Here is a 57,671-nt window from a genome sequence, read left to right on the forward strand (position 1 = left end):
CGCAGGACACCGCGATCACCTCGGTGACAGCACCCTTCTCTTTCAACCGCACCGCCTCTTCGATGGCGATCTCGTCGAAGGGGTTCATGCTCATCTTGACGTTCGCAATGTCCACCCCCGTGCCGTCTGACTTCACGCGAACCTTCACGTTGTAGTCGACGACGCGCTTGACGGCTACCAGTACCTTCATGTCGCGTTGCTCCTGTGGGATCGTTGTCCGGATTGACGTTTACGTTAACTGCGGGATTCTAGTGGTTGCCCCGGAGCCGGCACGATGAAGCCAGCCCATGCTCGCCGCCATGCGCGGGTCACGCAGCACGAAGGATAAAACGAACGATCGTGCTATTTTAGACCAAGCGACTCAGATTTCACTGTCCTTGAGGCGACATTCGCATGGCCATTGGCGACGAGCCTCAACAACCGCTGGATAGACTGTGCGCCGCCATGCTCCATTCCCACCCGTCACGCCCCCTGATCGGCATCTTCGATTCCGGCGTCGGTGGTCTGTCGGTGCTGCGCGCACTGCACCAGCGCATGCCCGCGTGCCCGATGCTCTACATCGCGGATGCCGGTCACGCCCCCTACGGCGACCGCGATCCGGGCCACGTCATCGAACGCAGCCAGCGAGTGGTGGATCATCTGGTCGACCAGGGCGCCCAGCTGATCGTCATCGCCTGCAACACCGCCACCGCGTGGGCCATCGACGCGATGCGCATCCGGCATCCCCAGATCCCCTTCGTCGGCGTCGAACCCGGTGTCAAGCCCGCCGCGCTGATGAGCCCCTCCGGCCGCTTCGCCGTCATGGCCACACCTGCCACGCTCGCCAGCGCGCGTTTCGCCAGCCTGGTGGCTCGGCATGCTGCGCACTGCACCGTTCACCCGGTGCCTTGTGCCGGCCTGGCCACGGCCATCGAACGGGGTGACACCGGCGCAACGGAAGTGGAGCGCCTGCTCGATCTCTATTGCCTTCCGCTGACCCAGCTGGACATCGACACCGTCGTCCTGGGATGCACGCACTATCCCTTCGTCATGGAACGCATCGCAGCGCGCCTGGCCCCTCGAACGCAAGTGCTTGACACGGCGGATGCCATCGCCCGGCGAGTGGTCGAGCTGATGGCAGCACCCGTTGCCGACACCGGCTCCCGTCTCCTGCGCCTGTGCACCACGGGGATGCCCGAAGCCTTGCAGCGCATGGCGCGAGGAGGACTCCAGGTCGAAGCCGAGGTGGAGCAGATCCAGCTTTGAGCAGACGCCACCCGCGGACTTTCAAGGCAAGGTGATGGTGACGTAGGCCGCCTGCGGCGCGAGATTCACGATGCCCGACAGCGGCGCCAGCTCTGCCCGGCTGGCGCCGACCAGATGATTCCGCAGGCCCAGGAAGGCCACCAGACCAGCGAGCGCGAACACGCTTGCGATGACCCACAGGGGTACCTCCCGCCTGAGCTTGTGGCTCACCTGATCAGGCGGCGCCCAGTGCGGCGCGAACTCGGCCCGCTTGCCCTGGAGGTGCAGGATCTCGTCGCCCAGGCGGCCGCTGATGTAGCCCAGCTTCTCGCTGCCATCCAGCGCATGCCGGCCCTGGAATCCCAGCAGAAGGCACATGTGAAAAACCTCCAGAGCCTGGATGTGCTTCGCCCCCTCCGACCGCAACTCCTCGAGGTACTCGAAGAAGCGCTCGCCCGCCATGTGCTCGCCGAACAGCTCCAGTTGCAAGGGCTTGCGCTCCCAGCTTTCTCGGATGGAAAACTTCGAACGCAACACGACCTCGTCCAGCAGCGCGCAGAAGGCGAACTTGGCGCGAAACACATCCTGGGTAAGCAGGCCGAGCTTCTGCGCGCCTCGATCGACACGCGCCAGCATCTGCTTGACGCGATCGCGAAACGCCTCGGCCTGCGAAGGCGTGTGGCCATTGCGCAGCAGGAACAGCATGTAGAAGCCCTGGTACATCAGGTCGAGCAGGCTGCGTGGCTCGGCGATCAACGCGGTATCCGGGCGCGCCGACGGCAAGGTGGCCTGCTGGCCAAGGAGCGAGGGGGCAGACGAGGCATTCATGGTGGACGTTGGATAGGCTTGCTCAAGCGTTGTCAGCGAGGGCGAACAACTCCATGTTCAGGTCGGCGGTGCCGCTCGGCACGTAGATGGCGATCGACTGGGCCTGCAGCATCCGCTCGTACAGCGGCCCCCTGGGCTCCAGCGCGAAGTAGTACGCACCGGGCCTCACCGGAATGGCCGCGGGCACCTGGGCCGCGTGCACCAGGCGCACTCCGGCCATGGCCGACAGCACGAGCTTCTCGACATCGTCGGGCGCGCCGACCTTGAAGCGATGCGGGACCGAGTCGACCAGTTCCGACGGCGGCAGCGACGACTGAACGCCCAGGTAGAACCTGGTGTTGGCGTCGATCTTCCCGGAGTCCAGCCGGCCATGGTGGTAGGAAGGCTTGGCCTCCTGAAGCGCTATCGCGAAGCAACGCGAGGAGATCACCGTCTCGAGCAGGTCGCGGATGACCTCGTCCAGCTTTGCGAATGCGGGGCCTGACTCCTCGTGGCTGTATCGAGGCAGATCGGCCAGGCGATGGCTCTTCGAAAAGGTCATCAAGGACCCCGCCAGCTCGAGCATGCGCTCGAACAGCCTCTCCGGATGCAGCAACGGATGATGGTGAAAGTGCGAGAGGGCCGCAAAGGCTCCGCTGGTGGTGTGAAGAAGCCAGAACGAGGCGATGTCGCCCGATCGGAACTCGATCACATGCCTGGACGGCTCGCGGTGGTGGCCGTACAGCGCATCGACCTTGGCCTGCAGCACGTCCAGCAGGCGCCGGAGCATGGCTTGAAGAATCGGCGCCGCGCCCAGCGAGACGACGGGAGGCACGAAACGAATGTCGAGTTCGAAGGCACCCGTGGCCTGCCGCCTCAGGCGAATCAAGGGCATGGCGACGAGGTTGTCACGCGGCTCGGTCGCCGCCATCAGTCTGGCGCGCCGCCGCAGGACCGAGACCTCGGCTTCGGCGGCACCGGTGAACCAGTCCGCCGCCACCTCGTCGCGCTGCGCGAAGCGCACACCATCCGACGGCTCCCCTCGCCCCGCGAAGTTCGAACCGGCGGCGCGCCAGCCCGGGACAGTCAGATGAAAAACCACCTCCGATTCGCTGGCCGACAAGCCATTGAGCGACACCGGCTCCGGCAGGTCGTCCTCCGAGGGCGCGTTGTAGAGATCGCCGTCCGGCAGGATCACCCTGAGCTGCAGGATGCGCAGCATCCCGGTTGCCAGGGCATCCGTGTCGACCTGGATCTGTCGCAGGCCCCAGGCGTACGGATGGAGCGCCCTCGAGGCGTCGGCCAGGCGCGTCTCGTGGTAAGCGTCCTGGCGCTGGAAATGCTGCGGGCGAAGAAACAGCCCTTCCCCCCACAAAAGCTTGGGTGCGCGAATCAAAGCTTGTCCTCCCCTGGCGGCGCTTCGCTTGGCGGGCGCAGCCTTCTGTTTTTGCTGGCAGGTTCGAGCTTACTTCACGAAGCCCATCGCAGGACGCAGGTCCTCCGATACCTAACGCGATTGTTGATGATCACGAGCAGCGCACACCCGCCAATCGCGTGGTCTCCGGGGCCACCCCGACCGGCTGCCCGGCGGCCACGCTGAGCGCACAGGCATGCAAGCCCATCGTCAGGCCGGTCTGTGCGGCCTGTTTCGTCTCGAAGATGAAGCGCCAACGCTGAGGCGCCGGCGCGCGGAAAGAAGCCACGACAGCGACGTAGGCCGCCTCTGGCGGAACGGTCTCGACAGACTCGAACTTCTGCCCCGGCGTCAGGATGATCTCCTTCGTCTCGACCACATCCCGCATCCATTCACCCTGGGGAGCAGGCCCCTTCGGATCCTGCAGCATCTCGTACGACAGTTGCTCAAAAGCCGTCCGGTCACGTAACTTGTAAAGTCTGGCAACAATCGAAAGCGATCGACCGTCTGGCGTGACGTTCAGGACGTCCCCCGCATGCAGACGGATGGTCACCTTGCGGGACGATTGATCGGGGCGTTTCGGCACACCCTCAGGAACGGCCATCGAGGGCCGCTGCAGGCCCACCATGCCAAGCGCCGAGTCCAGTGTCCCGCCACTGCTGGTGGAGCCGCAGCCGGCGAGGCAGCCCAGCGCGAGCAGAGGGAACAGACGTAGCGTCGAAGATCGCCAGCCCCCCTTCGACGGGAGGACCCAAACGCCGGGTTGGACTCGGCCGAAGCGCGGGCGCCGGAGCCTCGATGCGCTGATCTGTGCAGTAAACATAACGTCGATGATTGTCGTACCGCAAACACACGGTGGGTGTCGCCATCCCCCATGAGGGGGTGCTGCTCGCCGTTGTCGTGTCGACACGGTCCGGCATGATGTCGCCACTTGCAAGGCACTGCAACTTCGGTAAAGTGCCGACCCACAAGAAGTCCGCGTAGTACACCCAAATAACGTTGTACCTGAGCTGACACACGCAATGACGCTTCGTTGCCGAAGGCATGACGAAGCGCCTGTTAGGGAGAACTCCTAGAAATGGCGCGCGATGATTTGCGCTGCGCAGCGCATGGCGAACGTGAAGCCTCCAGCCACGTTGCCCGACGAACGTTTTCACCTGGCGGGCGATGGCTTGCCGTCGCACGCTCCACGATGGCGACCTGCGCTGGCTTGGCCGCCCTTCTGCTGGGCGGGTGCGCGACTCCGGCCCCACCTCCCGAGCCGGCACCTGCCGTCGTGTCGCTAGAAGAGTGGCTTGCAAGAGGCGACGCAGCCAAGAAGGACGGCCTGCACGAAGCCGCTCGCGCGGCCTATCGCGAGGGCGCCAAAGCCTACCCGACCGACAAGCAACCCTGGCTGCGCCTGGCCGACGACTATTTCGGTGCCGCCGACTATGGCAACGCGGTGCTCGCCGCCCAGGAGGCCGTTCAACGCGATCCGCGCGACAACACCGCCCACAGCATGCTGGCGGTCAGCGGGCTGCGTATCACGGCGGGCTCACTGGTCGCGCTGCGAGAGCAGTCCGGCTACCCCGTCGGCTCGCGCGAAGAGGCGCTCGATGTAACTCGCCGGCTGCGCGAGGCCTTGAGCGATCCATCGCTGCTGCCTCCTGCGCCGCCCGAGACACCGCCGGCGCAGCGCAAGCCGCGCCCTGCCAAGCCAGCGATCGCTCCGGCCCCGCCGGCGGCCGGCACGGCGGTTCCGCCAACCGCCGCCGCGCCGCCTTCGCCACCGGCTCCTGCCGCTGGCGGCAAGGCACCACCGGCCAAGGGCAGCAATCCGCTGGACAAGCTCAAGTAGCCGACGCCGGCACTTCGCCCCGCCATCACCGACTCCAGGAGTAATTCCCACATGGCCAAGAAAGACAGCGTCCAGAAGCGACTCGAGAAAGTTCGCCCGCCCCGCGTGCAGCTTTCATACGACGTCCAGGTCGGTGACGCGATCGAACAGAAAGAGCTGCCGTTCGTCGTCGGCGTGCTGGGCGATTTCACCGGGCAACCAGACCCGGCCAAGGCCGCCGCCAAGCTGAAGGACCGCAAGTTCGTCAACGTCGACCTCGACAACTTCGACGATGTGATGAAGGGCATGGCGCCCAGCGCTTCATACCGGGTGGCCAACAAGCTGAGCCCGCAGGGCGGGGAGTTCGCCGTCAACCTGGAGTTCAGCGCGATGGAGGATTTCCGGCCCGAAGCCGTGGTCCAGCAAGTCGAGCCCTTGCGAAAGCTGCTGGAGGCGCGCACCAAGCTGGCGGACCTGCGGAACAAGCTGGCCGGCAACGAGAAGCTCGAAGACATCCTGGCGGACGTCCTGTCCAGCACCGAGAAGCTCAGCCAGCTGGGCACCGAAGCTCAGCAACGCGAGGAGTGAACACCATGCCCCAGGACACCGCCATCGCTGCCGCGGCCTTTGCCGCCCCGACGCCTGAAGTCGCCGGCCTGCTCGACCAGATCGTGGAGCAGAGCAAGGTCGCCCGCTCCGATGTCGAGCACGCCCGCGCCAAGGACATCATCTCCGAGCTGGTGCGCGAGGTCATGCGCGGCACGGTCGTCGTGTCCGACAACCTGAGCGTGACGCTCGATGCGCGCGTCGCAGAGCTGGACAGGTTGATTTCGGAGCAGCTCAGCGAGGTCATGCACCACGCCGAGTTCCAGAAGCTCGAATCCAGCTGGACGGGCCTGCACTACCTGTGCAAGCACACCTCCACTGGCGCCGGCATGAAGATCCAGGTCTTCAACGCGACGAAGAAGGAGCTGGTCAAGGACTTCAAGACCGCGATCGACTTCGACCAGAGCGCCCTGTTCAAGAAGGTCTACGAAGAGGAGTTCGGCACCTTCGGCGGCGCCCCCTTCGGCGCTCTGATCGGCGATTTCGAGCTGACCCGGCAGCCCGAGGACATGTACTTCGTCGAGCAGATGTCGCACGTGGCCGCGGCCGCCCACGCCCCGTTCCTCTCCGCCGCCTCGCCGGAGCTGTTCGGGCTGGACACCTTCACCGATCTGGGCAAGGCGCGCGATCTGTCCAAGGTGTTCGACACGGTGGACTACGCCAAGTGGCGCTCTTTCCGCGAATCGGAAGACGCCCGCTACGTGGGCCTGGCGCTGCCCCGATTCCTCGGGCGGCTGCCGTTCAATCCCAAGGACGGGACCACCGTCGAAGGTTTCAACTTCGTCGAAGAGGTTGATGGCAGCGACCATGGCAAGTACCTGTGGGTGAACGCCGCCTATGCGATGGGTGCCCGCCTCACAGCCGCTTTCGAGGACTACGGCTGGTGTGCCGCGATACGCGGTGTAGAGGGCGGCGGCCTGGTCGAAGACCTTCCCACCCACACCTTCAAGACCGACCAGGGCGAGATCGCGCTCAAGTGCCCGACCGAGATCGCGATCACCGACCGGCGCGAGAAGGAACTGAGCGACCTGGGCTTCATGCCCCTGGTCCATTGCAAGAACACCGACTACGCCGCGTTCTTCGGCGCGCAGTCGGCGCAGAAGGCCAAGAAGTACGACAGCGACGCGGCCAACGCCAATGCCGTGCTGTCGTCGCAGTTGCAGTACATGTTCAGCGTCTGCCGCATCGCGCACTACCTCAAGGCCATGATGCGCGACAAGATCGGCAGCTTCGCCTCCGCGTCCAACGTCGAAGAGTTCCTCAACCGTTGGATCCGCCAGTACGTCGTCGAGGATGACAACGCCACCCAGGAGACGAAGGCAGCCTATCCCTTGCGGGAAGCCAACGTTCAAGTCTCCGAGGTGCCTGGTCGTCCCGGCGTCTATCGGGCCGTGTCGTTCATTCGGCCTCACTTCCAGCTCGACGAGCTCTCCGTCTCGCTGAGGCTCGTCGCCGAGCTGCCTGCATCCCAAAAGGGATAAACCCCAACAAAAGCCCAAGGAGGCCCTAAGCCATGAAGGACATCTACGTCAAGTTCGACGGTGCCACGGAGCTGCAAGGCGACAGCACGGACACCAAGCACGCCAACGAGATAGAAGTGACCTCGTTCAAGCACTTCGTTCGTCAACCCAAGTCGTCCAGCGCCTCCAGCGCGGGCGGCCACACCGCCGAGCGCACCGAGCACGGCGAGATGCTGTTCACCAAGGACATCGACCGCGCCAGCTCGAAGCTGTTCCGCGCGGCTTCGGCCGGCACGGTGTACCCCAAGGTCTACGTCACCTTCTACCGCGCCTACGGCGGCAAGTCGTCGACGCAGACGTCGCAGTCGCGTGTCGACTACTACAAGGTCGTGCTGGAGGACGTGGTCGTGTCCTCCGTGGAGACCAACATCGGTGATGGCGAGCTGCCGGCTGAAACCTTCGGCCTGAAGTACGGCAAGATCACCTGGGAATACAAGCAGCACAAGATGGACGGATCGTCCGCCTCCACCGGCATCGCCGGCTGGGACCTGCGCCGCAACGTCGCCGTCTGACGCCGCACGCCGCCTTTGGCGGCGCCATGGCACACGGCCCTTCGCGGGCCGCGCGCTGTGCAACGAAGCGGCCCCTGCGGCCGCTTCTTTCGTTTCCCGCATCCACAGGCGACATGAGCCACTACGCACCGTCCCTGCTCGACAAGCTGCTGGGCACCGAGGGAGCGGGCCTCTCCAAAGGGACGCACCTGCGTCTGAGCGTCGACCAGATCAAGGAGTCGGTCGCTCGCGACATCGAGGCCCTGCTCAACTCCCACCCGGGCCTGAGCGAAGAGTCTCTGGCCGGGTTTCCCCACGCGGCCAAGTCGCTGCTGACGCTTGGACTGATCGACATCACCTCGCTGTCGATGGCCAGCGACCGCGACCGCCAGCGCGTGAAGGACGCGATCCGCCGCGCTCTTGTCGAGCACGATCCGCGGCTGCGTGAAGTGGACGTGGACGTGCGCCCTTCCCCGCAGGCCAGCACCTCGCTGTGCTTCACGATACGCGCCAAGTTGATGCTGAATCCCGACGTCGAGCCGGTGGCCTTCGACGCCGTCCTGCAGCGAGGCTCCAACCGCTACGACGTGTCGCGCAGCGATCGCCGCGCGGCCCGCGCCTTGCAGCCCTGACCACGATCGGTCATGCAAGAGCTCCTCCCCCACTACGAGCGAGAACTGGCCTTCCTGCGCACGCAGGCGGACGACTTCGCCCGCCAGTTCCCTCGCATCGCCGGCCGGCTGTCGGTCAGTGGCGAGGTGCTGCAGGATCCACACGTCGAACGCCTGATCCAGGCTTTCGCCCTGCTCAGCTCCCGCATCCACAAGCGGCTCGACGACGACTTCCCGCTCTTCACCGAATCGTTCCTCGAGCTGCTGTACCCGCACTACCTGCGGCCCTTCCCGGCCTGCTCGATCGCCCAGTTCGATGCAGCAGCATCGCTGGCGCAGTCGGCGAAGGCCAGCCGCGTCGAGCGTGGGACGGAGCTGTCCACCCGCCCGATGCGCGGTGTCGCCTGCCGATTCAAGACCACGCAGGCACTCGATCTGCTGCCAGTGCGCCTGGTGGGCGCGAGCTTCCGGCCGGCGATCAAGGCACCGGATGGCACGCGCGTCCCACGCCAGGCGACGGCGATGATGTCGGTCCAGCTCGAGCTCGTCTCGGCGCAAGCCACTTGGGCCAGCCTGGGCGCCGGCGCCCTGCGCGTCTACCTCGACGGCAGCCCTTCCCAGGTCACGGCCATTCGCGAAACACTGATCGGCCGCGCCCTGGGAACGCTGGTCCAGACCGGCCCGCACGGCGCCTGGGCTGCAGATGAGGCGGCACGCCCCCGCCTGGTGGGTCTGGCCGATGACGAGGCGCTGATCGACTTCGACGCGCGCTCCCACCCTGCGTACCGCCTGCTCACCGAGTACTTCGCCTTCCCCGAGAAGTTCAACTTCATCGACCTGCCCTTGCCCGAGGCGGCGCAGCGCGCCAGCGGAGCCAACCTCGCGCTGCACTTCCCCCTGGCCGGTCTTCGCAGCGACAGCGATGAAGCCCGCCTGCTCGAGCTGACCGAGGCGCAGCACCTGCAGCTTCATTGCGTGCCGGTCATCAACCTCTTCTCGACACGGGCCGATCCGATCCGCGTCACCCACACCGCCACGACCTATCCGGTTCTGCCCGATGGCCGCCGCGCCTTCGGCCACGAGGTCTACGCCATCGACCGGGTGTACCGCGTCAGGCAGTCGGCCGACGGCGAATCGATTCAGGCCTTCCAGCCCTTCTACTCGCTGCAGCACCGCGGCCTGCTCGCCGATGGCGAGGGCGCCGGGCGCTACTGGTTCAGCCAGCGCGACAGCGTCACTGCCGCGCGCAGCCCGGGCTACGAAACCGAGATCGGCATCGTCGATGCGTCGTTCGACCCCGCGTTGCCGCAGGCCGAGACGCTGTCGATCGACGTGCGCGCCACCAACCGTGACCTGCCGAGCCAGATGAGCATCGGCAACCCCGGTGGCGACCTGTTCGCCGAAGGCGGAGGCCTGTGGAGCGAGATCCGCCTGCTGCGCAAACCGACACCGGCCTACCGTTTCGAGCGGGACCGCGGGGCCCTGTGGCGGCTCATCTCGCACCTGTCTCTGAACCACCTGTCGCTCACCGGCGGCGGAGTCGATGCCTTGAAGGAGATGCTCCGCCTGTACGACCTGCCGCGAAACGCCGAGAACGCGCGGATGCTCGACGGCCTGTCGGCGATCGAGTTCGTCCCCGCCAACGCCTGCCTGCCGGGCAATCCGTTCCCGACCTTCGTGCGCGGCACCGAGATCCGGCTCAGCGTGGACGAGCAGCATTTCGTCGGCAGCGGCCTGCAGCTGTTCGCAAGGGTGCTGGACCGCTTCTTCGGCCTGTACGTCCACCTGAACAGCTTCACCCAGCTCAAGGTGCTGTCGGCGCGCACGCGGGCCGTGCTGGTGGAATGCCCTCGCAGAAGTGGCGACGGGCCCTTGGTCTGAGGTACCGATGACCCATCGCAGCCCAGTCGAGCAGTTGCTCGCCACGCCCCAGCGCTTTGGTTTCCACCAGGCCGTGCGCCTGCTGGGGCGGTGGCTTCGTGGGCGCCAGGGTCTCGGGCCACGCGCGGTTCTGCGCTACCGCAACAGCCTGTCGCTGTCCTTCCCGGCCAGCGAAATCGCCCAGTTGGCCGTGCGCCGCCACGACGACGAGCCGGGCGCGGGCAGCACGATTGCCGAAGCTGTTGAACGCATCGATGTGACACCGGCCTTCATGGGCCTGCTCGGCGCCGGTGGAGCCTTGCCGCTGTTCTATACCGAGCTGCTTTCCGCACGCGAAGAGGCGCCACACCGCGATCCCGCGGCCCGCGCCTTCCTCGACATCTTTCAGCACCGTGCCGTCAGCCTGTTCCACGAGGCTTGGAACAAGCATCGGCTCCCATTGCAGTCCGAGCGCGAAGGCGAGGAGCGCTTTCTGCCGATGGCGCTCAGCCTGGCAGGCGTGGGGCAGGCTTCACTGCGCTCGCGCCTGCGACCGGATCGCGGCGGTGTGGCCGACCATGCCCTCGCCTACTACGCCGGTGCTCTGCAACAACGCCACATCGGCTCGACGCAGATGCAGCGGCTGCTGGCGTCGTACTTCGACGTGCCGGTGGCAGTGAAGCAATTCGTCGGGCGGTGGTTCGCACTCAATCCGTCGGACCGAACGTGCCTCGGCCAAGCCAACGCCACGCTGGGCGGTGCCGCCGTCGTCGGCGAGCGGGTGTGGCAGCGTGACCTTCGCCTGCGCATCACGCTCGGCCCGCTGGACGAGGCCGAACATCGCCGCTTCCTGCCCGGCGCTGCTGGCGCCGTCGCCTTGCGAGAGCTGCTGACGCTCATCAACGGGGTCAGCCTCGAATACGAGATCCGGCTGAGCCTGCGCGCCGACGCAGTCGCCACGGTGCACCTCGGCGATCCGCCCCAAGGCGCGGCTCGCCTGGGCTGGAACAGCTTCCTGCAGTCGCGGCCCAGCCCGCGCGACCGCAGCGAGGCGGGTTACGACATCCACGCCGTCCCGGCCTGACCTGCTGCGCAGCCGCTCCGACCTCCATCCTCTGCCTTCTGCCCTCCGCCCCGATGAGCTCCCACCTGAAGACCCTCGTTTCCAAGCTCAACACTTGCTGCCGCACGGCTGCCGAGCGGGCCGCCTCGATCACCATGTCACGGGGCCACTATGAAGTCGACCTGGAGCACCTTTTCCTGGCCCTGCTGGAGCAAGCGCTGAGCGACTTCGCCATCTTGTGCAAGCGCTTCGACGTGGTCTCAGGCGGCCTGCAGGCAGACCTCGAGCGAGAGATGGCCCGCTTCAAGAACGGCAACACCCGCACGCCGGTCTTCAGCCCTCATCTGCAGACGCTGTTCGAGCATGCCTGGCTCATTGCCAGCATCGAGGCCCACGACGCTCGCATCCGCAGCGCCCACCTGCTGCTGGCACTGCTCACCGAGCCCGGCCTGTCTCAGCTGGCATATCGCGGCAGCGCGCTTTTCGCCCGTTTCCGCGTCGACGAGCTGAAGCACAAGCTGGCCGACGTCACCCGCGGCTCCGCCGAAGCGGCGGAAGCAGCCGCACAAGCCACCCGCGCCATGGCAGAAGACGATGCCGCAGGCGAGCCAGGCGAACTCGCGAGCCGCACCGCCACGCCAGCCCTCGACCAGTTCACCACCAACCTCACCCAACGCGCCCGCGAGGGCCGCATCGATCCCGTCATCGGCCGCGAAGCGGAGATCCGGCAGGCCATCGACATCCTGATGCGCCGCCGGCAGAACAACCCCATCCTCACCGGCGAGGCGGGCGTGGGCAAGACGGCGGTCGTCGAGGGCCTGGCGCTGCTCATCGCCGCGGGGGAGGTGCCGGGCGCCCTGCAAGGTGTGCAGTTGCATGCGCTGGACATGGGCTTGCTGCAGGCCGGCGCCAGCGTCAAGGGCGAATTCGAGAACCGCCTCAAGAACGTCATCGAAGACGTCAAGCGCAGCGCGCACCCGATCGTCCTGTTCATCGACGAGGCGCACACCATGATCGGCGCGGGGGGCCAGGCCGGGCAGAACGACGCGGCGAACCTGCTCAAGCCCGCGCTGGCCCGCGGCGAGCTGCGCACCGTCGCCGCCACCACCTGGAGCGAATACAAGAAGTACTTCGAGAAGGACGCGGCGCTGGCCCGGCGCTTCCAGGTCGTCAAGGTCGAAGAGCCGAGCGAGCCCGTCGCCGCGGCCATGCTGCGCGGCATGGCGCCGCTGATGGAGAAACACTTCAAGGTGCGCATCCGCGACGAGGCCGTGACCGAAGCGGTGCGACTGTCGGCCCGCTACATCAGCGGCCGACAGCTGCCGGACAAGGCCATCGGCGTGCTCGACACCGCCTGCGCGCAGGTTGCGCTGGGCCAGAGCGCCACGCCTGCCGCCATCGACGACATCGCCCGCCGCCTGGAGCGCCTGGCCGCCGAGCAACAGGCGCTTGAACGTGACGCCGCGGCAGTGTCCGCAGACGGCGCCGACCACGCCGTCCGGTTGGGCGCACTGTCGGAAGAGCGCGCCACGCTCGAAGCCCGCCTGGCCGCGCTGCGTGAGCGCCACGGCCATGAGCAGGCACTGGTCGAGCGCGTGCAGGCGCTGCAGGCGCAAGCCGAAGCTGCGCCGGATCCCGCTGCGCTGCGTGCCGAACTGCAGGCCACGCTGCAAGAGCTGCGAGGCGTGCAGGGCGAGCAGCAGCTTGTCCCGCTGGAGGTCGACGCCCAGGTCGTGGCCGGCATCGTCGCCGCCTGGACCGGCATCCCGCTGGGCCGCATGGTCAAGGACGACCTGCAGACCGTGCTCAAGCTCCGGCCCCTGCTGGAAGAGCGCGTCATCGGCCAGAGCCATGCGCTGGACGCCATCGCGCAGCGCGTTCGCACCAACCGCGCCAACCTGGAAGACCCGAACAAGCCCAAGGGCGTGTTCCTCTTCGTCGGTCCCTCCGGCGTCGGCAAGACCGAGACCGCGCTGGCCCTGGCCGACATCCTCTACGGGGGCGAGAAGAAGCTCGTCACCATCAACATGAGCGAGTACCAGGAGGCGCACTCGGTGTCCGGCCTGAAGGGCTCGCCGCCCGGCTACGTGGGCTACGGCGAGGGCGGCGTGCTGACCGAGGCAGTGCGCCGCAATCCGTACTCGGTGGTGCTGCTGGACGAAGTCGAGAAAGCCCACCCCGACGTGCTGGAGCTGTTCTTCCAGGTCTTCGACAAGGGCGTGCTCGACGACGCCGAAGGCCGCGAAGTGGACTTCCGCAACTGCCTGATCATCCTGACCAGCAACGTGGGCTCGGCGCAGATCATGCAGGCCTGCCTGAACAAGCCCGCGGCCGAGTATCCCGGGGCCGACGAGCTGGCCGAGGGGCTGCGCCCGGTGCTGTTCAAGCACTTCAGGCCCGCCTTCCTGGGCCGCATGAAGGTGGTGCCCTACTACGCCATCGGCGACGAAGCGCTCGAGCAAATCATCCGGCTGAAGCTCGATCGCATCGCCCAGCGCGTGCAGCTGAACCACCAGGCCCGCTTCGACTACGACAGCAAGCTGGTCGAGGCGGTGCTGGCGCGCTGCACCGAGGTCGACTCCGGTGCCCGCACGGTCGACCACATCCTCAACGGCACGCTGCTGCCCGAGATCGCGCTGCAGGTGCTGCAGCGCATGGCAGAGGGCCAGGGCGTCTCGCGCATCAAGGCCAGCGCCGCCAAGAGCGGTGACTTCAAGTACGCCGTGCAGTAACGCGGCAGCCGCCCGAATCCTCCATGGACGCCCTGCTCCTGCCCACCCTGCCCTCGCCCGCTGGCCTGGCCGCGCAGGCGATGTCCCGCCTCGGCCTGGCCCCGCACGACCAGGCCACCCGCCTGATCCGCCTGCACACCCCGCTGGGCGCCGAGCTGCTGCTGGCCGAAGACCTCAACACCTGGGAGGCGGTGCTGCCGCAGGCCGGCCCCGGCGTGGCCGCGCTGGCCGGCCGTCTGGGCCAGGCCACTTCGGCCTGCCGCTGGAGCGCGGCTTCAGCCCACTTCGTGCACAGCGGCGCCCTGGCCGGCACCCGCGTCGTGCTGCACGCACTGTGCGCCGATGCCACGCTGGACCCGCAGTCCCTCATCGGGTTGCCCGCGCTGGTCGAGCTGCTGTGCCAGGACGCGGGCCTGCGCCCCTGGCACGGCCACATCGCCGCGGCCGCCTGGCTGGGCGCCGACGGCGGCTTCGCCCGCCTGCGCCTGGTCGTCGAGCCCTGGCTGGCCTGGCTCGCCCAGGGCCAGGATGCGCGGCTGCACCAGGACCTGACCGTGCCGCAGCTGATCGACACCGTGTTCTCCCGCCGCAGCGGCCAGGCCCTGCCTAACGAAGCGAGCCTCGCCCCGGCCTGGCGCTGGGCGCTGTCCGACCCGGATGCCTACCCGCAGCGCAGCCTGTGCGCCCAGGCGCACGAGAGCGACCTCGCCTTCGTCCTGCGCCTCATGCGCGAGGAGGGCCTGGTCGCCTGGTGGGAGCACGCCGCCGACGCCGCCAGCCCCACGCTGGGCGGCCACACGCTGGTCATCGCCGACCACGCCAGCGCCCTGCCCGCCAGCGAGCAGGCCACGGTGCGCTTCACCGCCAGCGACCACACCCTGGGCGAAGACAGCCTGACCCAACTCGCCGACACCCGCCGCGCGGCCGCTTCTCGCATCGCGCTGACCAGCCGCGACTACCGCAGCGGCGATGCCTCGGCCTTGGAGCACCGGCCCGTGGGTGCGCTGATGCAGTCGCTCGCCGGCACAGACGACGCATCGCCTGACGCCCCCGACCACGTGCTGGTCGACCACCCCGGCGCCTACGCCTACCCCAGCCTGGCCCACGGCCAGCAGCGTGCCGAAGTGCAAGCCCAGCGGCAGCAGGCCGCCGCCATGCGCAGCGTCGCGCGCGGCCCCTGGCGCCGCGCCCAGGCCGGCACCTGGTTCACCCTGGCCGGCCACCCGCGCCACGGCTTCGGGCTCGGCATCGATCCCGCGGCCAGTCCGGGCGAGTTCGTGGTCCTCGCCGCCCAGCACCGCGCCCGCAACAACCTGGCCGCCGACGAGCGCGCCCGCGTCTGGGCGCTGGACCAGGTGCTCGTGCAAGCCCTGGCCACAGCGGACGGCACAGGTGACGCCGTGGCCCTCGCTGCGCTGCACGGCGATCCCTCCCGCCATCCCGACGCCGACGAGCGCCTGCACGAGGCGGCGCTGCTGCTGCAACCGTTGGACGCGCCGCTGCGCCTGGCGCCCGAGGCCGGTGCCGGCAACGACCTGTTCGTCCACCACGCCAGCGATGCCTTCGGACAGCCCGACGCGCGCGTGGACAACGCGGCGCCGGCATCCGCCGCGGCCACCGCCCTGGTCGTGGGCGCTGGCGAGCCGGTGCACACCGACCGCGACGGCCGCATCCGTATCCAGCAGCACTGGCAACGTGGCGCGGACGCCTCGCACCGCCTGACCCACCCCGACGGCACCGACGACGCCCCTGCAGGGCCCGCCAGCCACACGTGGGCCCGCGTCGGCCAATGGGTCGCCGGCGCCAACTGGGGCTCGGTGTTCACCCCGCGGGTCGGCCAGGAGGTGGTGCTGACCCACCTGGGCGGCCGCCTCGACCGCCCGCTCGTGCTGGGCGCGCTGTACAACGGCAGCGGCACCCCAGACGCGCAAGGCAACGACATCGCCGCCGGTGCCGCCGGCGCTTCCGGCAACGCCCCCGCCTGGTTCCCCGGCACCGAACGACCGGATGCCGAGGACAGCGTCGAAGGCCACGCCCATGACGCCGTGCTCTCGGGCTGGCGCAGCCAGTCCCTAGGCACCAGCGCGCACGGCCTGGGCGGCTGCAACCAGCTCGTCTTCGATGCCAGCCCCGGCCAGGCCCGCCTGGAGCTGGGCAGCTACGCCGACCCGGGCGAGCCCACCGCGCGGCTGCAGCTGGGCCACCTGCGGCACCAGGAAGGCAACCAGCGCCTGGCTCCGCGCGGCCACGGCCTGGACCTGGCCAGCCCCGACCACGGCGCCATGCGCGCCGGCGCCGGCCTGCTGCTCAGCGCCCATGCCCGATCGGCTTCCACCTCCACCGGCCAGCAGCTCGACAGCCGCGAGCCCCAGCAGGATCTGCAGACCGCACGGGACCTGCAGCAGGCCCTGGCCACCACCGCCCAGCAGCACAACGCCCGGCTCGGCACCGAGCCAGCGGTGGCCAGCGGCTCCGCCACCCAGCTCAGCGCGCAGCTGCCCGTGCAGTGCGGCCTGCACGCGCTCAACGCCAGTCTGCAAGGCGTCGCCTGCTCCGACGGCAGCGCATCCAGCGACGCCAGCGACGGATTCACCCCCATCGACGGGGGCCACGGCAGCGTCGCCGCCTGGAGCCGCCCCGACCTCGTCCTGGCCGCCCCCAGCGGCGTGCAGCTCGCCACCCCCGCGAACGCCATCCTCGCCGCCGGCACCCACTGCAGCACCACCGCCGCGCAGGACATCAACCTCGTGGCCCAGGCCTCCCATGCCCTCGCCGCCCGCGACGGCCTGGTCCTCTTCACCTACGGCCAGGCCAGCAACCCCAGCAAGCCTCTCACCGAGACCGGCCTCGCCCTGCATGCCGCCTGCGGCAGCGTGCACTTGAGCCTCAACAGTGGCGCCGCCGACATCGCCGCCGATCAGTCCGCCGAGTTGGTCTCTACCAGCGCCAACCTTGCCGCGCTGAGCCCAGAGTCGCTTCAGCTCGCCGCCTCCGGCGCCGCCATCGAGATCCAGTCCGGCTCCATCGACCTCAAGGCGCCTTCGCCTATCGAGGTGCATGCGGGGATGAAAAACTGGACCGGCGCAACGGCGAACGTTACGCCCCAACTGACATTGCCGAGTGCGATGCACGTGGAGGCGCCACAGGACCGACTCGAATTTCAGCCGTACAAAATCTACTTGTCAGCTGGCCCAGTCAAGCAAGTGGGTGTACTAAACGCACAAACCCTTCGCGTCTACACCTCCACGGCCGAGCGGATCCGATGCGAAATCGGGACTGGCGACTGGGATGTTGAAGAAGAAGGCTACAACGAAAGCGATGTAGATCAAATCCAAGACTCGCTGGTGCCAGTATGAGCTCAAAGACACCCACCGGAAAGAAGACAGCAGACAAACCGGTTCCTCCGAATCCCATTGTCACGGCAAGCTTTGTCATCCTCGATCGATTAAAACAACCGATTCAGGGGCTCACCGTCAGAGTGACCTCCAAGACAATTGACGTCACGGGCACCACTGATGAGCACGGTCTCGCCATAACCATCGAGAACGCCACCCGCAACGAAGAAATTAGTATTTACGTCAAGAAACGAAATGGCGCCTTCGAACTGAAGCGCAAAGTTTCGCCCAAATACGATATCAATACATATACCATTCGAAGCCCTGAGCTTCACCTCGAAGCGACGACGAAGCTCACTCCAAAGGAGGAGCTCGAGGAGGACCTCCCCATTCCTTCCATCCGCGAGGGTGAAGTCTTGACGTCAGCGCGTCTCTTCGGTGACTTGGCCCCTTTCATCGGGGCGGCACAAATCGTCACAGAAGTGGGTCAAGTGACAAAGGATTTTCCGACCAAGACCACTAAAAAGAATGCCGATGCGGCGACGGGAAAGACCACGAACGAGATCACCGTCGAACATCACTACAGAGTGGTTAAAACAGAGAAGCCAAAGGTCATCGTATGCGCACTGCTTGGCAGCAGACTGAACTACCCTACGCATTTAGACGTCTCGATGGAGGTGTACGCGAGCATGGCAAAGGAGTTTGGATGCGAGATTGCTGCGATCCGGGCAGTTGCCGAGACAGAATCGAGCGGAAAAGGATATTTTGAGAACGGACTCCCAAAAATCCTTTTTGAAAGACATCGATTCTACGCATTGACGGACCCAAATCGAAATGCAAAAAAGGGTGCCGCCAAAATCACTCACCCATTCAGGGCGTACGCAGACATCTGCAATCCAATCCCGGGCGGTTACTCAATTGAAGAAGCCGAGTATGCGCGCCTTGTCAAGGCAGCAAGACTCAACCGAGATGCCGCCATAATGGCTTGCTCATGGGGTTCATTCCAAGTTCTCGCCGAGTATTATAAACAGTGCGACTTCAAGTCCCCCTACGAACTCGTTGATGCATGCATGAGGTCCTCCGATGGCCATATCGCGCTGTTTAGAGGATTTCTCAAAATGCCCGAGAAGAAGAAGGCCATCGAAGCGCTCAAAAGCAAGAACTGGGAACAATTCACAAAATACTACAACGGCGGGAACTGGGAAAAGCAGAACCCCGACTACCCCAAGCGAATGGCGACATACTATGAAAAGTACAAGGAAAACTGAGGCTTACCAATGCTAAGACTCGTCGCCCTACTCGTCCTTTCAACGCTCAACTCGATTGCATTCGCGGCAAACCTCCTTCAGTTTGACGTAGGAGGCTTGGTTATCACCCGCACATCGACCGGAAATATTAGCGGCTACTATGTAGGAAGATCCGATGAGTCCTATATCTCAAAGAAGGGCGATGCCATTCATGTCTGCCAATTCTTGTTTCATGGCCTGCTAATTGACAAAAGCGAAGCAAAACTGTCAGCGTGGGAAGTGGCACTTATTCCACCGCAGGAAAATAGACGTGCCAGTGGAGCAATATACATACAGGATGACCGATGGATCATTCAATTTCGCCCCATTCCAAATGGCTGTCGAAGCAAGCCAGACGGTGATCAATTTGCCGTGCGGAGTTCATCGATTGATGATGCGACCCCAACAGAAGAGCAGGGTCTGCACGCCAAGCTGATGAGAACGACTCCGGTACTTGGCATTAGAGTTTCAAAAACAAGGGCCCCCATTAAGATCAAGCCAAGCGCAGCGTCAAAAATCATTCAGGAAGCCGCACCGGGCGATATATTTGTCACCTTCGGCTCCCAAGGGAAATATAGTCGCATAAGACACATTGACGGCGAAACGGGCCGCATCGTAGAAGGCTGGATGGAAACCGCGGCGCTAGTCGACCCCTTTCCGTCCCACTAAAAGCAAGTTGACACCGCGAGCGCAAGTAATCCGCCCCGTCGCCAACCTAGTTTAGCGTCGTCGCTTCCGGGTATGTAGCAGCTATGGACTTCGGGGATGGCGAGAAGGCGCGCCATTCCGAGGATTACCGAATGGCTACGCTCTACTACGTTCGCTTCTGGTTTCAAGGCACGAGCGCCGCACTATCCGTCATGACGGCTCTGTCTTACTGCTCACCACTGATCGAGACATTCGGCAAGCGCTTCGGCGAGCGGCTCGTTGGGCAAGCCCTTGGCTGGACCGCCAAGCGTGTTCCTCTGGCCCGCGCAGCACTCGTATTCGCCAAGCCTAGAGGTCTCGATCTTTCTACTGGCGTGTCCGCAATTATTTGGTACTTCGACGATGGCGAGCTTCAGAAGTGGTGCGACCGTTGCGCCTTCGGCAACAAGCGAAAGGCAATGGCTGACGCCTACACAAACGCCGACCTTCAGCTGCAAAGGTTCGCCGAGGCCCTAAAGGAAGCCGCATGACATCGCCGCGTCTTCGCATGATTTCGGGTGTCGTCTCCGATGTGCTCATTCACAGTGGCGAGGAAGAATTTGTTCGCAGTCCGAGCCAGCGAGCAGCCGGTGGCGCAGCTGCGGGACTGGCAGCCATTGGTCTCGCCGGCGCTGCGGCAGGAGCCTCGATTGCGGCGGCAGCATCAGGCGATCCAGTCGAATTATTTACCTGCAAGATAGGTGGCGAGACGGTATCCGGAGGGTTCTCCAAGGTCTCCTTTAAAGAAGGCGACGAACTCGACATGGTTCAAATCAACGAATTTCCGCACGATCTTATTCTGGCGGCTCGCCGACGAGCGGACAGATTACTTTGGATGGTGCCTCACTGTTCGCGAGGGACAGGCGCGCACCGGACATTCTCTCTCCGCCTGTTTGCCTGGATAGCGACCTTGTCGTTCATCCTAGGCATGCTGTGGTACTTGGGCTTCGCCTTCTTTTCGAACACGGGAATCGAGATCGACGGGCTTGAGTTTGTGACACCTATCTGCCTTGCGCTGGCTGCCACGACAGGGCTGTACTACGCCATTCGCTTCTTCTTTCAATGGCGCAACACCGCACGCCAGGCCGAATCAATCTTCGCTACGCTCGGCTACCTCGATCCCCCATACGTTGACCTGGAACGCGACCACAAGCTGTACTGCAAACTCAACGGCATCAAGTGGCCGTATCCCAGTGATGGGCCGTGGATCTATCACTACCTTGACAAGTCAGTCGAAGGAAAATGAATTGGTAGGCGCCCGCCGGAATCAAGGAATGCCGAAAGACTTGCCATAGGCCATCTCGTTCCGCGGCTTGTCCATTGAGTCCGGACCCGGCGGCACACGGCCTGCACCCCGTGTTCCTGGTGTTTCTTCCGCTGAGGGGCGTGGTGCTTGTTCGAGTCGACGATCTGGAAGGAGGGCGTACGAGATCCCATCAAAAGGCGCCTACTTGGCAACCAAGGGTGATCAAGTAACGGACCAGCTGAACGCGATGCAGCTTTGACCCACGCCACACATGCGGCGATGAGGATGGCAACCTGAGGTACCCAACTGATGGAAATCGGAAGGAGCCCTGAGGCACCTCATCAAAGCAGACCAAACATCTCCATGCACCACACCGACTTCCTCACGCCACTCGCCTCATCGTCCCCCTGCGGCGAAGACCTCAGCTTCTCCCCCGAATTCGACGCCATCCAGGAGATGCGCCGCGCCGACGACCCATCGCTCGACCAAGGCGAGTGGGTCACCGACCTGAAGGTCGCGGACTGGCCGGGCGTGGCGCGCACGTGCGAAGAGCTGCTGAGCACTCGCACCAAGGACCTGCGCGTCGCCGGCTGGTTGGTCGACGCCTGGGCCCGCTTGCGTGGCTTCACAGGTCTACACGATGGCCTGGCGCTTTGCGTTGGCCTCGTCGAGCAGCACTGGCACCACCTCCATCCGCTGCCCGATGACGGCGACCAGGAGCAGCGCATCGGCAATCTCACCTGGCTGCTGGCGCGTGTCGAGGAACTGGCGCGCCAGGTGTCGCTCGCCACGCCGACGGCCACCGGCTTCAGCCTCATCGACCTGGAGGCCACGCGCGCCGCCCGCGCCCATGGCACGGGCACGGACGCCTCGGCTCGCGCGGAGCAAGCAACCAAGGAGCTGGCGGCGATCGCGCGCGCCATCTCCAGCGCCGGCTTGGCGGCCTTCGATCTGCAGCGCGCCGCCATCGAGGGTTGCCAGGCGGAACTGGTGCGGCTGCAGGCGCTGGTGGACGAGCTGCTGGCCCACACCAGCCCTTCGTTCGGCCCCGCGCGCCGCGCGCTGGAGGCCGCGCGTGATGCCTGGCTGCGCCTGGGGCGCGACAGCGGGATCACCGCGGCAGAGCCGGGTTCGGCGCCAGCCAACGGCTCAGCGCAACAGGCCGCGAGTGCCGAGCCTGCGTCCGGCATCGTCGCGACAGCATCGGCTGCACCCGCTATGCCCGGGGTGCTCACCAGCCGCTCCCAAGCACTGCACCAGCTTCGGCAGGTAGCGGATTACTTCCGCCGCACCGAGCCTCACAGCCCAGTCACCTACCTCGCCGACAAGGCCGCGCGCTGGGGCGACATGCCGCTGCACGCCTGGCTGCGCGCCGTCGTCAAGGACAGCGGTGCCCTGGCCCAATTGGAGGACTTGCTGGGTATGGAGCGTCCGCCGGCCGAGTCGAATTGACGTCCCCGAGCGGAAGCGCCACGACCACACAGATTCGCCGTACACCGGCGTAGGCGGGCCAACGCGTTGCCGCATCGCCTGCCTCAGTGCGCATCGCGCCCCTCTACCCACTGCCATTTGATCGATAACCACAGAGAGGAAAAACGTTGGATCAACTGCTCACGGTACTGGGTAACTCTCATTTCGAGGCATGGGTCGCTGGCCCCCTTCTTGGAGTCATCATGGGTGCGGTATTCGCGGGATTGGGCAAGAGGCCCGGGGGCGCCTCACCCAGCGACGTGTCGCCGTCAAAGGCAAGGGAGGACCTTGAAGACTCAGCGCCCAGGTCCTCCGGATCGGGCCGGCAGGTTCACCACCATCACTATCACCACGGGCGGCCGAACGACAGTGACCCGTCTTGGGTCATAGCGGTTCTCCTGGCTCTCGGCGTAGCACTCTTTCTCTTTGCGGCATACCTGCCGGAGATCTCGGACACGCTGTGCATTTCAATCGCTACGGTCTCGACCTTCGCCGTCACGGCGGCAGCGGTTGCGCTTCTCAGTGGGAGATTCAACACCGTTGATTGGTGGGTGCATGCTGTCGCGCCAGCACTAACATTGGTGGCGTGTTTGTGGGTAACCACCATCGCACGCAATGCCGTAAGCGACGATGTCGTGCACTACGCGAAGGGGTTGCTTGCCAGCCAGCCTGGTTCAGTAGGGGGTGTGATCAAGGGCGCAATGACGTTCTTTCGCGCCATCAAAAGCGAATACGTGCAGTGGATGCTCTTTGACATGCTGGCCTTCGTGCTCCTCTTCGCATCCACGATCCTGTGCGCATTGCAATGCTCCTACTACGTTTCTCTGGCAAATGTGCGGGATGGCGGCGGAAGCTTCTGGCAGCACATTGCGCGGATGACGACCCCGTTCGGCGGCCTGCCGACATTGGGCGGCGCTGGAGTGTTGCTCTTCGCTGCATGGGCGTTGGCGTCAGGCGAGGTGTACCAACTGACTCGCTAAAGCCTCGCAGATTCGGGCAAAACTACGACGTGCTCCTCTCGTCGGGCCGGCGCTCCTTGGCGTGCTCACAAGTCGCGCTGAAGCACTGTGTTGGTCAGGGCCTTCGGCCAAAGCTTGTCCAGCGCGCATGGCCGAGGGCCAGGGCGTCTCGCGCATCAAGGCCAGCGCCGCCAAGAGCGGTGACTTCAGGTACGCCGTTCAGTAAAGCAGCAGCCGCACGAAGCCTCCATGGACGCCCTGCTCCTGCCCACCCTGGCCTCCGGCCCAGTCCCCGCCGAGCTGGCCCGCCTGCACACCCCGCTGGGCGCCGGGCTGCTGCTGGCCGAAGACCTCAACACCTGAGAAGCGGTGCTGCGGCAGGCCGGCCCCGGCGTCGCCGCGCTGGCCGGCCGCCTGTGCCTGGCCACTTGCCTGCCGCTGGAGCGCGGCTTCAGCCCACTTCGTGCACGGCAGCGCCCTGGCCGGCACCCGCCATGCCCGGTGTGCTCACCAGCCGGGCCCAGGCACTGCACCAGCTTCTCGAGGTAGCCGATTACTTCCGCCGCGCCGAACCTCAGAGTCCGGTCGCTTACCTCGCTGGCAAGGCCGCCCGATGGGGTGACATGCCGCTACACGCCTGGCTGCGCGCCGTCGTCAAGGACAGCGGCTCCCTGGCGCAGCTGGAAGACTTGCTCGGCCTGGAACCGCCACCAGAGCAGTCTTCCTGATCAGGCCTTCCCAAGCGCCCCGCTCAAGCCAACACCCGAAACTCAATCCGCCGATTCCGCGCCCGCCCTTCCGGCGTGCCATTGGCCGTCACCGGCCGGTCGGGCCCCGCGCCGCTTGTCATCAGGTCGCCCGCCGGGATGCCCTTGCCCACCAGATAGGCCTTGACGGCTTCGGCGCGTGCGGCGGAGAGCTGCATGTTGGCCTCGCGCGGGCCTACGTCATCGGTGTGGCCGATGATCTCGAAGCGGCGGCCGGTGAACTGGCGAAGCACGGGCAGAAGGTCGTCCAGTACTCGGGCGCCGCCGGCGGTGAGGTGGGCGTTGCCGGTTTCGAATTCGATGGTGCGGCGCGCGAGCGCCGCGTCGAGCTGGGCCTGGCCCGATGACCCTACGCGCAGCTGGTCACGCACCGTGTAGGTGGGGTTGTTCAGCTGCGTGGCGATCTGGGTGACGAGCTGTTGCCGGGTTGTCTCGTTGTCGACCTGCCCGCTGAGTTCCACCACGTTGCCGGTGATGCTGAGCTGGCCCTGGCTCACGCGCTTGAGGTCAGGCGTCAGCACGCGCTGCACGTGCTGGTTCCAGTTCGGCGGGGCGACAAGCTTGTCCACGCCCAGCTGGTCCACCACGCGATCCGCGCCGTAGACCTCGCGCAGGCGGGCCACGATGGCACTGCGGGTCGCTTCATCCGGTACCACGCCTGAGGCGACGACCTTGCCCGCCGCCTGTGCGGCCGGCGCCTGTACAGGAGCCTGCTGCGCACAAGCACCCGACGCGGTCACCGCACAGAAGATGGGCCACCAGACTCGCGCGATGCCGAGGCCCACCTGATGCCCCTTCTTGCTCTTCTTCATGCTCACGCTCCGAGAAAACACTCTTTGAAGGTCGCCAGGGCCTGCGCCATCGACAGCTGCGGCTGCTGCAGGTAGCTGGAGAGCTTCTTGACCGCGTAGTCCTGCGAGACCTGCTCCTCCACCCAGTCGGGCGTTACCAGGGTCACGAAGGCCTGCTCTGCCTTTTGCGTGTCGAACATGGCTTGCAAGGTCGTGCCCGCGCCGCCGGCAAGGCCGATCGACAGCCACGGCTTGCCGGCCGGCGCACCGGCTTTGGATCCGGGCGAGAAGATGGCCAGCTCGAAGTCCCCGCGCGAGAGGAACGGCGCCGCAAGTTGCAGCCACAGCGCCCCGACCAGCGGCGCGTAGAGAGGATCGGCCGGCAGCGGCAGGCGCAGGCCCACGTCGAGCTGCGATTTGCCGCTTGCCGGCACGGGCTGCAGCAGCATGCCCAGCGCGAGCAGCACCTGGCGCAGGTCGACCTCGCCGTGCGCTGCCCGCAGCAGCGCCTCCAGCGAGCCCACGGTCTGCATCTCGACGAAGTCGCGGAAGCTGGCCGCATAGGCTTCAGGGCCTACCTCGATGTCGGCTTGCTGCCAGCCCGTGCCATTCAAGACGACGGCCGCGTCCTCGGCCTGGCAGGTTTGCCTGGCCAGTTGCTCCAGCCCCGACCACAGCCGCGTCAGCGCCATCGGCGCATGGCCCATGAACGCCATCGGCTGCTCGACATCGAACGCGCCGGTGACGACGAAGGGGAAGCGGCGGCCGGAAGCATCGCCACTCGGCACCATGTGCCCTGCCAGCGCCTGCCGCGCCCGCACCGACAGGAACGCGAAGTGCGTCGGCTCGGCGCGGTCGTAGAACTGCTTCCATTGCGGATCGGCCGAGAGCAGCTCCAGGCCCTGGGTGAGCCATTGGTCGAGCATCTGGGTCAGCGCAACGTTCTGCGCACTGCGGACGAAGTCGCCCCTCGAGGCCACCTTGCCGAAGTAGGCCAGCCTGACGGCGCTTGCGCGGCTCATGACGTGCTCCCTGCCCCGGCCACCAGGGCCGGCAGGATGAGACCGCGCAGTCCGTTGGCACCGCCTCCCGCGCCCGACTCACCGCTGGCCGGCGTCGCCATCGCCCCGGGGCTGGTCACGGCGCGGTAGTGCACCGTCACGGTCTGCACCCCGACACCCCAGCTCAGCTCCCGCACGCCATCGGGCAGGCGCCGGACGCGGGCCGCATCGATCAGGCGCTCGAAGCCGAAGCCGCCGGGTTGGTTGAAGATCTCCACCACGCTGCCGTCCAGCGCACGGCCCACGATGCGAGCACCGGGCGGCGCGCCCGTGTTGGGCCAGACGAAGTTGGTCCACTGCGCAGTGCCGTTGCGGTAGCGAAGCACTTGGCCGTCGATCTCTATCGAGTACTCGACGAAGCCGGGCGCCCCCGTGGGCAGCAGCTGGAAGCTGGCTTGCGCAGGCCCGGCGGCCGCAGCGTTGGTGGCTGCGGGTGCGGCGCCGGCAGCGCCCTCCAGCGGCGCCACCCAGGAAGCAAAGCCCGCGGCGAACTCGGGCCGCACACGCACGCCCATCTCTGCCCAGGTGCGCGGCGTGATGGTTTCGCCGCGTCGAGTGACCAACGGGCCCAAGGAGTCGCCGGCGAACTTCGCTATGGCGCCGCCCGGGCCAAAGATCTTGGCCACCTCCTGCGGCGCGGCCTCCACCTTCGAGCGGGCGTCAAAGGGGTACTTGCCGGAGAGCGTCGCCTGGAAGGGCTGCAGCACCTGCGCCTGCCACTGCCGGTTCAGCTCGGTCTCGGTCGGGGCCACCACGACCGCGAAGGATTGCATCAACGGCCGCACCAGCAGCGGCCGCAACGCACTCCTGGCGGTGTCGCTCAGCCCCGTCATCATCTGCTCGTCGACATAGCGCAACGCCTCGGCCAGCTCCGAGCCCCCGGCGTCCAGCGTCGAGGCCATCATCGCCCGCGCGGCCGGGCCCGGGTCACCCTGGTTCTTGATCTGGTTGAACCGCGTGCGCACCTTGCCCAGCGACTGCAGGTAGCCGTCCATCAGCGAGGGGTTGTTGTCACGCGCCAGCATGATTCGCGACAACGCCGCGAACTCGCGGCCCACCGGGCCCATCGGGATCTCCGCGGTCCCCGAATTCACGTCGACCTTCACCTCGACCTGCGAAGGCGACATGCGCAGGATCGATTGCTTGACCCACTCGACGAAGCCCTTCTGCGTCCGGGCCAGGCGCTCGTTCAGCAGCGACGGGTTGTCCCAGGTCGTCTGCTCGAACAGCGTATTCATCAGGCGCCGGATCGGCGAATCGGCCGGGTCGCCGAGGCGGTTCATGTGGGCCACGGCGGCGTCGAAATCGGCAAAGTCCGCGACCGCGATGCCCTGCATGAAGCGCTGCCATTCGAGCACGTATTCAGCCTTGTAGAGCTCGGTCAACGTCTTGCGGATCTGGTCGGGGCTGCCCTGCAGCGAGAGATCGTCTCGCGCCGAAGTCTTGAGCACCCAGTCGGCGCTTTGCAGTTCGTTCTGGGCGGCCTCCTTGAAGGCCTGGTCGACATAGCCCTCCCAGGCCTCGCGAGTGAACGCACCGGCCACGACCTGGCTGCCGCCGACGGAGTCCTTGCCCTTGTCGCCCACGATGCGCGCCACCGTCATCGGGGCATAGCGGGTCGATGCCCGGGCCTTCACGTCGGCGTAGACGCGCTCCACTGCCGGCATGCCGCGCACGACGCGGCGCAGGTTCTCTCGGGTCCTGTCGACGAGGCCGAAGTTGCTGTCCAGCACCGGGAAGCTGGGATCGGCCAGGTTCGCCATCGAGAAGCTGATCATGGCCTCGGCACTGCGCAGCAGCCGCTCGCGCGCCATGTTGCCGCGGTTGTTCTCCAGCCAGCCGCGCCAGAAGCGCGTGATCTGGTCGGTCAGGTGGCTGCCTTCCATGCGCTGGCGCTCGGCCAGCATGAGGTAGGTCTTCAGGGCCTTGTAGGCATCTTCGACGTTGGTGGGAGAGGCCTCGACGAAACGCGAGGCCACTGCCGTCGCCGCAGCCGGGGCGCTGGCCGCCTCGCCTGGGGACGTGGCCGCGGCAGCGCCGGATTGCGGAGGGCGGGTCATCGGCTGCAGCTGCGCGGCCTGCTGGTTCACCTCGCCGAGGTAGCCTTCGATCGCCTGGGCCACCGGCTCCAGCATGACGTGGCGAACGCCCTGGAAGTACTCCTCTCGCAGCTTGCGTTCCAACGCATCGCCTTGGTACAGGCCGAGTCCGACGCTCAAGGGGCGCGCCTCGCGCCAGGCCTGCAGCTGCTCGATGCGCGACTGCAGCAGCTCGAGCGCCTCGATGCGCGAGGCGAGGTCGGTGCGCTCGGCCTGCAGGCGCACGGCGGCATTTAGGTCGGCACGGACGCTGTCCACCAACTGCCGGTTGCCCATGTAGGACCAGGTCCATGCCCCCAGCATCAACGCCAGGCTGACGGCCCCGGCGGCAAAGGTCGCCACGCGCAGGCGCTGCTTGGCCCGGCTGGCATGCTGGCGCACGAGGTTGCGGTCCGCAAAGATCACGCGGGAGAACAGCTCCTTCAGGAAGAAGCCATGCTCGGCCACCACCATCGCGGTGGTGTGCTCGGTGCGCGTGGAAAGCCCGAACTCGGCGGCCACCTGGTTGCGGGCACGTGAATTCGCCTCGCCCTGCTGCACGGCGCTGCTGAAGTAGAAGCCGCGGAACACCGGCCGGTACTGGTAGGGGTTGTCCTCGAACAGCGTCGCCACGAAGGCCTGAAGCGCCGGCTTGGTGGCCGCGAACTCGAGTGGGAAGGCGAGCACGGCAGGCGGCAGCGGCTTGCCCCGGTGCAGCGACATGTGGGCCAGCGCGAGTTGCTTGAGTCCCTCGTGCAGCTCGTCGAAATGGTGGCTGAACTGCGCCACCGCATCCACCCGCTCGTCGGGCGTGTAGGGCAGCGTGGCGCCCCACGCCCGCTGGCGCTCCTCTGGATCGCGGTCTTCGAAGAACTCCACGAAGCCGCTGATGAGGTCGGCCTTGGTGAACATCACGTAGACCGGCGCGAACACCTCCAGCGTCTCGGTCAGTTCCTGCACGCGCTGGCGCAGGCTCTTGGCCAGGCGGATCACCGCATCCGGCCGCGCCTGGACCAGTTCGGCCACGCTGGCGGCAATGAGGATGCCGTTGATCGGCGCCTTCGGCCGGTTCTTCTTCAGCATGGCGAGGAAGGCCAGCCACTCCTGGCGATCCTCGTCGTGCACCGAGTACCGCCCCGCGGTGTCGATCAGGATGCCTTCGTTGGTGAAGAACCAGTCGCAGTTGCGGGTGCCGCCGATGCCCTGGATGACGTTGTCCGTCGCGCCGGCGAACGGGAACTTCAGGCCCGACTGAACGACCGCCGTGCTCTTGCCGGCGGCCGGGTTGCCGATCACCATGTACCAGGGCAGCTCGTACAGCGCCGCGGAGCCGGAGAGCTCGCCCAGCTTGGACGTCTTGATGGTCTTGATCGCCTCCAGCAGGCGCTGGCGAACCGCCTGCACTTCGGCCTGGTCCTGGCCCTTCGCCTGGCGGCCGGCCTTGCCCAGTCCGCTTTCGATGCCTTGCTCCAGAGCTTGGGCAGCGCGCCTGGCACGCCAGCGGCGAACGAACCACACGACCGACCAGGCCAGCAGCAGCAGGCCCAGCACCGCCGCGGCGTACACCAGGCCGATCTGGAGTGCCTCCGCGCCCAGGAAGAGAAAGGCCGCCAGGGCAGCCAGGCCCAGCACGCTGAGCACGCGGACGTCGAGCAGGAGGGGAGGAATCGGTTCATCTTGATGGGATAGGGATTCGTCACGGGACGCATGGGGCGCCCAGGGCGTCAGGCGTCGGGCGGTGGGGCACTCGGCGCAGCCGGTGCATGCCGCACCACCAGTGCCATGCGCCAGTGAGGATCCGCCAGCGAAAGGGCGAGGGTCGGCCGCTCGGACTCGCGCGCCTGCAGCGCGGCCCCCGCCACGGCCCAGCAGGCGCCGGTGTGGGCGGCGTGGCCTTGCACCACGCCGAGCAAGCGCATGTCCTCGACCGGATCCAGGCTGGGCATCAGCTCGATGCTGGTGCCGAAAAGCTCGGTCGCCCGCGGCGAATGGCGCTCGGCATCGCTGCACAGGCCGGCGAGGTCGGAGGCGTTGATGGCGGCTGCTGCGACGGCCTCCGACACGGCTTGTCGGGCCACTTCCGCACTGGTGCGGCCGGGCGCATGGATCGACTTGTCGCGCCGGACACAGGCCGGCCGGTGAAGCCAGGCCATGGCGTCCATCTGGCCAGCGTCCCGCGAGCGCCCGGCGCGCATCAGCAGGAGCGCTGCAGCACCTTCGCCGGGCATCTCGCCACTGGGGCGCCTGTCCGCACAGAACAATCGTCCGCTTCGCTCCATGGCTTCGACGGCCGGTTCGCTCACATTGCTGTGGCAGGCGAGCAGGAGCACAAGGTCATCGCAACACTCGCGCTCCAGTGCCAGCAGCAGGCGATCGGCCTGTTGCCAGGCCTGCGGGCCACTGACGGCAGGCAGGTGCTGCGCGAGCCATCGCTCGGCGCCAAGCTCTTCGCCGCCCAACCCGGCCAGTTGGGCGTTCAACCACGCGAAGGCCCAGGCGCGATCGTCGTCAGTCCAGCCCTCGGGCCAGGCCACCAGCACGCGCACACGGGCCCTCTCGCGCCGATCGTCAGGGACCGATTGCCACCATTCCATGACCTTCTCGCCTGAGGGTGCGAGGGTCTGGGCCAACGCCGCCAAGGCGCGGATCGCATGCGCGCGGGGTGCTGCGCGCTGGGCGCCGTCCTTCTGTCCGCGGTTCCAGTCCGTCCAGGCCTGTTCGATGGCCGCGGTGTCGATCGCAGACGCCCGGGCACACATGATCGGCAGGCCTTGGTCATCACGAAGGGTCGAGTCCGGTGCCGGCCCCGGCTTGCCGGACTTGGCTGCATCGAGCAGGCCGGCCACGTCATTCCCGGCCGGTCCGGCAACCCACGCTCCCAGCAGAGGCCACGCCAGGGCGCGGTCGCGGTCCTCGACTGCCGGGCCCTGCGCATGGGTAGCGGCAGCCGTTGCCGCCCCTGGGGCCAACGCCAGCGACGCCGCCTGCCGCGCCACGGCCCCTCGCCAGGCCCAGCGCATCCCCACCACCAGGGCGAAGACCACGAGGGGCAGGATGACGAGGTCGATCGCCAGGTCTTCCGCGCTCATGTCGCGATGCGTCGACTGCCAATGCCAGATCACCGCGATCCACACGACGCTCGTGATCGCGGCCAAAAGGGCCAGGGCCTTCAGGAAAGTTTTCATCGGGCAGAGTTCAAGGCGCGCCGGCGCTTCCGGCGCGAGCGGACCAGTGCCCCGGCAGGCATCGCGACGATGTCGGCCCGGGCCCTCGGAGACGTCGCACGCTCGTGCGACGGAATCAGTCGATGCTGGTCGCCTGGGACGAAATCAGGGTGGCTCCGCAGGCCGTCTTGTCGCCGTGGCGCGCCGCCGGATGGCCATCGATGACGAAGGTCGGATCGCCCGACACGATGACCGTCGTGCCGCCGTGACCGCGCTTGGGGCACGTCACCTGGTCGCCTACGCGCGCGATGGGCTTGCCGCCGGCATCGCTCACCACGGAGCCTTGAATCACTGTTCCACCATGGTCCGTCTTGTCCCCCACCACGATGAGGGGTTTCGAATCAGCCATCAGTCCTCCTTGACAGTTACTTGTATGGACGGCGCGGGTCGATTGTCACTTCCCTTTCGCACCGTCATGTTTCGCCATTCGACGTGGCCGTAGTCCTTCAGGCTGCGCCAGCCGCCGCCCCAGGTCAGGCCGAAACTGCGGGCAACCTCACCGTACTTCTCGTAGCCTCGCATCGCCCAGGGGTCTCGCTCCGAGAGGACGATCCGCCCTTCGCGCATGAAGGCACAGTCTGCGGCCAAGCCGTGCTGATGCAGGCTTTCGAAGGGGCCGGCCTGGGTCACCGACGGCCCCAACGCGGCCAGCCGGGCCTGGCGCTCTGGACTACGGTAGCCCTCGAGCAGCACCATCTCGTAGCCATGCTGCTCCTTCATCTGCTTGAACAGCATCAGCAGGCGCTGGCGAAAGCCTTCGTCGAGCAGCTCCCACTGGCGGCTGGCCGAGGCCGTCATCGGCCTCGCCTGCTCGACTTCCCGCGTGTTGAACAGCTCGGGCGGCAACGGCGGCGGCGGGACCAGGCGTTCGCCTCGCAGCAGCTCGGTCACCTGCTCATCCACCGGCCGGGAATACGTGTGGTCGTAGCTGCTGACGGGGAACATCGAACGCAAGGCCGCGGCTCCCAAGGGAACACCAGCAATGAGTAGCAGTGCGACGAGGCAGACACCGGCGTAGTGCGTGACCCATGAGCGAAGCCGACTCCACGCCAGTCCTGCGACATCACCGGTGTTGGAGGCGCCGCGGCGCCCTGCCCCGCACCAGGCGGCACCCGCAGCACGGCTGCGCACCCAGCACTGCTGCGCCACGCCCACGAGCTTTGCCCGAACCGACGCAAAGAACCACAGGGCCAGCAGCGCCAGCGCTAACAAGAAATACAAAAGGACACCAATCAGCATCCAGGCTCCCTGATGCACTCACCCAACCCGTTAGGTGAATGCCTCCTTCTAGAATTGCCTGCAAACACAGCCTCCGCATCCACTGCGGAGCAAGATGGCCTAACGGCCAAAGGGAGCTCACATTGTCAGCCATTGGGCCCATGCAAGGGGGCGCTAAATCGCCCGGCACATCGACGCGTCCGAGCCTGCTTGCATCGTCTGATGCAGAGAACGCCACTCCGGCCGGAGAACGCCCCATGCGCCTGCTGTCTGCCCTCGAGCAGAACACACCGCGCCGGCGAGCTTCGGGTGCCTCATCGGCCACGAAGGGCCTGATCGCGCTGGCGACCTTGAGCATTGCCGGCGTGGCTGCCCTGATCGTGGCCACCAACAGCGACAGTTCTGGCACAACAGACGTCGTGGCCATGGGCAGCGCGCCGCCGAGCACTTCCACTGCGCAGGCGCCGTCACCGGGCGCAGCGTCCACGCCGATGGATTCGATCCCGATGCCGGCGACAGCCGCCTCGGCACAACCAGCGCTCGCCCCCCGTGAGGAGCCGCTTGCCAGTTCGCAGCCGGAGGGCATCGCCCGGGTGGAAAGGGTCAACGAGGGCCTGGCAGCACTGCCCGGCATGGCGGCCGTGGCCGGGGCGGTGGCATCCGAAAGAGCGTCGGCCTCGACGCCTGCATCGGCTTCAGCTTCGGCATCTGCCCCTGCACCGCCACGCCCGAAAGCCCGCCCAGCCACCACCAGGAAGCCGCCGGCGACCGCAACTTCCCGCGCCAGGGTCGAAGCCCCTGCCGAAGCTTCCCCGCGCGATCCCGACGCCGAACTGGTCGCGGCGATCATGGCGCGCCTGGAGTCGCCCAGATCCTCGAACTCCCGGGCGCCCAGCTCGGTGGCCCATGATCGGGCCGGCACCATCGCCAGCCTGGTGGGCGATTGCAATGCCATGGCCGACGGCGCCAGCGCCCTGGCCTGCCGCCGGCGAATCTGCGATGGGTATTGGGGGAAGGCGCAGGCCTGTCCGAAGTCCATGGCGCCGGCAGCCACAGCGGGCGCCACGGCCTCGTCCCACTGAAGCTGGCATCAGCGCGCCTGGTGCCCGGAACCGGGTTCGAACCGGTATGCCCCGTCAAGGGCCGCGGATTTTAAGTCCGCTGCGTCTGCCTGTTTCGCCATCCGGGCGGTGGGGCACGGATGATACGAGCCCGCTGCGAGGCACAGGTTCAGCCGCAGGTCAGAACAGCGGATAGGCCGAATACGAGGGTGACCGCGGCTTGTCCGACGAGGGGACCGAATCCGCCTCCCGCGTGAGCTGCTGGCGCAGCGACTCCAGGGCATCGCTCAGCATCGCCAGGTCGGCGTCGCCCTGGGCCAGCCAGTGGGGCGCCAGTGCGGCCAGCAAGGCGCTGGCGTCGGCTTCTGCCAGCGAGCAGCGTTGCAGGCCGCCGCTGCGGCTCTCGGGCGTCTGCCAGTAGGTGGGCGCCGTGTTGGCTGGCACGATCTGAAAATAGTGCTGACCGCGCCGCAGGCGGGCGTGCTTGAGCGGCAGCAACCATTCGGCAAAGAAGCTCTGGGCCTCGCGACGGCCGCTCGGGTCGTCCGCGGTGTCAGTCGGGTTCAAAGGGCACCGTGCCTTCCAGCGCGCGCAGCGCCTCGGGTTGATCGCTCTTGCGAACGATGAATGGACCTATCGACAGCACGTCGATGCCGGTCGCGAGGAAGCAGTCGATCGCATCCTTGGGAGAACAGACGATGGGCTCGCCGCGGCGGTTGAAGCTGGTGTTGATGAGAACGCCGCAGCCGGTGAGCGCCTCGAAGGCATGAAGCAGGCGGTGCAACGACGGGTTGCGTCGTGAATCCACCGTCTGCACCCGGGCGCTGTAGTCCACGTGGGTGATGGCCGGAATGGTGGAACGCGGCTTCCCGAGGAAGGCAATCATGTCGCCGTTGCCTTCGCGGAAGCCAGTCCAATCCACCTCGCGTCTCAGTTCGGGGCGCACATGCGCCACGCGCAGCATGTAGGGGCTGTCATCGCCTTCGTCGAGGTCGAAGTAGCGATGGGCACATTCGCTCGCCACGATGGGCGCGAAGGGGCGCCAGCTCTCACGGTACTTGATGCGCTGGTTGAGGTGCAGCTGCCCGTCCGTGCGGCGCGCATCGGCCAGGATCGATCGATGGCCCAGCGCGCGCGGGCCGAATTCCATGCGGCCGTCGAAGCGGCCGACGATGGCGCCATCGGCCAGTGCCTGGGCCACATGGCCGGCGAGTGCGTGGGGGTCGTCGAGCCGCTGGTGCACCACGAGGCCCGCCTCGGCCAAGGCGTGCTCGATGGCGTCATCGCTGTATGCCGGCCCGAGGAAGCTGCCTTGCTGCGCATCATGACGGCCCAAGGCCGCGTGGCGGGGTGCACCAAAGGCCTCGTGCGCCACCTGCAGGGCCGCGCCGAGGGCCCCGCCCGCGTCGCCCGCGGCCGGCTGGATCCACAGGCCCTCGAGCGCCGGCAGGCGCCGGGCGAGCCGGCCGACCGAGACGCAGTTCAACGCCACACCGCCGGCCAGGCACAGCCGCCGGCTATTGCACTGGCTCAGGGCCTGACGGCAGATGCGCCAGAGCGCCTCATCGATCACTGCTTGAACCGACGCCGCCAGATCCATGTGCTGGACGCCGATCTGCCCCTCCGGCTCGCGCCGCGGGCAGCCTGCCCAGGCCTCGAAGCGCGCGTTGGTGGCGGCGAAGGAATCGAGGTGGCCGAAATACGCGGTGTTCAGGCGGAAGGAGCCGTCGTCCCGCAGGTCGATCAGATCATCGAGGATGCGTTGCGCGTGGCGCGGCTGGCCATAGGGCGCCAGGCCCATCAGCTTGTACTCGCCGGAGTTCACCTTCAGGCCGCAGTGGTGCGTGAAGGCCGCATACAGCAGTCCCAGCGAATGGGGATAGTGGATCTGCGAGCGCATCTCGATGGCGCCGTCGCGTCCATGTGCAATGCTCGTCGAGGCCCACTCGCCTACGCCGTCGACGACCACGATCGCCGCCTCGCTGAAAGGCGAAGGGTAGAAGGCGGAAGCGGCGTGCGAAAGGTGGTGGTCGACGAAATACAGCTGGTCCGCCGCACGCGGGCCCAGGTGGCGTGTGAGCGGCTCCGCGATCGCCAGCTTCTCGCCCAGCTGGAGCGTGGCCGCCTGCGGCCAGATGACCTGGCTGCCGGGGGCGGACTCGATGGCACTCTTGAGCACCCGGTCGAAGGCGAGCGCCGGATCCTCGTAGTAGGCCACGGCGTCGATGGCGGCCGAGCCGCCCGCCTCTGCCAGGCAATAAGCCACCGCCCGCTGTGGAAACCGTGCATCGTGCCGGCAGCGGGTGAAGCGCTCCTCCTGCGCTGCGGCCACGATCTCGCCGCCTCGCACCACGGCCGCCGCCGCGTCGTGGTACAGCGCCGAGACACCGAGCACGACGGGCGGCTTGCTGCTCATGCCAGCCTGCTCTCTTCCAGCTGGCGCAGAAGGTAGTTGCCGATGCGGTCGGCGTACACCTCCTGGGCCTTCGCGTTGGGGTGCGAGAGCTCGAACGGATTGACGTACATCGGCCCCTTGACCGAGGCATCGACCACCGGAATGCCCGCCTGCCCGAGCTGATCGCGCAACCACGGCGACAGCTCATCCAGCAACACGGTGACGAAGAAGCGCCCGCCGTGCTCCGCCACCAACGCCGCGGCGCGCTTGAAAAGCGCCAGGCACACGTGATCGAGGTAGTGCATGTCGGGCGTGAAGTCCGACAGGTCCAGCCCCACCAGCTCGGGCTTCGCGTAGGCCACCTCGCGGAAGCTCACTTCGCCCTTCTCGTCCAGGCAGGCGCGGGGCATGAACTTGATGAGGGCGGCCTTCTCGGTGCCGCAACGCTCGGTCTGGCGCTGCACCTGCAGCAGGTCGGCCACGTTGCGCGAAAGGTGCGCCGGGATCCAGCAGAAGGTGACGAAGTCGCAGCCGTTCCAGCGCACTTCGCGCATCAGCTGCAACAGGTTCTGGCCGGTGCCGTAGCCGTTGACACCGCGGTTGTCTATGCGCCAGCCGCCCAGCCGTTGCTGCAGCAGGGCGCAGAAGGTCTGCTCCACCGGGACGCCCCAACCGAACACACAGGAGCAACCATAGACCGTGAGCGTGTGCTCGGCTTCGGTGGGCTGCCCAGGCACGGGGCGACAGCCTGTGGCATCGGTCTCGATGGTGACGGACTCGCCCAACACGTCGACCGTGATCTGCTGGTCGGCCCGGTAGCGCCAGCCGAGGACCGGATCGGGCTCGGCGAGCGACTGGTGACTCGGCGTGCCGCTGTTGCTGGCGCCCCCGGCACCGGCTGGCGACGTGCGCTGCGTGGTGGCCTCTCGCACGGCCTCGGCCTGCTCCCGCATCTGGTCGCGCAGCGCCTCCGGCAGGCGCTCGTCCGCGCATTGCAAGGCGACGATCTCATCGTAGAAGTCGAGATCGGCCGCATTCAGCGCGAGCATGCGCGACCAGACGGCCGGCGGCACCTCGTCGGCCCAGCGGCGAAGCGATTCGACCATTGGCGGCGCGTGAATGCGGCCTTCTAGCAGCTTGGGCTTCAGCCCCGCCCCGGCAGCGCCAAGCTCCTGCCGAAGCGCGTGCATGATCGTGTCGGGAAAGTCGATGAAGCACACCGCCGCGCTCTCCGCCAGCATGGCTGCGAGAGCGGCAGGCTCCGGGCGTGTCCGCCGATTTAAGGCGGCGCCGACGAACGTGGTGTGGAAGTTCGCGAAGGGATAGCGCTGGAACGGCTGCGACAGGCCCTTGCCGACGATGACGCTGAGAGGCGCCGCATTCGCCGCTCGCTCCGGCTGCGCATCCGCCAGGCGCTTCCAGGCGTGCTCGATGCGGTTGACCATCCGGACAATGGGATGCACCAGGGGGACGACGGACCGCACGCGCGCGGCCGCGGGGCCTTCGATCACGGGCAGCGTGTACTTGGCGACGATGGCCGAAGCCTGGGGGGCGCCATCCGCGAACCCCAGCAGGTCGGACGCCTCCGCCGGCCGGTGCTCAGAGCCGCCGTCGTACACCGCCAGGTGGTTCGCGAAGACCTTCGTCAGCAGCGGCTTGAACGAGAACATCATCGGCTGGATGTCGTGGAACACCAGCGCGCGCTTCGGGGAGGAGTGGTCGGTCGTCGTCATGGTTCTCACTTCAGTTCCACGCCATGCCGGCGGGGGGGACGATGGCTCGCCAGCCGGTCCAGACTCGCTTCCAGCGACGCTGCAGCTCGTCCGGTCCGCCGTGGTCCATCGCCTCGTCGAGATGGAGCCGGATGGCATCGAAGGCCAGGGCCGTGTGACCGCTGGCGATGTTGTCGATCGTGTTGTGCACGTCGACGAAGGTCGAGGGGTAGCCGTAGCGGCGCAGCGCATCGCTGCTGGTGCGATACGTGCCACCGACGCCGGAGAGCTCCACCGCCAGCGTGAAGCCCAGCAGCTCCGGCAGAAACTGGCGAGGGAACTGCGACAGGCAAAGCCACATGACGGGCAGAGGGAACGACGCCTCGCCGAATCCCAGCCATTGCGCGAAGGCCTCCGTGCCGAAGGGCGGCATCTCGACACCCATCGCGGCCATGAGCTCGCGGTACAGGTTGGGGTGGTTCTCGTGCGGGTCGCCCGCGCCCACTTCGTCGAGGTAGATCGTCTGCAATTTCGCCGCCACCGGCGAGTCGCGGAACCCGACCTGCCAGATGCGCTGCAGCCAGGCGCCGTCGATGTAGACCATGGGACACAGCTGCACGCAGGAGGCGATGAGCTCCTCGCGCGTGGGCGGCGGCGCAACGCTGGCATCGACGTGGCCTTGCAATTGCGACGCATGGCGAGCGCAAAGCCAGTCCGCGAAAGCCTGGTGGCAGAACGGCGAGAACGGCAGCGGTTGCTCGCCCTTGTCCAGCCCCAGGCCGGCGCGTGCGAGCCACAGCTGCGCGAAGCGGTACGCGTGTGGGAGGAGCTCTGGATAGCGCTCCAGATGCAACAGGCGGTGGTAGAGGGTGCGAAGCGGCATGCCCCCGGCCGCCGGGTCCTCGTTGCCACCGAAGTGCAATGCCAGCGCCGGCCCGTTCGGAAATGCAGCCCGCTCCTCGACACCAGCGGCGGCCGTCTGCGCACTCGCCGGCGCAACGACTCCCTCAGGCAGGTGCCGGATCCAATCCCGGACGACATCGATCTCCTCGGGCGCCAGCACACCGGCCATCGAGCCGCGAGGCGAAGCCAAGGCGCTGATCAACCGGCTGGTTTCCGGCTGCCCGGGCACCACGTGGGGTGACTGCGCCAGCCAGGCGAGCACTCCCCTCGCGTCATGGCGCGACGATGCAAACCATTCATCCAGCGATCGGCCATCCGCCCGCACGCGCGCGTGATAGCCCACCGCCACCGGAGCCTTGCGTTCGATCAGGCGCGCCATGCGCGCTGACGGGCTGAACCAGGCTTGCCCGTCCATCTCTTCAAGCCTTTGCTCCTGCTCGTCCAGCAGCAGCCATGCGGCCTGCATGCCGTTTGAGACGCGTGCGGGCGGCGCATCCCTGGCGGCTTGAAGCGCTTGGATCGCGTCCGGCAGCAACACGCTGTCCGGCGCTGCGTTCGCGCCGCAGAGCAATTCCCACAAGACATGCTGGCCACGGGTGGCCATGCCCAGGTTGAAGCCGAGCACTTCAGGCAACAGCAAGGTCGGAAACTGCGACAGGGCCAAGGCAAAGGCCGGCAACTCGTACAGGGCGGCGTCAATCTCCGGATCCTGCGCAAACGAATCCGACCCGCACGGCGCCCATTCGATGCGACGCTCTCGAAGGTCCGCCGCGAACCGCGTTGCCTGACGTCCATGGGCGAGATAGGCGCGCAGCAAGGGGCCGGTGTATGGCTCGTGAGAGTTCAGAGCCGATGAGGCGTGCTGGAGCCAGCAGCCATCGGCGAGCAGCGAAGGCGCCAATGGCTTCAGCCACAGGCGCTGCAGATGGGGCAGCGTGCACGCCAGGCGTTGCCGCCATCGCTGCAGGGCCGAAGCTCTGTGCACGCGCAGATGTTCCGCCGCGGCGCGGGGATCGGACACCTCTGCCAATGAGGGGAGTCTCAAAGGGTCCTGCGCTATCCGCGCCAAGACGCGGTTGATCAACAGGGCGCTCAGCACACCGGCGTCGCCATGGGCGTCTGCCTGCATCAGGTGGTGGTAGCACGCGCGCGCCCCGGCCTCGCGCCAGCGGGCCCAGGCCGTCTCAGCCCCTTGTCCTGCATGAAGCGACGGTGGCGCATCGCCTTGCCGGCACGCCACTGTGCTCACTGCGACCTCGGTCTCGTCCAGCACGGCGTGCGCCTCCATCACCCGACCTGCCTGTTGTCTGCGCGAACAATAAGCAATCGCATGCCGATCGCTCATCCCTAACAGGCGGAATCGCGATCGGGCGGTGGGTAACAGAAAGCAAAAAGGGAAGCCTCGCAGCTTCCCTTCGGGGATTTGGAGCGGGAAACGAGGCTCGAACTCGCGACCTCAACCTTGGCAAGGTTGCGCTCTACCAACTGAGCTATTCCCGCAGGGGTGCATGTCCCGGTGCTGTGCTGGAGGCGCGACCCGGAGTCGAACCGGGCTAGACGGATTTGCAATCCGTTGCATAACCGCTTTGCTATCGCGCCCTGGACGCTGTGCCAGGCATTCCGGACGAATCAGACGACCGACACCAGCCTGACAAAAAAGGGAAGCTTCGTCGGCTTCCCTTCATGGCAATCTGGAGCGGGAAACGAGGCTCGAACTCGCGACCTCAACCTTGGCAAGGTTGCGCTCTACCAACTGAGCTATTCCCGCATCGTGGCTGTCTTCGAAGCTCCGTCTGGAACACCTTGACTTGCACATTTCTCCGCTGTTCGCGCTTGGTGTCGCTCACCTTGCGGTGCAGCAGAGAAGCTCGCAGTATAAGAGGATTTTTCGAGATCCCGCAAGCCGCGTCGCAATTTTTGCAGCGCGGCTTGCGGGGCCGACCTCAGTGCGGCAGGCCGTCGGTGGAGGACACCGGCTTGGCCGTACCAGCTTCGGTCTTGGGAGCCGCGGCGGGGTTCGCCGGCTCTTCGTCGGGCAAGGACGCAGGCATGGACTCCAGTGCCACTTCCAGTACCTTGTCGATCCAGCGAACCGGCACGATCTCGAGATTGCTCTTGACGTTGTCCGGAATGTCCTGGAGGTCCTTGACGTTCTCCTCCGGGATCATCACCAGCTTGATGCCGCCACGGTGGGCCGCGAGCAACTTCTCCTTCAGGCCGCCGATGGCCGTGACTTCGCCTCGCAGCGTGATCTCGCCCGTCATCGCCACGTGCGCCTTGACCGGGATGCCGGTCAGTGCCGAAACGAAGGCGGTGGTCATCGCAGCGCCGGCGCTCGGGCCGTCCTTCGGCGTGGCGCCATCCGGGACGTGCACGTGGACGTCGCGCTTCTCGAAGAGTTCGTCCTTGATGCCCAGGCGACGGGCGCGGCTTCGGACCACCGTCCGGGCGGCCTCGACCGACTCCTTCATCACGTCGCCCAGCGAACCCGTGCGGATGATGTTGCCCTTGCCCGGCATGGCGGTCGCTTCGATGGTGAGCAAGTCGCCCCCCACCTCCGTCCACGCCAGACCAACGACCTGCCCGACCTGGTTCGTCTTCTCGGCACGGCCGTAGTCGTACTTGCGCACACCCAGGAACTCGTCGAGGTTCTCGTCCGTCACCACGACCTTGCCTTCGTAGGTCTTGAGCTGGATGCCCTTGACCACCTTGCGGCAGATCTTGGAGATCTCGCGCTCGAGTGAACGGACGCCCGCCTCGCGGGTGTAGTAGCGGATGATCCCGCGGATGGCGGCCTCGGTGACCTCCATCTCCTCGTCCTTCACGCCGTTGTTCTTCTGCTGCTTCGGCACCAGGTAGCGCTGGGCGATGTTGAGCTTCTCTTCCTCCGTGTAGCCGGACAGGCGGATCACTTCCATCCGGTCCAGCAGCGCCGGCGGGATGTTCATCGAGTTGGAGGTGGCGACGAACATGACGTCCGACAAGTCGAAGTCGACCTCGATGTAGTGATCGCTGAAGGTGTGGTTCTGCTCGGGGTCGAGCACTTCCAGCAGGGCCGACGACGGATCGCCGCGGAAATCCATGCCCAGCTTGTCGATCTCGTCCAGAAGGAACAGCGGGTTGCGCGTTCCCACCTTGGCCAGGCTCTGCAGCACCTTGCCCGGCATGGAGCCGATGTAGGTGCGGCGATGGCCACGGATCTCCGCCTCGTCGCGCACGCCGCCCAGCGCCATGCGGACGAACTTGCGCCCCGTGGCACGGGCCACCGATTGACCGAGGGAGGTCTTGCCCACGCCCGGGGGGCCGACCAGGCACAGGATCGGCGCCTTGACCTTGTCGACGCGCTGTTGCACCGCAAGGTACTCGAGGATGCGGTCCTTGACTTTCTCCAGGCCGTAGTGATCCTCGTTGAGCACCTCTTCGGCATTGCCCAGGTCGTGCTTGATCTTGGTCTTCTTGGACCAAGGCAGGTTGATCAGCGTGTCCAGGTAGTTGCGCACCACCGTGGCTTCGGCCGACATCGGAGACATGAGCTTGAGCTTCTTGAGCTCGGCATCGGCCTTCTTGCGCGCCTCCTTGGGCATGCGGGCGGCCTTGATCTTCTTCTCCAGCTCTTCCAGGTCGGCGCCTTCTTCGCCGTCGCCCAGTTCCTTCTGGATGGCCTTGACCTGCTCGTTGAGGTAGTACTCGCGCTGGCTCTTCTCCATCTGGCGCTTGACGCGCCCACGGATGCGCTTCTCGACCTGGAGGATGTCGACTTCGTGCTCGAGTTGCTCCAGCAGCTTTTCCAGCCGCTTGGCGACGTCGAACAGATCCAGCACCGACTGCTTGGCTTCGAGCTTCAGCGGCAGGTGGGCGGCAATGGTGTCGGCCAGGCGGCCCGGATCATCGATGCCGGCGATCGAGGTCAGGATCTCCGGCGGGATCTTCTTGTTGAGCTTGACGTACTGGTCGAACTGCTGCGTCACGGCACGGCGCAGAGCCTCGACCTCGGGCGACGGCTCTCCGCCTGGCTCGATGGGCAGCACCTCGGACACGAAGTGTTCACCGTTGTCGGTGACCGACTTGGTGGAGGCCCGCTGAACGCCCTCGACCAGCACCTTCACGGTTCCGTCGGGCAGCTTCAGCATCTGGAGGATGCTGGAAACGCAGCCCACCTCGAACATGTCGTCGGCGCGCGGCTCGTCCTTGCCGGCGGCCTTCTGGGCCACCAGCATGATCTGCCGGCCGGCCTCCATGGCCGCCTCGAGCGCCTTGATCGACTTGGGCCGCCCCACGAACAGCGGGATCACCATGTGGGGGAAGACGACGACGTCGCGCAGCGGAAGCAGCGGCAGCGTGATCGGTTCGGCGGGAAGAATGGGATGTCCTGACATGAGAGTCGCCTCACTTTCTCGAACCCACATGGGGCTCGAGCCGTGGTTTGCAAGGATGAGCCGGGATCACTACTGCATCCCGCGGCCAGCGACCGCTCCCGTCTGGGTGGGAGCGAGCCGCTTCGGGCGGCCGTTCGGAGCTCATCAGGTTACCCGCCTGCAGGGGGATCAAAACCCGAAATAGCCGGGTCAGGCGCTGGCCTTTGCCTGTTCCCGATAAACGAGGAGGGGCTTGCCGCCCTCTTCGATGATGTGCTCGTCGACCACCACCTTCGCCACGCCGTCGAGCGTAGGCAGGTCGAACATGGTGTCGATCAAGGACTGTTCCATGATCGAGCGCAGGCCGCGTGCGCCGGTCTTGCGCGCCAGTGCCTTGCGGGCGATGGCTTGCAGGGCCGAGGCGCGGATCTCCAGTTCCACACCATCCATCGAAAACAGCTTCTGGTACTGCTTGACCAGTGCATTCTTGGGCTCGACGAGGATCTGGACCAGGGCTTCCTCGGTCAGCTCGCCCAGGGTGGCGACCACCGGCAGGCGGCCGACCAGCTCGGGAATGAGGCCGAAGCGGACCAGGTCTTCCGGCTCGGCCTGGCGGAACACTTCGGACACGCGATTCTCGGACTTGCTGTGCACCGTGGCGCCGAAGCCGATTCCCGACTTCTCGGTACGGTTCTGGATGACCTTCTCCAGGCCGTCGAAAGCGCCGCCGCAGATGAACAGGATGTTGGTCGTGTCGATCTGCAGGAAATCCTGGTTGGGATGCTTGCGCCCGCCCTGGGGCGGCACCGAAGCCATGGTGCCCTCGACCAGCTTCAACAACGCCTGCTGCACGCCTTCGCCCGACACGTCGCGGGTGATGGACGGGTTGTCGGCCTTGCGGGAGATCTTGTCGATCTCGTCGATGTAGACGATGCCCCGCTGCGCCCGCTCCACGTCGTAGTTGCAGTTCTGCAGCAGCTTCTGGATGATGTTCTCGACGTCCTCGCCGACGTAGCCCGCTTCGGTCAGCGTCGTGGCATCGGCGATGACGAACGGGACGTTGAGCATCCGGGCCAACGTCTGGGCGAGCAGCGTCTTGCCGGAGCCGGTGGGCCCGATGAGCAGGATGTTGCTCTTCGCGAGCTCGACCTCGTCCTTGCTGGCGCCGAGGTGCTTGAGCCGCTTGTAGTGGTTGTAGACCGCGACCGCCAGCGTGCGCTTGGCTGGATCCTGCCCGATCACGTACTGGTCGAGGATCGACTTGATCTCGCTGGGCACCGGAAGATCGGACTTGGCCGCCTTGGCAGCCGCGCCCTCGGCCGGCACTTCATCACGGATGATGTCGTTGCACAGCTCGATGCACTCATCGCAGATGAACACCGACGGCCCGGCAATGAGCTTCTTGACCTCGTGCTGGCTCTTTCCGCAGAAGGAGCAGTAGAGGACTTTCTCGCCGGAGGCGCCTTTCTTGTCGGGCATGGGTCAATGATAGAGCAACCGCCGGCCGAGCCGGCGTAGGAATCAGCCGGCTCGGCCGGCGGCGGAATTCAGCGGGATCAGGCGCGCTTTTCCAGCACCTGATCGATCAATCCGTAGCTTTTCGACTCGTCTGCGCTCATGTAGTAGTCGCGCTCGGTGTCCGCCTGTATCTTGTCCAGGGGCTGACCGGTACGCTCCGCCAGGATGCGGTTGAGTTGCTCCCGCGTCTTCAGGATCTCGCGGGCGTGGATCTCGATGTCGGTCGCCTGGCCCTGGGCTCCACCCAGCGGCTGGTGGATCATGATCTTGCTGTTCGGCAGGGCGAATCGCTTGCCTTTGGAGCCAGCGGCCAGCAGGAACGCGCCCATGCTGGCGGCCATGCCGATGCACAGGGTGGACACATCCGGCTTGATGAACTGCATCGTGTCGAAGATCGACAGGCCGGCGGACACGCTGCCGCCTGGCGAGTTGATGTAGAACGAAATGTCCTTGTCCGGGTTTTCGCTCTCCAGGAACAGCAACTGGGCGACGACCAGGTTGGCACTCTGGTCGTTGACCGGGCCGACCAGGAAGACGATTCGCTCGCGCAGCAGCCGGGAGTAGATGTCGTAGGCGCGCTCGCCCCGGCCCGACTGCTCGATCACCATCGGGACCATTCCCAGGGCTTGTGTATCCAGTGCGCTCATGCAGATTGCCTCGTGAGATTCAATAGGCTTCGGTGGGTATCCATGCATTATGAAGCCGTCGTCAAGGGCCCCGATCAGGCGAAAAAAAGCCCGGCGGTCAGGCCGGGCGTATTCCACTCGCCAATCGGCTCGTCAGGCGGTCATCAACTCGTCGAAAGGCAGGAGCTTGTCGGTGACCTTGGCGTTGGAGAGGACGAATTCGGTGACATTGTTCTCGACCACCACCGCCTCGACCTCGGCCATGCGCTGGCGATCGGACAGGTACCAGCGCACCACCTCGGCCGGCTTCTCGTAGCTCTGGGCCATCTCTTCGATGTGCGCCTGGAGCTGCTCCGGCTTGGCCTGCAGGCTGTTCTGGCGGACCAGCTCCGACACGACCAGGCCCAGCCGGACCCGGCGCTCGGCCTGAGGCGTGAAGATCTCGGCGGGAATGGGAGCGGTGTCGGCATCCTTCACGCCTCGCTGCTTCAGGTCGGCGCGAGCGCCTTCGGTGAGGCGGCTCACCTCGTCATCGACCAGCGCCTTGGGCAGATCCAGCTCGGCCGACTTGACCAGGGCTTCCATCACGGCAGCCTTGTTGCGGGCCAGCACCCGGAACTTGACTTCGCGCTCGAGGTTCTTCTTCACGTCGGCGCGCAGCGCCTCGACCGTGCCGCCAGTGATGCCGAGCGACTTGGCGAAGGCGTCGTCGACTTCCGGCAGGTGCTGCGACTCGATCTTCTTCATGGTGACCATGAAATCGGCTTCCTTGCCGGCCACGTCCTTGCCGTGGTAGTCGGCCGGGAACTGCAGCGGGAAGGTCTTGGACTCGCCCACCTTCATGCCGCGCACCGCCTGGTCGAACTGCTCGAGCATCTGGCCCTCGCCGATCAGGAACTGGAAGGCCTCGGCCTTGCCGCCCTGGAAGGGCTCGCCGTCGATCTTGCCTTCGAAGTCGATGGTCACGCGGTCGCCGGCCTCGGCACCTTCGGCGGCCGGGCGCTGGGTAAAGGTGCGGCGCTGCTTGCGCAGGATCTCGACCGTCTTGTCGATGGCGGCTTCGTCGACGTCGGCAGCGACGCGCTCCACCTCCACGGCCGACAAATCACCGAGCTTGACCTCGGGATAGACCTCGAACGTGGCGTCGAAGGCCATCTGACCTTCGGGGGCATCGTTCTTCTGGGTGATGTTCGGGACGCCGGCGACGCGCAGCTGCGCTTCGTTCGCCGCCTGGGAAAAGGCCTGACCGAGCTTGTCGTTCATGACCTCGTACTGGACGGAATACCCGTAGCGCTGGGCCACCACGGACATCGGCACCTTGCCGGGGCGAAAGCCATCGGCCTTGACGGTACGGGCCAGCTTCTTCAGCCGGGACTCCACCTCGGAATTGATCTCGGTGGCCGCCAGCGTCAGCGTGATGCGGCGTTCGAGCTTTTCGAGGGTTTCAACGTTGACTGCCATGATGCGAGCTCTTAGTTGCGTTGCTGTGTGATGGTGCGCGGGGCCGGACTCGAACCGGCACGCCCGTGAAGGCGTCAGGACCTAAACCTGGTGCGTCTACCAATTTCGCCACCCGCGCGGGAAGCCCTGGGGACGACGCCGCGTACCCCATCGACCCAGCTTGGAAAAAGCCTGTGGCGCAAGCGCCCATGAAGAACGCTCGCCGCCCTTAGCGAACCGGTAAACCGCGTATTGTATCGGCCCCGGCTGCCTGTTTTGGCCTATCGGCTACCCTCGCCTGCCGAAATCACACCGGCCCCACCGGCTCGCGGCGCACGCGGAAGGCCGCCGCGTACATCGCCGGCAAGGCGAGCAGGGTGAGCACCGTGGCGATGATGAGGCCGCCCATGATGGCCACCGCCATCGGACCCCAGAACACGCTGCGGGACAGCGGGATCATCGCCAGCACCGCAGCGGCGGCCGTCAGCACGATGGGGCGGAACCGGCGCACCGCCGACTCCACGATGGCGGTCCACGTGGGCACGCCCCGTTCGCGGTCCTGTTCGATCTGGTCGATCAGGATCACCGAGTTGCGGATGATCATGCCGAACAGCGCGATCACACCGAGCATGGCGACGAAGCCGAACGGCCGGTTCAGCACCAGCAACGCACCTGAAACTCCCGCGATCCCCATGAAGCCCGTGAGGAAGGCCAGCACGGATCTCGAGAAGCTCTTCAGCTGCAGCATCAGCAGCGTCAGCATGATGAAGAACGCGATGGGTACCCCCACGATGATCGAGCCCTGGCCCTTTGAGCTCTCGGCCACCGCACCCGCGATCTCGATGTCCATGCCGTCGGGCATGCGCGCTTTCAGCTGCTGCATTTCCGGCCAGACCTGGTTGGTGACCGTCGCACCCTGGACGCCATCGACCACGTCGCCCTGCACCGTGGCGGCGTACTTTCGGCCCTCGCGCCACAGCACGCCCGGCTCCCAGCCGAAGCCCATCCGGGCGATCTGCGTCAGCGGGATGGCTCGTCCGGTGGAAGTCGGCACATAGGCGTTGCCGAGGTCGGTGATGGCGTTGCGCTCATCGGCCGGCTGGCGCAAGACGATGTCGATCAGCCGGTCCGCCTCACGGAACTGGCCGATCGTGTTGCCGGAGAGCATCACGCGCGAGGCCTGTGCGATCGACTGGCTCGTCACCCCCAACGCGCGCGCCTTGTCCTGGTCGATCTCGAGCTTGAGCGATTTGACCCGCTCGTTCCAGTTGTCGTTCACGCCGCGCATGCTCGGGTTCTTGCGCAGGACCTCCTTGGCTTCGTCGGCCCAGTGGCGCACGGCCTCCATGTCCTGGCCGACCACCCGGAACTGCACCGGGTAGGGCACCGGCGGCCCGTTGGGCAGCAGCTTGACGCGTCCCCGAACCTCTGGAAACTCGGTCGCCAGAAGCTCGGGCAGCTTCTTGCGCAGCACCTCGCGCTCCGTCAGGCTCTTCGGCAGCAGGATGAACTGGCTGACGTTGGACTGCGGAAAGATCTGGTCCAGGGGCAGGTAGAAGCGCGGCACGCCGCTGCCCACCCACTCGGTCACGCTGGCAAGCCCGGGCTCCTTCGCGATGCGCTTCTCGAAACGGCGCGCGACCTGGTCGCTGGCCTGGATGGTCGAGCCCTCCGGCAGCCACAGGTCGACCAGCAGCTCCGGCCGGCTGGAATCGGGGAAGAACTGCTGCTGGACCTTGCCCATGCCGGCCACGCCGAGGACGAAGATGGCGATCGTCGCGGCGATGGTGATCCAGCGGTGCGCCACGCACCAATCGACGACCTTGCGAAACCGCCCGTAGAAGGGCGTGTCGAACAGGTCGTGCGAGTCTCCCTCGTGGCCTTTGTGGGTCTTGAGCAGCCAGGCGCCCAGGAACGGGACGAAGTAGACCGACACCACCCACGAGATCACCAACGCAGCGGAGGTGACGGCGAAGATCGCGAAGGTGTACTCGCCGACGGTCGACTTGGCCATGCCGATGGGCAGGAAGCCGGCCGCCGTGATCAGCGTGCCGGTCAGCATCGGCATCGAAGTGACGTCATAGGCAAAGGTCGCCGCCGCCTTCTTGTCGTAGCCCTCCTCGAGCTTGCGCACCATCATCTCGACCGCGATGATCGCGTCGTCCACCAGCAGGCCGAGCGCGATGATCAGCGAGCCGAGCGAGATCTTGTGCAGGCCCACGCCCCAATAGAACATCGTCACGAAGGTGATCGCCAGCACCAGCGGGATCGTGATGCCGACCACCAGGCCGGGCCAGATGTCCACCCGCAGCGGGCGCATGTGCAGGCCCAGGCTCAGGAAGCTGACCGCCAGCACGACCACCACCGCCTCGATCAGCACGCCGACGAACTCGTTGACCGAGCGGCTGACGGCCTGGGGCTGGTCCTGGATCTGCGACAGCTCCACGCCGACGGGCAGCTGACTCTTGATCGCCGCCGTCTTGGCATTCAGCGCCTTGCCGAGCTCGATGATGTCGCCGCCCTTGGCCATGGAAACGCCCATCGCGATGACCTGCTGGCCCTGGTGACGCACCATCACGGACGGCGGATCGACGTACTCGCGCTTGATGTCGGCGATGTCGCCCAGTCGCAGCGAGCTGGCCTGCCCGGTGCTCGCGTTGACGGCACGGATCGGCAGCTGGCGCAGATCCTCGACCGAAGTGAAGGCACCTGCCACCCGCACCTGCAGGTTCTGGGTGGCCGCATTCAGCGTCCCTGCACCTTCGACGGCGTTTTGCGCATTCAGCTGGCTGATGACCTGGTTGAAGTCCAGTCCCAGCTGCGCGAGGCGCTTCTGGGAAACCTCGACGAAGAGCTTCTCGGCCTGCACGCCGAAAAGCTCCACCTTGGCGACATTGGGCACGCGCAGCAGCTGCGAACGCGTGTCTTCGGCGTAGCGTCGCAGCTCCTCGGTCGAGAAGCCATCGGCCGACAGGGCGTAGATCGAGCCGTACACGTCGCCGAACTCGTCGTTGAAAAAGGGCCCGACGACGCCCTGCGGCAGGGTACCGCGCATGTCACCGATCTTTTTGCGAACCTGGTACCAGACGTCGGTCACCTCCTTGGGCGGAGAGGAATCCTTCAACTGCAGGATGGTCAGCGACTCGCCGGGCTTGGTGTAGCTGCGGATGATGTCGGAGTGAGGCACCTCCTGCAGCGTGCGCTCGATCTTGTCCGTCACCTGCTCAGCCACCTGCTGGGCGGACGCGCCAGGCCAGAAGACCTGGACCACCATGGCGCGGAAGGTGAACGGAGGGTCCTCGTCCTGCCCCAGCTGGAAGTAGGCGAACAGGCCCAGCACCATGAGCACCACCATGAGGTAGCGGGTCAGTGGTGCGTGCTCCAGTGCCCAGCGTGAGACGTTGAAACGCGAGCCTTTGGATTCGCTCATGGTTGTTCTCGTTGTGGTTCGCGTGGCGGCGTCAGCGTGAGGCCAGCGAGGCCGCGGTGGGGGCAGAAGCAGAGGTCGGGATGACCTTGCCCGCGTCCGCCACGGGCTCGACGAAGGGCTTGACCTTCTGCCCCGGCGTCAGCGCATGAGCCCCGGCGATGACCACCTCGTCGCCCGGCTTGATGCCCTGGGCGATGACCACCGTGTTGCCGTCCGCGCCGGCCACGGTCACGGGCTGGGTTCGCACCGTCATGGCGCTTCGGTCGAAGAGCCAGACCACCGTCTGCCCCTTCGCCTCGGCGACCGCTGTCAGCGGCAATCTGATGACACCGTCGACCGGCTTGCTCTCGATGCGGATGTTGGCGGTCTGGCCGAGGCGAACCGGGGCTTTGCCCACGTCGGCCTTGACCAGGAAAGTGCGAGTGGCCGGATCCGCTGCGGCGGCCACTTCACGGATGGTTGCCTTCACCGGCTCGCCTGCGCCCCAGGGCACCAGCGTGACGGCACCGCTCTGGTTCAGCAACTGGCGCAGTGCGCCAATCCGGTCCTCGGGTACCGAGAACACGGCGTCGCGCGGGCCGTCATGGGCCAGGCGCACCACCGGCGTACCCGCGCCCACCACCTGACCCGGCTCCGCCTCGACGGCGGTCACGACGCCGGGGGCGTCGGCTGCGAGCGAGGCATAGGTCGCCTGATTGCCCTGAACCGCCGCCTGGGCCTTGGCCTGGTCGAGCTGGGCCCGCGCAGTCTTCACTGCCGCCTCGCGGCGATCGAGGTCCGCGGCACCGATGAATCCCTGGTCGCGCAATTCCTTGAAGCGCTTGTAGTCGGCCGAAAGCTGGTCGAAGTTGCTCTGGGCGGCTGCGACGGCGGCACGTGCCGCCTCCTGCCCCAGTCGCAAGTCCTGCGGATCAAGCTGGGCCAGGACCTGCCCTGACTTCACCGCATCGCCCACGTTCACCGCCCGGCTCTGGATCTTTCCGCCCACCCGGAAGCCCAGGCGCGACTCCGTCCGGGCGCGAATCTCTGCCGCGTATTCGTGCGAAGCCACGCTCTGGCTGCCGCTGACGGTGGCGGTGCGCACGGCGCGAACCGGGTCCGGCGCGGCATCCTTCTTGGCGCATCCAGCCAGGCCGAGGAAGGCCAGACCGACGGCAGCGCTGATGAGCAGGAGCTTCTTCATGGAGGACTCGCTATCTGGGCTCGCGACTCGAGGCGCACCCGTGAGAGGAAAATATTAATGACTGACCGGTCAGTAATATAGTGGGCGTCTTGAGCCTCGTCAATGCCCGTCGCGGGCACAATCCGCGCCCCGCGGTCCGCGATCCTCTTCATGTCCGTCGAGCACTACGAGAACTTCCCGGTCGCCTCCTGGCTCTGCCCCGCCCGGCTGCGGCCGCCCATCACCGCGATCTACTGGTTCGCCCGCGTCGCGGACGACATCGCGGACGAGGGATCGGCGCCCGAGGCCCAGCGGCGTGCCGACCTCGCGGAATACCGTGCCGAACTTGCCCGGGTGGCTACGGGCCGGGCGCCCGGGTCGCGCTGGGCTGCCGTCTTCGAACCGCTGGCAACGGCCATCCGCGACCACGCCCTGCCCGTCCGCCTGCTGGACGATCTCATCGACGCCTTCGTCCAGGACACGGGCAACCCGCTCTACCCCGATCGCCAGGCACTGCTGGCCTATTGCCGCCGCTCGGCCGATCCCATCGGCCGGCTGCTGCTGCACCTCTATGGCATCCGGGACGAACGAGCCCTGGCCCGCAGCGATGCCATCTGCAGCGCCCTGCAGCTGATCAATTTCTGGCAGGACCTGAGCGTCGACTTGCCTCGAGGTCGCTGCTACGTCCCGCAAGCGGACGCCTCCCGCCACGGCCTGCACGCCAGCCAATTGCGGGCAGGCCCGGCCACGCCGGCGGAAAAGGGCCTGGTCCGTGAGCTGTGCCAATGGGCCGGTGACCTGATGCGCGAAGGCGCACCGCTGGCGCGTGAACTGCCAGGGCGCATCGGCTGGGAACTGCGGCTCGTCGTCCAAGGCGGCCTGCGCATTCTTGAGAAAATCGCCGAGATGGATCACGCCACCCTGTCGCAACGCCCGGCGCTCAGCCGCCGCGACGCCCCACGCCTGCTATGGCGTGCACTCTTCGCCATGCCGGGAGGCGCCCGGTGAGCGTTCCCGTTGCCGGGACGCCGGCCCAATACGTGCAGGACAAGGCCGCCGGCAGCGGCTCGTCCTTCTATTACGCATTCATGTTCCTGCCGCCCGAGCGGCGCGCAGCGATCACGGCCTTCTACGCCTTCTGCCGCGAAGTCGACGATGTCGTCGACGAGGTGCACGACCCGCAGGTGGCGCGGACCAAGCTGGCCTGGTGGCGCAGCGAGGTGGCGCAGGCCTACGCGGGGCGGCCGACCCATCCCGTCATGCAGGCCCTGATGCCGCTGGCCGCCACCTACGCCATCGAAGCACGACACCTCGAGGCCGTGATCGAGGGCTGCGAGACCGATCTCGTCCAGAACCGCTTCCTCGACTTCCGCACGCTGGCGAACTATTGCCACCTGGTCGCCGGCGTCGTCGGCGAGGTCGCCTGCAACATCTTTGGCCGCCAGCACGAGCAGACGATCGCCTACGCGCACAAGCTGGGCTTGGCCATGCAGCTGACCAACATCATTCGCGACGTGGGCGAGGACGCCAGGCGAGGCCGGATCTACCTGCCGATCAGCGAATTGCAGCAGTTCGACGTGAAGGCCCATGAACTGCTCAAGCGCGAGTCCCCCTGGGGCTATGGCGACCGGTTCCAGGCCTTGATGCGCTTCCAGGCAGAGCGCGCTCACAAGACCTACGAGGAAGCGCTGGCCCTGCTGCCGCCGGCCGACCGCGTCGCGCAGAAGCCCGGCCTCATGATGGCCAATATCTATCGAGCCCTCCTGCGGGAGATCGAGAAGGGCGGCTTCCAGGTGCTGCACCAGCGCATCGCGCTTACGCCCTTGCGAAAGCTCTGGATCGCGGCCCGCACGCATGTCGTCGGACGGTAGGTCGGGCCCCAGGCGAATCGCCGTCATCGGCGGCGGCTGGGCCGGACTGGCCGCTGCCGTCCGCGCTACTGAGCACGGCCACCGCGTGACGCTGATGGAGATGGCCGCCCACCTCGGCGGGAGGGCCCGCTCGGTCGAGCATTCAGGGCGCTCGCTCGACAACGGGCAGCACATCCTCGTGGGCGCCTATCGAGACACCTTGGCCTTGATGCGTCAGGTGGGTGTGGACACGGATGCGGTTTTGTACCGCCAGCCTTTGGCCATCGTCTACCCCGAAGGGGACGGCCTGCGCCTGCCGTCGGGGGCCCCGGTGACGGCATTTGTCCGAGGCGTCCTCGGCTGGACCGCCCTGCCTTGGCGCGATCGGATTGGCCTCCTCGCCTTGGCTCTGCGCTGGCGGTTGAACGGCTTTCGATGCTCACCGTCGATGACGGTGGCCCAGCTGGCGCGGGACTGCCCTGCCCGCGCCTACGGCGAGCTGATCGAACCGTTGTGCGTGGCCGCCCTCAACACCCCGGCCGGGCAGGCCAGCGGTCAAGTGCTTTTGACCGTCATGCGCGACGCCCTGTTCGGGGCTCGCGGCGCGGCGGACTTGTTGCTCCCTCGTGCTCCTCTGGACGATCTGCTGCCCAGGGCGGCCGCACGATGGCTGCAGGACCGGGGCGCCCAGGTGGTTTGCGGGCAGCGTGTCATGCGCCTGCAGGCCACGGAATCTTGCGTTCTGGTGGACGAGCAGGCCTTTGACCAGGCGATCGTGGCCGCCTCCGCGAGTGAGGCTGCACGCCTTCTTGCGCCGGCTGCACCCGATTGGAGCCGGGACGTCGCGGCAATCCGCTATCAGCCCATCATCACCGCGTGGGTCGAGGCACCGCAGGCCCGATGGGCCCGACCCATGATGGCCCTGCGTGCGGATGCATGGCGTCCGGCGCAGTTCGCCTTTGACCTTGGCGCTCTTGGCGGGCCGGCAGGTCTGTTCGCCCTGGTCGTCAGCGGTGCCGCCGCCTGGGTCGAGGCCGGGACGGATGCCACGCGAACGGCTTTGCTGCAGCAATGGGCGCAGGCCTTTCCGGCCCGCGAACATGGTCCGGTTCGATGGGTGGCCAGCCGCACGGAGAAACGCGCCACGTTTGCCTGCTCGCCCGACCTGAAACGCTCCCCCGCCGCGGTTCACCCTCGCGTTCGCGTGGCCGGCGACCATGTCGAAGGCCCGTATCCCGCGACGCTGGAGGGTGCAGTTCGATCGGGCTTGGCCGCGGCCGATGGGCTTCACGCTGCGGCTTGATGGCGGCAGCGATACAAGGACCGTGACATTTCGGATGGACGTGGCTATTTTCGCCATGCAAAATCAGCGCATGACCCGAAAAGACAATTCGTCTCCCAGCATCCAGGTGCTCGCGCGGGCATTCGGCCTGCTCGATGTGCTCGCATCGCACCAGGACCCGGTCTCGCTCAAGGAATTGAGCGAAAGCACCGGCCTTCACCCCTCCACCGCCCACCGCATCCTCAATGACCTCGCGTCGGGTCGCCTCGTCGACCGGCCGGAAGCCGGCAGCTATCGGCTGGGCATGCGATTGCTGGAGCTTGGCAATCTCGTCAAGGCCCGTCTCGACGTGCGCGACGCCGCGCTGGGCCCGATGCGCGACCTTCACAAGCTGACGCACCAGCCGGTCAACCTGTCGGTGCGCCAGGGCGACGAAATCGTCTACATCGAGCGAACGTACAGCGAACGCTCGGGGATGCAGGTCGTGCGCGCCGTAGGGGGGCGCGCGCCGCTGCACCTCACGTCGGTGGGCAAGCTTTTCCTGGCCCACGACGATCCGCAACGCGTGCGCGCCTATGCGACACGGACGGGTCTGGCCGGCCATACACGCAACAGCCTGACCGACCTGCCGTCGCTCGAGCGCGAACTGGCCTCGGTCCGCAGGCTGGCAGCTGCGCGAGACAACGAAGAACTCGAACTCGGCGTGCGCTGCATGGCCGCCGGCATCTTCGACGACCAGGGCAAGCTGGTCGCCGGACTGTCCATCTCGGCCCCCGCCGACCGGCTCGAGGAGTCCTGGCTGGAGCGCGTCAAGTCCACGGCCGCGCAAATCTCCACCGCCCTGGGCCACCGGACCTGATCTGCCCAAAACGCAAACGGCACCCGAAGGTGCCGCTTGTTAGGGACGTCAAGCCTGGTCAGCCTGCCGGCTGGGCGTGGACCGCGATATTGGATGCGGGGCCAATCGTCGTCGTGGTGGTCGCCCCGCCCGCCGCGCCAGCAGGCGTGGGATTGTTCATCAGCCACTTGCGAATCCGCTCCGCATCACCGATGCGGGAATACTTGCCGGCCGAATCGAGCAGAACCATGATCAGCTTGCGGCCGGCCAGTTGGGCCTGCATGACCAGGCATTGGCCGGCTTCGTTGATGTAGCCCGTCTTCTGCAGGCCTATGTCCCAGGCGGGATTGAGCACCAGGCGATTGGTGGTGTGGTACTGCAACTGCCGCGAGCCCACCGCCACCTGATGCTCCGGTGACGTGGTCAATTCGCGTAGCAGCGGGACCTCGTGGGCCACCCTGACCAGAAGCGCCAGATCACGCGCGCTGGACTGATTCTGACTCGACAGGCCGGTGGGCTCGACATAGCGGGTGTCGTTCATGCCCAGCAGCTTCGCCTTGGCGTTCATCGCCGCGACGAAACTGGAGAGACCCCCCGGGTAATTCCGGCCCAGGGCGCTGGCGGCCCGGTTCTCCGACGACATCAGGGCCAGGTGCAGCAATTCGCCACGCGACAACTTGGTTCCCACGGCCAGGCGCGATGAACTGCCCTTTTCCGTGTCGACATCATCTTGCGTGATGGTCAACACCTCATCCATCGGCAAGTTGGCCTCGCTGATCAGCAGGCCCGTCATCAGCTTGGTGATGGAGGCGATCGGCAGGACCGCCTTGGAGTTCTTGTTGAGCAGGACTTCGTTGGTGTCCTGGTCCAGCACGAAGGCAACGCTGGATTTGAGATCGAGAGGATCTTCGGTGTCGTGCAGGCCGGCGAGACTGCCAAAGGACTGGTGGACGGGCTCAACCCGGACGACGGAGCGGCGCGGCGCGACGGTCTTGGTGCTGCGCGGCGCAACCACCGCCTTGGCGCGTGTGCTCGAGGCAGTCGGCCGCTTCGAAACGGCGTTCTGACGGCTAGTGGCAGCATCAGCCGCCATCGTGCCGCCTAGCAGACCGATGGCCAGGCCCAACATGCCCAGCCAGCGGCGTGAGTTTCTGATCGTGAGCATTTCTACAGCTGCCTTTTCGGTGCGCCGAGTCTATTTGAAACAAAAAAGACATGCAAGATCAAAAGCTTGCATGCCTTTCCTCAAGTGCGCCGTAGGGCTCACTCGACTCGAACCGAAACGGCCGACGGGCCGCGGAGGTTTACCCCTGGGCCGCCACCCGCTCGCCCTTGGCGTGCAGCTTGTTCAGCGCTGCGAGGTACGCCTTGGCGGAAGCGACGACGATGTCCGGATCGCTGCCCACGCCATTGACCACCCGACCCCCATGCTGCAGTCGAACGGTGACCTCGCCTTGCGATTCTGTGCTGCCGGAGGTGATCGCATTGACCGAATACAGCAACATTTCCGCACCACTTTGGACTTTGGACTCGATGGCCTTCAGACTGGCGTCCACAGGGCCATTGCCGTCGCTCTCGGCCACCTGCTCCTCGCTGCCCATGGCGAACGCGACTCGCGCGTGAGGCCGTTCGCCGGTCTCCGAGCGCTGTGACAGCGCCACGAACCGGTAGTGCTCCTGGTCCTGGCTCACGCTCTCGTCGCCCACGAGCGCGATGATGTCCTCGTCGAAGATCTCGCTCTTGCGATCCGCCAGGTCCTTGAATCGCGCGAAGGCAGCATTGATCTCCGCTTCGGATTCCATCTCGACGCCAAGCTCCTGCAGCCGCTGCTTGAACGCGTTTCGGCCCGACAGCTTGCCCAGCACGATCTTGTTGGCGGACCAGCCCACGTCTTCCGCCCTCATGATCTCGTACGTATCCCGCGCCTTCAGCACGCCGTCCTGGTGGATGCCACTGGCATGTGCGAAGGCATTGGCACCCACCACCGCCTTGTTGGGTTGCACCACGAACCCGGTGGTCTGGCTGACCATGCGAGATGCCGCCACGATCTGCGTGGTGTCGATGCCGATGTCGAGGCCGAAATGGTCACGGCGCGTCTTCACCGCCATCACCACCTCTTCGAGCGAACAATTGCCCGCGCGCTCGCCCAGGCCGTTGATGGTGCATTCGACCTGCCGCGCTCCACCGATCTTCACTCCGGCCAGCGAGTTGGCCACTGCCATGCCCAGGTCGTTGTGACAGTGAACCGACCAGATGGCCTTGTCCGAATTGGGGATCCGTTCGCGCAAGTGTTTGATGAAGTTCCCGTACAACTCCGGAATGGCATATCCGACGGTGTCGGGCAGGTTGATCGTCGTCGCCCCCTCGGCGATGACCGCTTCGATCACTCGACACAGAAACTCCGGCTCGGAGCGGTAGCCGTCTTCCGGCGAGAACTCGATGTCGCCGCAGAGATTGCGTGCGAACCGCACGGCCAGTCTGGCCTGCTCGAACACCTGATCAGGCGTCATCCGCAGCTTCTTCTCCATGTGAAGCGGGCTGGTGGCGATGAAGGTGTGGATCCGACCACGGGCCGCGCCGGCCAGCGCCTCGGCGGCTCGCGAAATGTCCCTGTCGTTCGCGCGCGCCAGAGAGCACACCGTCGACTCCCTGATGTGGGTGGCGATGGACTTCACGGCTTCGAAGTCACCGCTGGACGATGCCGCAAAGCCCGCCTCGATCACGTCGACTCGCAGCCGCTCGAGCTGGCGTGCGATGCGCAGCTTCTCGTCCTTGGTCATCGAGGCGCCCGGCGATTGCTCGCCGTCACGCAAGGTGGTATCGAAGATGA

At 66.4% G+C, this 57,671-nt stretch carries 42 protein-coding genes, 5 tRNA genes and 1 pseudogene (1 of these 48 running past the window's edge); 21 read left to right on the plus strand and 27 right to left on the minus strand.

The features are described from left to right. Positions 1-190: pseudogene (locus ACS5PM_RS00005) on the minus strand (electron transfer flavoprotein subunit beta/FixA family protein); the annotation flags it as partial. A 203-nt stretch (positions 191-393) separates the two neighbouring features. Between ACS5PM_RS00005 and murI the strand changes: the two are divergent. Further along, positions 394-1,245 carry a glutamate racemase gene (gene murI / locus ACS5PM_RS00010; RefSeq protein ID WP_439384125.1) on the plus strand — a complete coding sequence of 284 codons (852 nt, stop codon included), beginning with the start codon at positions 394-396 and terminating at the stop codon, positions 1,243-1,245. A gap of 21 nt (positions 1,246-1,266) precedes the next feature. Here murI and icmH read toward each other — a convergent pair whose 3' ends face one another. From icmH to tssJ, 3 genes are all read right to left on the minus strand, one after another. After that, positions 1,267-2,052, minus strand: coding sequence for a type IVB secretion system protein IcmH/DotU (gene icmH / locus ACS5PM_RS00015; protein WP_439384127.1), 786 nt, complete (start codon positions 2,050-2,052; stop codon positions 1,267-1,269). Between the two features lie 22 nt (positions 2,053-2,074). Further along, complete coding sequence (gene tssK, locus ACS5PM_RS00020; RefSeq protein WP_439384129.1) at positions 2,075-3,427, minus strand: type VI secretion system baseplate subunit TssK; 1,353 nt, start codon at positions 3,425-3,427, stop codon at positions 2,075-2,077. 130 nt (positions 3,428-3,557) lie between these two features. Then, positions 3,558-4,268, minus strand: coding sequence for a type VI secretion system lipoprotein TssJ (gene tssJ / locus ACS5PM_RS00025; RefSeq protein ID WP_439384132.1), 711 nt, complete (start codon positions 4,266-4,268; stop codon positions 3,558-3,560). A 453-nt stretch (positions 4,269-4,721) separates the two neighbouring features. On the opposite strand from tssJ, the gene ACS5PM_RS00030 reads away from it, so the two are divergent. The 16 genes from ACS5PM_RS00030 (at position 4,722) to ACS5PM_RS00105 (ending at position 23,858) form a co-directional block, all read left to right on the plus strand. Next, positions 4,722-5,285 carry a tetratricopeptide repeat protein gene (locus ACS5PM_RS00030; RefSeq protein ID WP_439384134.1) on the plus strand — a complete coding sequence of 188 codons (564 nt, stop codon included), beginning with the start codon at positions 4,722-4,724 and terminating at the stop codon, positions 5,283-5,285. A gap of 51 nt (positions 5,286-5,336) precedes the next feature. Then, the gene (gene tssB, locus ACS5PM_RS00035; RefSeq protein ID WP_439384136.1) at positions 5,337-5,852 is read left to right on the plus strand and encodes a type VI secretion system contractile sheath small subunit; all 516 of its coding nucleotides are present in this window, start codon (positions 5,337-5,339) and stop codon (positions 5,850-5,852) included. A 5-nt stretch (positions 5,853-5,857) separates the two neighbouring features. Then, positions 5,858-7,351 carry a type VI secretion system contractile sheath large subunit gene (gene tssC / locus ACS5PM_RS00040; protein ID WP_439384138.1) on the plus strand — a complete coding sequence of 498 codons (1,494 nt, stop codon included), beginning with the start codon at positions 5,858-5,860 and terminating at the stop codon, positions 7,349-7,351. 32 nt (positions 7,352-7,383) lie between these two features. Continuing rightward, positions 7,384-7,902, plus strand: a complete 519-nt coding sequence (locus ACS5PM_RS00045; protein WP_439384141.1) for an Hcp family type VI secretion system effector — start codon at positions 7,384-7,386, stop codon at positions 7,900-7,902. Between the two features lie 113 nt (positions 7,903-8,015). Next, positions 8,016-8,513: a type VI secretion system baseplate subunit TssE gene (gene tssE, locus ACS5PM_RS00050; protein WP_439384143.1), complete on the plus strand. Its 498-nt coding sequence runs from the start codon at positions 8,016-8,018 to the stop codon at positions 8,511-8,513. Positions 8,514-8,525: 12 nt separating this feature from the next. Further along, complete coding sequence (gene tssF / locus ACS5PM_RS00055; protein WP_439384145.1) at positions 8,526-10,373, plus strand: type VI secretion system baseplate subunit TssF; 1,848 nt, start codon at positions 8,526-8,528, stop codon at positions 10,371-10,373. A 7-nt stretch (positions 10,374-10,380) separates the two neighbouring features. Continuing rightward, positions 10,381-11,436 (plus strand): type VI secretion system baseplate subunit TssG, encoded by a 1,056-nt coding sequence (gene tssG / locus ACS5PM_RS00060; RefSeq protein WP_439384147.1) that lies wholly within the window; start codon positions 10,381-10,383, stop codon positions 11,434-11,436. A gap of 53 nt (positions 11,437-11,489) precedes the next feature. Further along, a complete protein-coding gene (gene tssH / locus ACS5PM_RS00065; RefSeq protein WP_439384150.1) occupies positions 11,490-14,147 on the plus strand; it encodes a type VI secretion system ATPase TssH in 2,658 nt (885 codons plus the stop codon). Positions 14,148-14,170: 23 nt separating this feature from the next. Then, entirely contained in the window at positions 14,171-17,503 is a 3,333-nt protein-coding gene (locus ACS5PM_RS00070) for a type VI secretion system Vgr family protein (RefSeq protein WP_439384152.1), read from the plus strand. Then, positions 17,500-18,750: an N-acetylmuramidase family protein gene (locus ACS5PM_RS00075; protein WP_439384154.1), complete on the plus strand. Its 1,251-nt coding sequence runs from the start codon at positions 17,500-17,502 to the stop codon at positions 18,748-18,750. Before ACS5PM_RS00070 ends, ACS5PM_RS00075 begins: the two co-directional genes overlap by 4 nt. Positions 18,751-18,759: 9 nt before the next feature. Beyond that, positions 18,760-19,437, plus strand: a complete 678-nt coding sequence (locus ACS5PM_RS00080) for a hypothetical protein (RefSeq protein WP_439384156.1) — start codon at positions 18,760-18,762, stop codon at positions 19,435-19,437. Positions 19,438-19,568: 131 nt separating this feature from the next. Next, the gene (locus ACS5PM_RS00085) at positions 19,569-19,946 is read left to right on the plus strand and encodes a hypothetical protein (protein WP_439384158.1); all 378 of its coding nucleotides are present in this window, start codon (positions 19,569-19,571) and stop codon (positions 19,944-19,946) included. Beyond that, on the plus strand, positions 19,943-20,701 hold the full coding sequence (locus ACS5PM_RS00090) for a putative type VI secretion system effector (protein ID WP_439384160.1): 759 nt from the start codon (positions 19,943-19,945) through the stop codon (positions 20,699-20,701). Before ACS5PM_RS00085 ends, ACS5PM_RS00090 begins: the two co-directional genes overlap by 4 nt. 363 nt (positions 20,702-21,064) lie before the next feature. Beyond that, positions 21,065-22,153, plus strand: a complete 1,089-nt coding sequence (gene tssA, locus ACS5PM_RS00095) for a type VI secretion system protein TssA (protein ID WP_439384162.1) — start codon at positions 21,065-21,067, stop codon at positions 22,151-22,153. Between the two features lie 146 nt (positions 22,154-22,299). Next, entirely contained in the window at positions 22,300-23,151 is an 852-nt protein-coding gene (locus tag ACS5PM_RS00100) for a hypothetical protein (protein ID WP_439384164.1), read from the plus strand. Between the two features lie 473 nt (positions 23,152-23,624). Further along, positions 23,625-23,858, plus strand: a complete 234-nt coding sequence (locus tag ACS5PM_RS00105) for a hypothetical protein (RefSeq protein WP_439384166.1) — start codon at positions 23,625-23,627, stop codon at positions 23,856-23,858. Between the two features lie 23 nt (positions 23,859-23,881). On the opposite strand, the gene ACS5PM_RS00110 is transcribed toward ACS5PM_RS00105, so the two are convergent. The 21 genes from ACS5PM_RS00110 to ACS5PM_RS00210 form a co-directional block, all read right to left on the minus strand. Further along, on the minus strand, positions 23,882-24,709 hold the full coding sequence (locus ACS5PM_RS00110) for an OmpA family protein (RefSeq protein WP_439384168.1): 828 nt from the start codon (positions 24,707-24,709) through the stop codon (positions 23,882-23,884). 2 nt (positions 24,710-24,711) lie between these two features. Beyond that, complete coding sequence (gene tagF, locus ACS5PM_RS00115; protein ID WP_439384170.1) at positions 24,712-25,710, minus strand: type VI secretion system-associated protein TagF; 999 nt, start codon at positions 25,708-25,710, stop codon at positions 24,712-24,714. Next, entirely contained in the window at positions 25,707-29,468 is a 3,762-nt protein-coding gene (gene tssM / locus ACS5PM_RS00120; RefSeq protein WP_439384172.1) for a type VI secretion system membrane subunit TssM, read from the minus strand. The genes tagF and tssM overlap by 4 nt, the downstream gene beginning before the upstream one ends. 83 nt (positions 29,469-29,551) lie before the next feature. Further along, entirely contained in the window at positions 29,552-31,012 is a 1,461-nt protein-coding gene (locus ACS5PM_RS00125; RefSeq protein WP_439384174.1) for a hypothetical protein, read from the minus strand. 115 nt (positions 31,013-31,127) lie between these two features. Continuing rightward, positions 31,128-31,400 (minus strand): PAAR domain-containing protein, encoded by a 273-nt coding sequence (locus ACS5PM_RS00130; RefSeq protein WP_439384175.1) that lies wholly within the window; start codon positions 31,398-31,400, stop codon positions 31,128-31,130. Further along, entirely contained in the window at positions 31,400-32,290 is an 891-nt protein-coding gene (locus ACS5PM_RS00135; protein ID WP_439384177.1) for a M15 family metallopeptidase, read from the minus strand. The genes ACS5PM_RS00130 and ACS5PM_RS00135 overlap by 1 nt, the downstream gene beginning before the upstream one ends. Before the next feature lie 1,079 nt (positions 32,291-33,369). Next, positions 33,370-33,458, minus strand: a tRNA-Leu gene (locus ACS5PM_RS00140). A 52-nt stretch (positions 33,459-33,510) separates the two neighbouring features. Beyond that, positions 33,511-33,897 carry a hypothetical protein gene (locus ACS5PM_RS00145; protein ID WP_439384179.1) on the minus strand — a complete coding sequence of 129 codons (387 nt, stop codon included), beginning with the start codon at positions 33,895-33,897 and terminating at the stop codon, positions 33,511-33,513. Next, positions 33,884-35,746 (minus strand): carbamoyltransferase family protein, encoded by a 1,863-nt coding sequence (locus ACS5PM_RS00150; protein WP_439384181.1) that lies wholly within the window; start codon positions 35,744-35,746, stop codon positions 33,884-33,886. Before ACS5PM_RS00150 ends, ACS5PM_RS00145 begins: the two co-directional genes overlap by 14 nt. Then, a complete protein-coding gene (locus tag ACS5PM_RS00155; protein WP_439384183.1) occupies positions 35,743-37,458 on the minus strand; it encodes an SGNH/GDSL hydrolase family protein in 1,716 nt (571 codons plus the stop codon). The genes ACS5PM_RS00150 and ACS5PM_RS00155 overlap by 4 nt, the downstream gene beginning before the upstream one ends. Before the next feature lie 10 nt (positions 37,459-37,468). Next, on the minus strand, positions 37,469-39,628 hold the full coding sequence (locus ACS5PM_RS00160; protein WP_439384185.1) for an iron-containing redox enzyme family protein: 2,160 nt from the start codon (positions 39,626-39,628) through the stop codon (positions 37,469-37,471). A gap of 136 nt (positions 39,629-39,764) precedes the next feature. Beyond that, positions 39,765-39,840 (minus strand) — tRNA-Gly (locus ACS5PM_RS00165). A 25-nt stretch (positions 39,841-39,865) separates the two neighbouring features. Beyond that, a tRNA-Cys gene (locus ACS5PM_RS00170) sits at positions 39,866-39,939 on the minus strand. Positions 39,940-40,032: 93 nt separating this feature from the next. Continuing rightward, positions 40,033-40,108, minus strand: a tRNA-Gly gene (locus ACS5PM_RS00175). Positions 40,109-40,283: 175 nt separating this feature from the next. Next, positions 40,284-42,716, minus strand: coding sequence for an endopeptidase La (gene lon, locus ACS5PM_RS00180; protein ID WP_439384187.1), 2,433 nt, complete (start codon positions 42,714-42,716; stop codon positions 40,284-40,286). 189 nt (positions 42,717-42,905) lie between these two features. Then, positions 42,906-44,174, minus strand: a complete 1,269-nt coding sequence (clpX, locus tag ACS5PM_RS00185; RefSeq protein ID WP_439384189.1) for an ATP-dependent Clp protease ATP-binding subunit ClpX — start codon at positions 44,172-44,174, stop codon at positions 42,906-42,908. Between the two features lie 77 nt (positions 44,175-44,251). Next, entirely contained in the window at positions 44,252-44,860 is a 609-nt protein-coding gene (gene clpP, locus ACS5PM_RS00190) for an ATP-dependent Clp endopeptidase proteolytic subunit ClpP (RefSeq protein ID WP_439384191.1), read from the minus strand. Between the two features lie 132 nt (positions 44,861-44,992). Continuing rightward, on the minus strand, positions 44,993-46,300 hold the full coding sequence (gene tig, locus ACS5PM_RS00195; RefSeq protein WP_439384193.1) for a trigger factor: 1,308 nt from the start codon (positions 46,298-46,300) through the stop codon (positions 44,993-44,995). Between the two features lie 31 nt (positions 46,301-46,331). After that, a tRNA-Leu gene (locus tag ACS5PM_RS00200) sits at positions 46,332-46,418 on the minus strand. A 168-nt stretch (positions 46,419-46,586) separates the two neighbouring features. After that, a complete protein-coding gene (locus tag ACS5PM_RS00205) occupies positions 46,587-49,709 on the minus strand; it encodes an efflux RND transporter permease subunit (protein WP_439384195.1) in 3,123 nt (1,040 codons plus the stop codon). Between the two features lie 31 nt (positions 49,710-49,740). After that, on the minus strand, positions 49,741-50,892 hold the full coding sequence (locus ACS5PM_RS00210) for an efflux RND transporter periplasmic adaptor subunit (protein ID WP_439384197.1): 1,152 nt from the start codon (positions 50,890-50,892) through the stop codon (positions 49,741-49,743). Between the two features lie 150 nt (positions 50,893-51,042). Here ACS5PM_RS00210 and hpnC point away from each other — a divergent pair, with 150 nt between their 5' ends. The 4 genes from hpnC to ACS5PM_RS00230 all read left to right on the plus strand — a co-directional run bounded on the left by hpnC (position 51,043) and on the right by ACS5PM_RS00230 (position 54,862). Then, positions 51,043-51,879, plus strand: a complete 837-nt coding sequence (gene hpnC, locus ACS5PM_RS00215) for a squalene synthase HpnC (RefSeq protein ID WP_439384199.1) — start codon at positions 51,043-51,045, stop codon at positions 51,877-51,879. Beyond that, the gene (gene hpnD / locus ACS5PM_RS00220; RefSeq protein ID WP_439384201.1) at positions 51,876-52,742 is read left to right on the plus strand and encodes a presqualene diphosphate synthase HpnD; all 867 of its coding nucleotides are present in this window, start codon (positions 51,876-51,878) and stop codon (positions 52,740-52,742) included. Before hpnC ends, hpnD begins: the two co-directional genes overlap by 4 nt. Continuing rightward, entirely contained in the window at positions 52,726-54,024 is a 1,299-nt protein-coding gene (hpnE, locus tag ACS5PM_RS00225) for a hydroxysqualene dehydroxylase HpnE (RefSeq protein WP_439384203.1), read from the plus strand. Before hpnD ends, hpnE begins: the two co-directional genes overlap by 17 nt. Before the next feature lie 70 nt (positions 54,025-54,094). Continuing rightward, positions 54,095-54,862 carry an IclR family transcriptional regulator gene (locus ACS5PM_RS00230; protein WP_439385572.1) on the plus strand — a complete coding sequence of 256 codons (768 nt, stop codon included), beginning with the start codon at positions 54,095-54,097 and terminating at the stop codon, positions 54,860-54,862. 58 nt (positions 54,863-54,920) lie between these two features. Here ACS5PM_RS00230 and pbpG read toward each other — a convergent pair whose 3' ends face one another. Next, positions 54,921-55,970 carry a D-alanyl-D-alanine endopeptidase gene (gene pbpG, locus ACS5PM_RS00235; protein WP_439385574.1) on the minus strand — a complete coding sequence of 350 codons (1,050 nt, stop codon included), beginning with the start codon at positions 55,968-55,970 and terminating at the stop codon, positions 54,921-54,923. A gap of 175 nt (positions 55,971-56,145) precedes the next feature. Next, positions 56,146-57,671: the 3' portion of a 2-isopropylmalate synthase gene (locus tag ACS5PM_RS00240; RefSeq protein WP_439384205.1), read on the minus strand. The gene runs 16 nt beyond the window's last position; only the last 1,526 of its 1,542 coding nucleotides appear in the window; the start codon falls outside the window, past its right edge — the gene reads right to left on this strand; it ends in the stop codon at positions 56,146-56,148.

This window comes from Ideonella flava (assembly GCF_051857595.1).
In the GTDB taxonomy this organism is placed as follows: Bacteria; Pseudomonadota; Gammaproteobacteria; order Burkholderiales; family Burkholderiaceae_C; genus Ideonella.

Coding starts and splice junctions, on each gene's coding strand:
- murI (WP_439384125.1), top strand. CDS start 394: ATGGCCATTGGCGACGAGCCTCAACAACCGCTGGATAGACTGTGCGCC.
- icmH (WP_439384127.1), bottom strand. CDS start 2,052: ATGAATGCCTCGTCTGCCCCCTCGCTCCTTGGCCAGCAGGCCACCTTG.
- tssJ (WP_439384132.1), bottom strand. CDS start 4,268: ATGTTTACTGCACAGATCAGCGCATCGAGGCTCCGGCGCCCGCGCTTC.
- tssB (WP_439384136.1), top strand. CDS start 5,337: ATGGCCAAGAAAGACAGCGTCCAGAAGCGACTCGAGAAAGTTCGCCCG.
- tssC (WP_439384138.1), top strand. CDS start 5,858: ATGCCCCAGGACACCGCCATCGCTGCCGCGGCCTTTGCCGCCCCGACG.
- ACS5PM_RS00045 (WP_439384141.1), top strand. CDS start 7,384: ATGAAGGACATCTACGTCAAGTTCGACGGTGCCACGGAGCTGCAAGGC.
- tssE (WP_439384143.1), top strand. CDS start 8,016: ATGAGCCACTACGCACCGTCCCTGCTCGACAAGCTGCTGGGCACCGAG.
- tssF (WP_439384145.1), top strand. CDS start 8,526: ATGCAAGAGCTCCTCCCCCACTACGAGCGAGAACTGGCCTTCCTGCGC.
- tssG (WP_439384147.1), top strand. CDS start 10,381: ATGACCCATCGCAGCCCAGTCGAGCAGTTGCTCGCCACGCCCCAGCGC.
- tssH (WP_439384150.1), top strand. CDS start 11,490: ATGAGCTCCCACCTGAAGACCCTCGTTTCCAAGCTCAACACTTGCTGC.
- ACS5PM_RS00070 (WP_439384152.1), top strand. CDS start 14,171: ATGGACGCCCTGCTCCTGCCCACCCTGCCCTCGCCCGCTGGCCTGGCC.
- ACS5PM_RS00075 (WP_439384154.1), top strand. CDS start 17,500: ATGAGCTCAAAGACACCCACCGGAAAGAAGACAGCAGACAAACCGGTT.
- ACS5PM_RS00080 (WP_439384156.1), top strand. CDS start 18,760: ATGCTAAGACTCGTCGCCCTACTCGTCCTTTCAACGCTCAACTCGATT.
- ACS5PM_RS00085 (WP_439384158.1), top strand. CDS start 19,569: ATGGCTACGCTCTACTACGTTCGCTTCTGGTTTCAAGGCACGAGCGCC.
- ACS5PM_RS00090 (WP_439384160.1), top strand. CDS start 19,943: ATGACATCGCCGCGTCTTCGCATGATTTCGGGTGTCGTCTCCGATGTG.
- tssA (WP_439384162.1), top strand. CDS start 21,065: ATGCACCACACCGACTTCCTCACGCCACTCGCCTCATCGTCCCCCTGC.
- ACS5PM_RS00105 (WP_439384166.1), top strand. CDS start 23,625: ATGCCCGGTGTGCTCACCAGCCGGGCCCAGGCACTGCACCAGCTTCTC.
- ACS5PM_RS00110 (WP_439384168.1), bottom strand. CDS start 24,709: ATGAAGAAGAGCAAGAAGGGGCATCAGGTGGGCCTCGGCATCGCGCGA.
- tagF (WP_439384170.1), bottom strand. CDS start 25,710: ATGAGCCGCGCAAGCGCCGTCAGGCTGGCCTACTTCGGCAAGGTGGCC.
- ACS5PM_RS00125 (WP_439384174.1), bottom strand. CDS start 31,012: ATGAAAACTTTCCTGAAGGCCCTGGCCCTTTTGGCCGCGATCACGAGC.
- ACS5PM_RS00130 (WP_439384175.1), bottom strand. CDS start 31,400: ATGGCTGATTCGAAACCCCTCATCGTGGTGGGGGACAAGACGGACCAT.
- ACS5PM_RS00135 (WP_439384177.1), bottom strand. CDS start 32,290: ATGCTGATTGGTGTCCTTTTGTATTTCTTGTTAGCGCTGGCGCTGCTG.
- ACS5PM_RS00150 (WP_439384181.1), bottom strand. CDS start 35,746: ATGAGCAGCAAGCCGCCCGTCGTGCTCGGTGTCTCGGCGCTGTACCAC.
- ACS5PM_RS00155 (WP_439384183.1), bottom strand. CDS start 37,458: ATGACGACGACCGACCACTCCTCCCCGAAGCGCGCGCTGGTGTTCCAC.
- ACS5PM_RS00160 (WP_439384185.1), bottom strand. CDS start 39,628: ATGGAGGCGCACGCCGTGCTGGACGAGACCGAGGTCGCAGTGAGCACA.
- lon (WP_439384187.1), bottom strand. CDS start 42,716: ATGTCAGGACATCCCATTCTTCCCGCCGAACCGATCACGCTGCCGCTG.
- clpX (WP_439384189.1), bottom strand. CDS start 44,174: ATGCCCGACAAGAAAGGCGCCTCCGGCGAGAAAGTCCTCTACTGCTCC.
- clpP (WP_439384191.1), bottom strand. CDS start 44,860: ATGAGCGCACTGGATACACAAGCCCTGGGAATGGTCCCGATGGTGATC.
- tig (WP_439384193.1), bottom strand. CDS start 46,300: ATGGCAGTCAACGTTGAAACCCTCGAAAAGCTCGAACGCCGCATCACG.
- ACS5PM_RS00205 (WP_439384195.1), bottom strand. CDS start 49,709: ATGAGCGAATCCAAAGGCTCGCGTTTCAACGTCTCACGCTGGGCACTG.
- ACS5PM_RS00210 (WP_439384197.1), bottom strand. CDS start 50,892: ATGAAGAAGCTCCTGCTCATCAGCGCTGCCGTCGGTCTGGCCTTCCTC.
- hpnC (WP_439384199.1), top strand. CDS start 51,043: ATGTCCGTCGAGCACTACGAGAACTTCCCGGTCGCCTCCTGGCTCTGC.
- hpnE (WP_439384203.1), top strand. CDS start 52,726: ATGTCGTCGGACGGTAGGTCGGGCCCCAGGCGAATCGCCGTCATCGGC.
- ACS5PM_RS00230 (WP_439385572.1), top strand. CDS start 54,095: ATGACCCGAAAAGACAATTCGTCTCCCAGCATCCAGGTGCTCGCGCGG.
- pbpG (WP_439385574.1), bottom strand. CDS start 55,970: ATGTTGGGCCTGGCCATCGGTCTGCTAGGCGGCACGATGGCGGCTGAT.